Source organism: Salmonella sp. SAL04162, assembly GCF_046551535.1.
In the GTDB taxonomy this organism is placed as follows: Bacteria; Pseudomonadota; Gammaproteobacteria; order Enterobacterales; family Enterobacteriaceae; genus Salmonella; species Salmonella enterica.
This window is the reverse complement of record NZ_JBGDVX010000010.1, coordinates 1-57,671: the sequence shown is the minus strand read 5'-3', so window position 1 is coordinate 57,671 and position 57,671 is coordinate 1. Positions and strand designations below refer to the sequence as shown.

51 protein-coding genes, 5 pseudogenes and 1 CRISPR repeat array (1 of these 57 running past the window's edge) are annotated in these 57,671 nt (G+C 52.0%); of the genes and pseudogenes, 16 read left to right on the top strand and 40 right to left on the bottom strand.

The features are described from left to right. The 6 genes in view from invC to invF are tightly spaced (at most 24 nt apart) and all read right to left on the bottom strand, a layout consistent with a single transcriptional unit that may run on beyond the window. Positions 1 to 534, bottom strand: partial view of a SctN family type III secretion system ATPase InvC gene (gene invC / locus ACLJRH_RS18745; protein ID WP_000856766.1) — the start only. It extends 762 nt beyond the left edge of the window; the window shows 534 of its 1,296 coding nt (coding positions 1–534); it begins with the start codon at positions 532 to 534; its stop codon lies off the left edge, out of view. Beyond that, positions 531 to 938: an SPI-1 type III secretion system chaperone SpaK gene (gene spaK, locus ACLJRH_RS18740; RefSeq protein WP_001164066.1), complete on the bottom strand. Its 408-nt coding sequence runs from the start codon at positions 936 to 938 to the stop codon at positions 531 to 533. Before spaK ends, invC begins: the two co-directional genes overlap by 4 nt. Before the next feature lie 23 nt (positions 939 to 961). After that, a complete protein-coding gene (gene invA / locus ACLJRH_RS18735; protein WP_000927219.1) occupies positions 962 to 3,019 on the bottom strand; it encodes a type III secretion system export apparatus protein InvA in 2,058 nt (685 codons plus the stop codon). 24 nt (positions 3,020 to 3,043) lie between these two features. Then, positions 3,044 to 4,162 carry a type III secretion system gatekeeper InvE gene (gene invE, locus ACLJRH_RS18730; RefSeq protein ID WP_023136971.1) on the bottom strand — a complete coding sequence of 373 codons (1,119 nt, stop codon included), beginning with the start codon at positions 4,160 to 4,162 and terminating at the stop codon, positions 3,044 to 3,046. Next, on the bottom strand, positions 4,159 to 5,847 hold the full coding sequence (invG, locus tag ACLJRH_RS18725; protein ID WP_000848099.1) for a type III secretion system outer membrane ring protein InvG: 1,689 nt from the start codon (positions 5,845 to 5,847) through the stop codon (positions 4,159 to 4,161). The genes invE and invG overlap by 4 nt, the downstream gene beginning before the upstream one ends. Beyond that, on the bottom strand, positions 5,844 to 6,494 hold the full coding sequence (invF, locus tag ACLJRH_RS18720) for a type III secretion system transcriptional activator InvF (RefSeq protein WP_001747511.1): 651 nt from the start codon (positions 6,492 to 6,494) through the stop codon (positions 5,844 to 5,846). The genes invG and invF overlap by 4 nt, the downstream gene beginning before the upstream one ends. Before the next feature lie 456 nt (positions 6,495 to 6,950). Between invF and invH the strand changes: the two genes are divergently transcribed. From invH to ACLJRH_RS18700, 4 genes and pseudogenes are all read left to right on the top strand, one after another. Next, complete coding sequence (gene invH, locus ACLJRH_RS18715) at positions 6,951 to 7,394, top strand: SPI-1 type III secretion system invasion lipoprotein InvH (RefSeq protein WP_023136972.1); 444 nt, start codon at positions 6,951 to 6,953, stop codon at positions 7,392 to 7,394. 431 nt (positions 7,395 to 7,825) lie between these two features. Beyond that, positions 7,826 to 8,275, top strand: coding sequence for an STM2901 family protein (locus tag ACLJRH_RS18710; protein WP_000381614.1), 450 nt, complete (start codon positions 7,826 to 7,828; stop codon positions 8,273 to 8,275). Continuing rightward, positions 8,260 to 8,607 carry a DUF1493 family protein gene (locus tag ACLJRH_RS18705; protein WP_001555786.1) on the top strand — a complete coding sequence of 116 codons (348 nt, stop codon included), beginning with the start codon at positions 8,260 to 8,262 and terminating at the stop codon, positions 8,605 to 8,607. The genes ACLJRH_RS18710 and ACLJRH_RS18705 overlap by 16 nt, the downstream gene beginning before the upstream one ends. Positions 8,608 to 8,656: 49 nt before the next feature. Next, positions 8,657 to 8,749: pseudogene (locus ACLJRH_RS18700) on the top strand (GNAT family N-acetyltransferase); the annotation flags it as partial. A 72-nt stretch (positions 8,750 to 8,821) separates the two neighbouring features. Here the strand turns inward: ACLJRH_RS18700 and ACLJRH_RS18695 are convergent. Next, positions 8,822 to 9,252, bottom strand: a pseudogene (locus ACLJRH_RS18695) (transposase); the annotation flags it as partial. A gap of 223 nt (positions 9,253 to 9,475) precedes the next feature. On the opposite strand from ACLJRH_RS18695, the gene pphB reads away from it, so the two are divergent. Continuing rightward, a complete protein-coding gene (pphB, locus tag ACLJRH_RS18690; protein WP_023223207.1) occupies positions 9,476 to 10,132 on the top strand; it encodes a protein-serine/threonine phosphatase in 657 nt (218 codons plus the stop codon). Positions 10,133 to 10,302: 170 nt separating this feature from the next. Here the strand turns inward: pphB and ACLJRH_RS18685 are convergent. Then, positions 10,303 to 10,825: pseudogene (locus ACLJRH_RS18685) on the bottom strand (cytoplasmic protein). 157 nt (positions 10,826 to 10,982) lie between these two features. Here ACLJRH_RS18685 and mutS point away from each other — a divergent pair. Next, positions 10,983 to 13,550, top strand: a complete 2,568-nt coding sequence (mutS, locus tag ACLJRH_RS18680; protein ID WP_001005807.1) for a DNA mismatch repair protein MutS — start codon at positions 10,983 to 10,985, stop codon at positions 13,548 to 13,550. A 55-nt stretch (positions 13,551 to 13,605) separates the two neighbouring features. Here the strand turns inward: mutS and ACLJRH_RS18675 are convergent. Together ACLJRH_RS18675 and ACLJRH_RS18670 are read right to left on the bottom strand one after the other, a co-directional pair. Beyond that, a pseudogene (locus tag ACLJRH_RS18675) lies at positions 13,606 to 13,986 on the bottom strand (DUF4440 domain-containing protein). Next, positions 13,983 to 15,191 (bottom strand): MFS transporter, encoded by a 1,209-nt coding sequence (locus ACLJRH_RS18670; protein ID WP_000222388.1) that lies wholly within the window; start codon positions 15,189 to 15,191, stop codon positions 13,983 to 13,985. Before ACLJRH_RS18670 ends, ACLJRH_RS18675 begins: the two are co-directional and overlap by 4 nt. Positions 15,192 to 15,278: 87 nt before the next feature. Here ACLJRH_RS18670 and ACLJRH_RS18665 point away from each other — a divergent pair, with 87 nt between their 5' ends. Further along, positions 15,279 to 16,211 carry a LysR family transcriptional regulator gene (locus ACLJRH_RS18665; RefSeq protein ID WP_072105316.1) on the top strand — a complete coding sequence of 311 codons (933 nt, stop codon included), beginning with the start codon at positions 15,279 to 15,281 and terminating at the stop codon, positions 16,209 to 16,211. Between the two features lie 41 nt (positions 16,212 to 16,252). On the opposite strand, the gene ACLJRH_RS18660 is transcribed toward ACLJRH_RS18665, so the two are convergent. From ACLJRH_RS18660 to ltnD, 6 genes are read right to left on the bottom strand one after another with little or no spacing between them, the layout of a single operon-like run. Beyond that, positions 16,253 to 17,749: a GntP family permease gene (locus ACLJRH_RS18660; RefSeq protein ID WP_000202725.1), complete on the bottom strand. Its 1,497-nt coding sequence runs from the start codon at positions 17,747 to 17,749 to the stop codon at positions 16,253 to 16,255. Continuing rightward, positions 17,746 to 18,696, bottom strand: coding sequence for a D-erythronate dehydrogenase (gene denD / locus ACLJRH_RS18655; protein ID WP_023136976.1), 951 nt, complete (start codon positions 18,694 to 18,696; stop codon positions 17,746 to 17,748). Before denD ends, ACLJRH_RS18660 begins: the two co-directional genes overlap by 4 nt. Positions 18,697 to 18,735: 39 nt before the next feature. Continuing rightward, on the bottom strand, positions 18,736 to 19,512 hold the full coding sequence (locus ACLJRH_RS18650) for an HPr family phosphocarrier protein (protein ID WP_001136901.1): 777 nt from the start codon (positions 19,510 to 19,512) through the stop codon (positions 18,736 to 18,738). A 4-nt stretch (positions 19,513 to 19,516) separates the two neighbouring features. After that, positions 19,517 to 20,155, bottom strand: a complete 639-nt coding sequence (locus tag ACLJRH_RS18645; RefSeq protein ID WP_000209068.1) for an aldolase — start codon at positions 20,153 to 20,155, stop codon at positions 19,517 to 19,519. Further along, complete coding sequence (gene otnK, locus ACLJRH_RS18640; RefSeq protein ID WP_023136977.1) at positions 20,152 to 21,414, bottom strand: 3-oxo-tetronate kinase; 1,263 nt, start codon at positions 21,412 to 21,414, stop codon at positions 20,152 to 20,154. The genes ACLJRH_RS18645 and otnK overlap by 4 nt, the downstream gene beginning before the upstream one ends. Continuing rightward, the gene (gene ltnD / locus ACLJRH_RS18635; protein WP_000206958.1) at positions 21,408 to 22,331 is read right to left on the bottom strand and encodes an L-threonate dehydrogenase; all 924 of its coding nucleotides are present in this window, start codon (positions 22,329 to 22,331) and stop codon (positions 21,408 to 21,410) included. Before ltnD ends, otnK begins: the two co-directional genes overlap by 7 nt. 196 nt (positions 22,332 to 22,527) lie before the next feature. On the opposite strand from ltnD, the gene ygbI reads away from it, so the two are divergent. Further along, complete coding sequence (ygbI, locus tag ACLJRH_RS18630) at positions 22,528 to 23,292, top strand: DNA-binding transcriptional repressor YgbI (protein WP_000613178.1); 765 nt, start codon at positions 22,528 to 22,530, stop codon at positions 23,290 to 23,292. Between the two features lie 18 nt (positions 23,293 to 23,310). Here ygbI and ACLJRH_RS18625 read toward each other — a convergent pair whose 3' ends face one another. Next, on the bottom strand, positions 23,311 to 23,715 hold the full coding sequence (locus ACLJRH_RS18625) for a MarR family winged helix-turn-helix transcriptional regulator (protein WP_000423338.1): 405 nt from the start codon (positions 23,713 to 23,715) through the stop codon (positions 23,311 to 23,313). Positions 23,716 to 23,885: 170 nt separating this feature from the next. Here ACLJRH_RS18625 and ACLJRH_RS18620 point away from each other — a divergent pair, with 170 nt between their 5' ends. From ACLJRH_RS18620 to ACLJRH_RS18610, 3 genes are read left to right on the top strand one after another with little or no spacing between them, the layout of a single operon-like run. Continuing rightward, the gene (locus tag ACLJRH_RS18620) at positions 23,886 to 24,479 is read left to right on the top strand and encodes a non-oxidative hydroxyarylic acid decarboxylases subunit B (protein WP_001237180.1); all 594 of its coding nucleotides are present in this window, start codon (positions 23,886 to 23,888) and stop codon (positions 24,477 to 24,479) included. After that, positions 24,479 to 25,906, top strand: coding sequence for a non-oxidative hydroxyarylic acid decarboxylases subunit C (locus tag ACLJRH_RS18615; protein WP_023136978.1), 1,428 nt, complete (start codon positions 24,479 to 24,481; stop codon positions 25,904 to 25,906). Before ACLJRH_RS18620 ends, ACLJRH_RS18615 begins: the two co-directional genes overlap by 1 nt. Before the next feature lie 10 nt (positions 25,907 to 25,916). Next, entirely contained in the window at positions 25,917 to 26,153 is a 237-nt protein-coding gene (locus ACLJRH_RS18610) for a non-oxidative hydroxyarylic acid decarboxylases subunit D (protein WP_000562967.1), read from the top strand. Between the two features lie 45 nt (positions 26,154 to 26,198). On the opposite strand, the pseudogene rpoS reads toward ACLJRH_RS18610, so the two are convergent. Both rpoS and nlpD read right to left on the bottom strand, forming a co-directional pair. Next, a pseudogene (gene rpoS / locus ACLJRH_RS18605) lies at positions 26,199 to 27,191 on the bottom strand (RNA polymerase sigma factor RpoS). A gap of 62 nt (positions 27,192 to 27,253) precedes the next feature. Then, positions 27,254 to 28,336 carry a murein hydrolase activator NlpD gene (gene nlpD, locus ACLJRH_RS18600; RefSeq protein ID WP_223151197.1) on the bottom strand — a complete coding sequence of 361 codons (1,083 nt, stop codon included), beginning with the start codon at positions 28,334 to 28,336 and terminating at the stop codon, positions 27,254 to 27,256. Here nlpD and ACLJRH_RS18595 point away from each other — a divergent pair. Next, complete coding sequence (locus ACLJRH_RS18595; protein WP_223148970.1) at positions 28,266 to 28,424, top strand: peptidase; 159 nt, start codon at positions 28,266 to 28,268, stop codon at positions 28,422 to 28,424. The two genes, nlpD and ACLJRH_RS18595, sit on opposite strands and share 71 nt — an antisense overlap. 138 nt (positions 28,425 to 28,562) lie before the next feature. Here ACLJRH_RS18595 and ACLJRH_RS18590 read toward each other — a convergent pair whose 3' ends face one another. From ACLJRH_RS18590 to cysD, 10 genes are all read right to left on the bottom strand, one after another. After that, positions 28,563 to 29,189, bottom strand: a complete 627-nt coding sequence (locus ACLJRH_RS18590; RefSeq protein WP_000253545.1) for a protein-L-isoaspartate(D-aspartate) O-methyltransferase — start codon at positions 29,187 to 29,189, stop codon at positions 28,563 to 28,565. Next, positions 29,183 to 29,944 carry a 5'/3'-nucleotidase SurE gene (gene surE / locus ACLJRH_RS18585; protein ID WP_001221538.1) on the bottom strand — a complete coding sequence of 254 codons (762 nt, stop codon included), beginning with the start codon at positions 29,942 to 29,944 and terminating at the stop codon, positions 29,183 to 29,185. The genes ACLJRH_RS18590 and surE overlap by 7 nt, the downstream gene beginning before the upstream one ends. Then, positions 29,925 to 30,974, bottom strand: coding sequence for a tRNA pseudouridine(13) synthase TruD (gene truD, locus ACLJRH_RS18580; RefSeq protein WP_000134248.1), 1,050 nt, complete (start codon positions 30,972 to 30,974; stop codon positions 29,925 to 29,927). The genes surE and truD overlap by 20 nt, the downstream gene beginning before the upstream one ends. Beyond that, a complete protein-coding gene (ispF, locus tag ACLJRH_RS18575; protein WP_001219244.1) occupies positions 30,971 to 31,450 on the bottom strand; it encodes a 2-C-methyl-D-erythritol 2,4-cyclodiphosphate synthase in 480 nt (159 codons plus the stop codon). Before ispF ends, truD begins: the two co-directional genes overlap by 4 nt. Further along, a complete protein-coding gene (gene ispD / locus ACLJRH_RS18570) occupies positions 31,450 to 32,160 on the bottom strand; it encodes a 2-C-methyl-D-erythritol 4-phosphate cytidylyltransferase (protein WP_000741649.1) in 711 nt (236 codons plus the stop codon). Before ispD ends, ispF begins: the two co-directional genes overlap by 1 nt. A gap of 18 nt (positions 32,161 to 32,178) precedes the next feature. Further along, positions 32,179 to 32,490 carry a cell division protein FtsB gene (gene ftsB / locus ACLJRH_RS18565; protein WP_000517480.1) on the bottom strand — a complete coding sequence of 104 codons (312 nt, stop codon included), beginning with the start codon at positions 32,488 to 32,490 and terminating at the stop codon, positions 32,179 to 32,181. Between the two features lie 190 nt (positions 32,491 to 32,680). After that, positions 32,681 to 33,004: a DUF3561 family protein gene (locus ACLJRH_RS18560; RefSeq protein WP_001537530.1), complete on the bottom strand. Its 324-nt coding sequence runs from the start codon at positions 33,002 to 33,004 to the stop codon at positions 32,681 to 32,683. A 50-nt stretch (positions 33,005 to 33,054) separates the two neighbouring features. After that, complete coding sequence (gene cysC / locus ACLJRH_RS18555; RefSeq protein WP_001173661.1) at positions 33,055 to 33,660, bottom strand: adenylyl-sulfate kinase; 606 nt, start codon at positions 33,658 to 33,660, stop codon at positions 33,055 to 33,057. Further along, positions 33,647 to 35,086, bottom strand: coding sequence for a sulfate adenylyltransferase subunit CysN (cysN, locus tag ACLJRH_RS18550; protein ID WP_001092256.1), 1,440 nt, complete (start codon positions 35,084 to 35,086; stop codon positions 33,647 to 33,649). Before cysN ends, cysC begins: the two co-directional genes overlap by 14 nt. A gap of 9 nt (positions 35,087 to 35,095) precedes the next feature. Next, positions 35,096 to 36,004 carry a sulfate adenylyltransferase subunit CysD gene (gene cysD / locus ACLJRH_RS18545; RefSeq protein WP_000372384.1) on the bottom strand — a complete coding sequence of 303 codons (909 nt, stop codon included), beginning with the start codon at positions 36,002 to 36,004 and terminating at the stop codon, positions 35,096 to 35,098. A 250-nt stretch (positions 36,005 to 36,254) separates the two neighbouring features. Between cysD and ACLJRH_RS18540 the strand changes: the two genes are divergently transcribed. Then, positions 36,255 to 37,301 carry an aminopeptidase gene (locus ACLJRH_RS18540; RefSeq protein WP_023136979.1) on the top strand — a complete coding sequence of 349 codons (1,047 nt, stop codon included), beginning with the start codon at positions 36,255 to 36,257 and terminating at the stop codon, positions 37,299 to 37,301. Positions 37,302 to 37,373: 72 nt separating this feature from the next. Further along, a CRISPR array of direct repeats spans positions 37,374 to 41,127; the repeat unit is 29 nt; unit sequence CGGTTTATCCCCGCTGGCGCGGGGAACAC. 84 nt (positions 41,128 to 41,211) lie between these two features. Here the strand turns inward: ACLJRH_RS18540 and cas2e are convergent. From cas2e to casA, 7 genes are read right to left on the bottom strand one after another with little or no spacing between them, the layout of a single operon-like run. Further along, positions 41,212 to 41,505, bottom strand: a complete 294-nt coding sequence (cas2e, locus tag ACLJRH_RS18535; RefSeq protein ID WP_000062282.1) for a type I-E CRISPR-associated endoribonuclease Cas2e — start codon at positions 41,503 to 41,505, stop codon at positions 41,212 to 41,214. A 2-nt stretch (positions 41,506 to 41,507) separates the two neighbouring features. Continuing rightward, a complete protein-coding gene (gene cas1e / locus ACLJRH_RS18530; RefSeq protein WP_000118674.1) occupies positions 41,508 to 42,425 on the bottom strand; it encodes a type I-E CRISPR-associated endonuclease Cas1e in 918 nt (305 codons plus the stop codon). Then, positions 42,425 to 43,129 (bottom strand): type I-E CRISPR-associated protein Cas6/Cse3/CasE, encoded by a 705-nt coding sequence (cas6e, locus tag ACLJRH_RS18525; RefSeq protein ID WP_023136485.1) that lies wholly within the window; start codon positions 43,127 to 43,129, stop codon positions 42,425 to 42,427. Before cas6e ends, cas1e begins: the two co-directional genes overlap by 1 nt. Beyond that, a complete protein-coding gene (cas5e, locus tag ACLJRH_RS18520) occupies positions 43,129 to 43,854 on the bottom strand; it encodes a type I-E CRISPR-associated protein Cas5/CasD (RefSeq protein ID WP_023136484.1) in 726 nt (241 codons plus the stop codon). The genes cas6e and cas5e overlap by 1 nt, the downstream gene beginning before the upstream one ends. Positions 43,855 to 43,863: 9 nt before the next feature. Next, positions 43,864 to 44,922 (bottom strand): type I-E CRISPR-associated protein Cas7/Cse4/CasC, encoded by a 1,059-nt coding sequence (cas7e, locus tag ACLJRH_RS18515; RefSeq protein WP_023136483.1) that lies wholly within the window; start codon positions 44,920 to 44,922, stop codon positions 43,864 to 43,866. A 22-nt stretch (positions 44,923 to 44,944) separates the two neighbouring features. Next, positions 44,945 to 45,547 (bottom strand): type I-E CRISPR-associated protein Cse2/CasB, encoded by a 603-nt coding sequence (casB, locus tag ACLJRH_RS18510; protein WP_023136482.1) that lies wholly within the window; start codon positions 45,545 to 45,547, stop codon positions 44,945 to 44,947. Positions 45,548 to 45,563: 16 nt separating this feature from the next. Next, entirely contained in the window at positions 45,564 to 47,099 is a 1,536-nt protein-coding gene (casA, locus tag ACLJRH_RS18505; protein WP_023136481.1) for a type I-E CRISPR-associated protein Cse1/CasA, read from the bottom strand. 356 nt (positions 47,100 to 47,455) lie between these two features. Between casA and ACLJRH_RS18500 the strand changes: the two genes are divergently transcribed. Together ACLJRH_RS18500 and sopD are read left to right on the top strand one after the other, a co-directional pair. Then, positions 47,456 to 50,155: a CRISPR-associated helicase/endonuclease Cas3 gene (locus ACLJRH_RS18500; protein ID WP_023136480.1), complete on the top strand. Its 2,700-nt coding sequence runs from the start codon at positions 47,456 to 47,458 to the stop codon at positions 50,153 to 50,155. 383 nt (positions 50,156 to 50,538) lie between these two features. Continuing rightward, positions 50,539 to 51,492 carry an SPI-1 type III secretion system effector SopD gene (gene sopD, locus ACLJRH_RS18495; RefSeq protein ID WP_023136479.1) on the top strand — a complete coding sequence of 318 codons (954 nt, stop codon included), beginning with the start codon at positions 50,539 to 50,541 and terminating at the stop codon, positions 51,490 to 51,492. An 87-nt stretch (positions 51,493 to 51,579) separates the two neighbouring features. Here sopD and cysH read toward each other — a convergent pair whose 3' ends face one another. The 3 genes from cysH to cysJ all read right to left on the bottom strand — a co-directional run bounded on the left by cysH (position 51,580) and on the right by cysJ (position 55,901). Further along, on the bottom strand, positions 51,580 to 52,314 hold the full coding sequence (cysH, locus tag ACLJRH_RS18490; RefSeq protein WP_023136478.1) for a phosphoadenosine phosphosulfate reductase: 735 nt from the start codon (positions 52,312 to 52,314) through the stop codon (positions 51,580 to 51,582). A gap of 75 nt (positions 52,315 to 52,389) precedes the next feature. Next, on the bottom strand, positions 52,390 to 54,102 hold the full coding sequence (cysI, locus tag ACLJRH_RS18485) for an assimilatory sulfite reductase (NADPH) hemoprotein subunit (protein ID WP_023136477.1): 1,713 nt from the start codon (positions 54,100 to 54,102) through the stop codon (positions 52,390 to 52,392). Then, positions 54,102 to 55,901 (bottom strand): NADPH-dependent assimilatory sulfite reductase flavoprotein subunit, encoded by a 1,800-nt coding sequence (gene cysJ / locus ACLJRH_RS18480; protein WP_023136476.1) that lies wholly within the window; start codon positions 55,899 to 55,901, stop codon positions 54,102 to 54,104. The genes cysI and cysJ overlap by 1 nt, the downstream gene beginning before the upstream one ends. A gap of 435 nt (positions 55,902 to 56,336) precedes the next feature. On the opposite strand from cysJ, the gene queD reads away from it, so the two are divergent. Beyond that, entirely contained in the window at positions 56,337 to 56,699 is a 363-nt protein-coding gene (queD, locus tag ACLJRH_RS18475; RefSeq protein WP_000108312.1) for a 6-carboxytetrahydropterin synthase QueD, read from the top strand. Positions 56,700 to 56,788: 89 nt separating this feature from the next. Here queD and ACLJRH_RS18470 read toward each other — a convergent pair whose 3' ends face one another. Next, positions 56,789 to 57,586, bottom strand: a complete 798-nt coding sequence (locus ACLJRH_RS18470; RefSeq protein ID WP_023136475.1) for an MBL fold metallo-hydrolase — start codon at positions 57,584 to 57,586, stop codon at positions 56,789 to 56,791. Between the last annotated feature and the right edge of the window lie 85 nt (positions 57,587 to 57,671).

Genomic DNA, 57,671 nt, shown 5'->3' with positions numbered 1-57,671 from the left:
CGCCTCCGTTTGCTCGATCAGCATATGCATCAGCATGGTCTTACCGCATCCTGCGGAAGCAAAAATGCCCATTCGCTGGCCTACGCCACAGGTCAATAACCCGTCAATCGCGCGCACACCGGTAATCAGCGGTTCACGGACGCCAACGCGCGAAGCGTAAGAAGGCGGTGCGACATCAATAACGCGTTCTTCGCTAATCGGCGCCACTTCAGGGGTAAAACGCTCAACGATTTTCCCCGTCGGATCCAACACCGCGCCTAATACCGAGTATCCCACCCACGCAGATAACGCACGTCCAGTGGGATAAAGCACGACATCGCGGCTCAGCCCCTGGGCATTGCCGATAAGGCTCAGCACGGTGCGTTCCCGCTGTAAGCCAACCACCTGCGCACGTGCAACAACCTGTTTTTGGTGCCAGCCACGGCGTATTTCACACAGTTCGCCAATGGCTACATCGCGCAATTCCGCCTCAATAATTGGGCCGGTTATTTTTTGTGGGTAGGCCAGATATTGCAGTAAACGAGGTGTTTTCATCTCATTAGCGACCGACTAAAAACTTCCAGATAGTTGTAAAACCCATTCAAGGCAGTAGAGAACTTTTCACCGTCAGATAAAAAATCCGGATGCACTAAGGCTTTAAGCGTTAGCTCCCCATTCTGCTCCCCCAGTAGTAATTGCCCGCCGCGGGCAAAATGGCATCCTTCCATTATGGTCATTAAGATTTCATAAGCCCGCTGTTGTAATACCACCATGCTGTCAGCACCCAATTGCGCCCAGATCCATACATCATCGTCCTTGACGCTGATACAGATACTTGGCAATGCAAATAAATCCAGAACAATTGTTGAATGGCTATCTATTCCTCCAATTAATGAAGGATCGCAACCACTTACTTCCAGTGCGGAACGAACTAATTCAGCGATATCCAAATGTTGCATAGATCTTTTCCTTAATTAAGCCCTTATATTGTTTTTATAACATTCACTGACTTGCTATCTGCTATCTCACCGAAAGATAAAACCTCCAGATCCGGAAAACGACCTTCAATCATTTTCTTAATAAATCGACGGACATCGACAGACGTAAGGAGGACAAGATCTTTATGTGCAATCAATAAATCATCCAACTTAAGTGTAATGAGATCCATCAAATTAGCGGAGGCTTCCGGGTCAAGGCTGAGGAAGGTACTGCCAGAGGTCTGACGGATCCCTTTGCGAATAACATCCTCAACTTCAGCAGATACCATTACTGCTCGTAATTCGCCGCCATTGGCGAATTTATGGCAAATATAACGCGCCATTGCCCCACGAATATGCTCCACAAGGTTAATGACATCTTTTTCTCTTGGCGCCCACAATGCGAGCGCTTCCATAATTAATTTCATATTACGCACGGAAACACGTTCGCTTAACAAACGCTGCAAAACTTCAGATATACGTTGTACCGTGGCATGTCTGAGCACTTCTTTAAGTAAATCAGGAAATTTCGCTTCCAGTTGGTCCAGCATATGTTTTGTTTCCTGAATACCGAAATATTCATTGACGTTGCGCGCCAGCGTCACCGCCAGACAGTGGTAAAGCTCATCAAGCGCGTTCCGCAACACATAGCCAAGCTCCCGCAGTTTCTCCCCCTCTTCATGCGTTACCCAGAAATACTGACTGCTACCTTGCTGATGGATTGTTGGATTAATGCCAAAGGAAACAACTTCATCGGAATAATTTACCACTCGCATCAAATCAAAATAGACCGTAAATTGTTCAACACGGATCTCATTAATCAACAATACGATGCTGTTATCGTCCAGACCCTCGCCATCGCGTAACAATACTTCCGGCAGGCGCACGCCATAATCAATAAAGAACTGACTACGTAGACGCTCCGCAAGTTGAGCTTTTTCCAGATCTTCACGCCGGCTCTTCGGCACAAGTAATATCAACGGTACGGTTTCTGTAGAGACTTTATCGAGATCGCCAATCAGTCCCAACGACGACCCTTCTTTTTCCTCAATACTGAGCGGCTGCTCGCCTTTGCTGGTTTTAGGTTTGGCGGCGCTACGTTTTGCTTCACGGAATTTAAAATAGAAGAGTACGCTTAAAACCACCGATAAAATAACAAATACCGGCAGCGGGAATCCCGGCAGAGTTCCCATTGAAATGGTCAAAATAGCCGTAACAACCAATACAAATGGGTTGTTCAACAGCTGCGTCATGATATTCCGCCCCATATTATCGCTATCGCCATTTACGCGAGTCACGATAAAACCGGCACTAATCGCAATCAACAATGCGGGGATCTGGGCGACAAGACCATCACCAATGGTCAGCATGGTATAAGTAGACAGGGCGGAGGACAAATCCATACCATGGCGGGTCATCCCCACCGAAATACCGCCAATAAAGTTCACAAAGATAATAATGATGCCGGCAATAGCGTCACCTTTGATAAACTTCATCGCACCGTCAAAGGAACCGTAAAGCTGGCTTTCCCTTTCCAGTACACTTCGCCGTTCGCGCGCGGCATCCGCATCAATAATACCGGCCTTCAAATCGGCATCAATACTCATCTGTTTACCGGGCATACCATCCAGAGAAAATCGGGCCGCGACTTCCGCGACGCGTTCTGAACCTTTGGTAATAACGATAAACTGGACCACGGTGACAATAGAGAAGACAACAAAACCCACCGCCAGGCTATCGCCAATAACGAATTGCCCGAACGTGGCGATAATTTCACCGGCATCGGCTTCAATCAAGATAAGACGGCTGGTACTGATCGATAATGCCAGACGAAAGAGCGTGGTAATTAACAGTACCGCAGGAAACGTTGAAAAACTGAGGATTCTGTCAATGTAGAACGACCCCATAAACACCAATATCGCCAGTACGATATTCAGTGCGATCAGGAAATCAACCAGATAGGTAGGTAATGGAATGACGAACATAGAAATGATCATCACCATTAGTACCAGAATCAGTAATTCAGGTCGTAAACGAGCACTGTTAAGTAGAGAAAGCAGCACTATAGGTATCCTGTTAATATTAAATTAAGACAGCTTTTCAATAGTACGACGCTGTTCTGCCATTTCATGCTTGTAGGCAATATCGGTCATACTACGTAACGCCATTAACAATTCTTCCTGCCAATATTCTTCATAAAAGAGTGAAGAGGGTATGGCTTTACATACTTGATAAAATATCTGCAAAAAGGATGCATGTTCTTTATGACTAAGCAATAACGCATTCAAACCTATAATATCGGCTAACAGCGAATCCACTTCATGTGGCTGTTGCAATAGTGAAAGCATCAGTAGTAGCCACGACGACTCCTCCGCATTAAACGCTTTGGTAAACGAATACGACAACAATGTACTCACAAACAGTAGGTCAGCGGAGCGCAACATTTTAAGTTGCGTCAGGCGTCGTAAAAGCTGGCCAAACTCCAGACGCGAACAGCTGGCGTCATTCGCGTCAATATCGGTTAATAGCGAACCCTCGATAAAATCCAGTACCACCAGTCGACGTTGATAGCCATAACTGGCTATCCAGTCAGAATAAATCTCCACTTCATGTGATTCACTCTGGATAAATTGCCGATAGCTGGCGCGCAATAAGCCTGGTTTTAACGATAATGTTTTCCCAAAAAGCCGGGCCTTCAACGCACAATTAATCCCTGCCTTGAGGGTCTTCGGATCGGTTTGCTCTTCAACGTGCTTAAGTAACGACTCCAGCTTTTTCCGCACGATCTCTTCCAGATCTTTACGACGAAGCAATTCGCGTAACACAAGGACTAAATCACTGGGGTCAGGAAATAAGCTACGCGCCTGACGTAAAAAATCTTCTAACGCGCCGCCATGTACGCTAATTAGCTTTAATATTTGCTTCGCCTTCGGTAAAGCCTCATCCTCCAGCACGCGTTCAAAACTATTAGATAAATTACTGGATTTTTTTTCATAATCGCGACGGTTACGAAATTGCGCCAGCGCCGCTGACATTTCGTCCGTCGACTGGACAAATTTTTGTACTTCCGCCCCTGGAGACGAATCCTCTGTGGCCTGTTGTATTTCCGCCTGTTGCGCATCAGTATGCTGGGTCGCATCCTGGTGAGATGTCTGCCGGGACAATATTCTGGAAAATGAAATACCGGAGGTTGAGCCAGGAATCATTTAATTGCCTCCTGACCTCTATCCAGATAAACACGAACCCATTTCTGTAACTTATCGTCCCCACTCCAGGCACCGCTTTGTTTCAGAATATTGTTTACCGATTCGCTGGCATCCGGCGTTAACGGGTCGACAATTTCTTTTGGTTCAATCATGAATACACGAACAACATTACTTTTATTCTTACTGGAATAACGGAACAGGCTACCAATAAGCGGTAATTTGCCTAAAAACGGAATACTTTGGACAGTATCGGTATTTGCATCCCGTGTATAACCACCGACCAGCAAACTTTTTCCGTGCGGAACTCTCGCAATAGTGCTAATTAACGTTCGTCCGACTTCGGGTAACGCATCTACGGAGGTGGTAGTATCGGATTGCGGCGTCTTATCGTTACCATCTTCAATGTCCAGCGACATTTCTATCTGACCATCTGCGGAAAAACGGGGCAGCACTCGGATCATTGTTCCGTATGTTACATGCTCAAGCGCCACATTACGTTCCCCAATCAGCTTGGTGTAAAACGTTCTGTTGTTATCAAAAATAGCGGGAACATTTTCCTGAGTCAGTAATACCGGGCGCGAAACCACCGTCGCCTGTTTCTTCTCTTCTAACGCATTTACCGCGGCGATGAATCGACTGCCATCGAGGGTACTTATTGAAGCCTGGTTTAATGACACGCCAAGTTTGTCCCCAATAGTAATGCTGCCGCTCCATGAAGTGCCCAAACGCTCCAGATCGCTTTTATTAAGATCGACAATCCACAGGGATAATTCTACGTGACGTTTGGCGACATCCAGCGCTTTAACCAGCATTTCGATAAAATGCACCTGCTCAGCCGTTCCTTTTACTAACAAACTGTTGGTATCCGGATAGGCCACGATTTTAATATTGCCCGCCGCGGCATTTTGCTTTAAAGCTTCCTGCAGACTCATGCCACCGGCATAATTTGCTGCTTTACCTTTTTCTCCATTCGCTGAAAACGCTGGCATCGCCGGAGGTTCGCTACTGACAATATTACCTAAGGGTTGCTCTTCTCCCTGCAATAACCTTTCAATCGCCGTAGCAATACCGGGGATAACCATTTTCTGATCGCGCAGATTGTAGGTACGATCGCCCACGAAGGTATTGTTCAGACGCATCACCCCTATTTTCTGGCGTCCCAGCTCAATACCATCGTTTTGCTTGTCCATCATGGTGGCGGCGTTGACCACCATATCAACATAGACGGGTGGCCCTGAAACATAGAATGTTCCTTTACGGTTATCGCCACGTAGCGGGTAATTTTTGTTATATAAACCTGAGCGTTTTAGAAAATTGTTGAACTCATTGAGTGAGACGTTGCGTAAAGAAACCACGGCATTGCGCATTTCACTGGCGTCATAAATATAGATAGCCTGCCCATCGAAATACCAAATCAGCCCCAGTTGTAGGGAAAGCTTCTCCAGTAATGCGTTAGGATCGTGAAACTCAAAGTTGCCCGTAATTTTTTTTCGTGCCGCCATTTTGCTAACAATGACAGGCTCCTTTAGCTGTAGCGCCATTGCATCGAAAAATGTCCGCAGGCTATCGTCTTTCGCAACAAACCCACTTCCCGTTACAGGTATTTTTTCACTAGAATAACCAGGTGCAACCAGAACAAGCGCGGCACATGCCAGCACTCTGGCCAAAAGAATATGTGTCTTCATTTGTCTGCCAATTGAATAATATTTGATAATTTCCGCGGCGAAACGCCGATCAGCTCTTTGATCTCACTAGAAAAATGTGAAGGCGATGAGTAACCATGATTAACGGCTAATTGGGTGATGTTCTCGTGGCCTTCTACACTATTCAGCAGCGATTGCGCCATACGCCAGTTTCGTAATTCACTCTTCGCTTTTCCGCCCAACGCTCTGCTGCACAAACGACGAAAATGGGTATAAGAAACGCCATAGTCTTCTCCCAGCATTCTCATCGTGTTGCCGCTGGTTGACTGAGCAAGTAAATAGCCAACTAACCAGTAACTCTCGCTTTTTCGTAACAGCGCCAGTACCTTATTGAAGGCCGGAGAAGGCGTAATAATTTGCTGCAAAAACCAGTACTCGCAGCGTTTACGATCTTGCCAAATAGCGCGAAACTCAGGACTCAGCAAAACCCATTTATCGGATTCAGCATATGTCGTGTCCACTAATCCTGCGCCATCGATAAATGCCAGTAATTTGCTGAGTACTTCAATTTTTAACGGTCGAAAAACCACGTCTCCTGATACTGGTGCGACAACAGCCTGCTCGCAAAAAAGCAGCGCGCCTTCCTGAATCAGGCAGTTTTCATTGTGTCGGCCTTCAGAAAATGACATATGCAGCTTTTGCGCGGAACACGTCTGTATAAACCATGCTTCCGGGCTGCGGATTTTCCGCTTCTCTCCTTCTTTAAGTACTTCCTGCGTATTTAGCATAGTTGTCAGCACCAGTTAAAAATCATTTTAATATGTAAACAATACCGGGAGCGGGTGGCAAAATCCTGATGCAATCATTATGAAACTGATGCCACCCGCTAATTAAATTGGCCCACTTGCACAGCGCTTGATAATTTAAAATAGAAAATCAGCTCATAGTGTATAAATTCTGGCTTATTATTCTGCAGCAGCAAAAATTCAAATATTGTCATCTGGATGAAGAATTAATTATTTATATCAGGAGTTTTTTTTGCTAGCATTCCTGAAACGCATTCGCCCCCTTATAACTATTGTCAGATAACGTTCTGACAGTTGTGTAAAAACATTGTGCCTCATTCTTCTGTAGTTGGAGTTAATATGAAAAAATTTTATAGCTGTCTTCCTGTCTTTTTACTGATCGGCTGTGCCCAGGTGCCCCTCCCTTCCTCCGTGAGCAAACCTGTACCGCAACCTGGCGCTCAGAAAGAGCAACTGGCCAACGCAAATAGTATTGATGAGTGTCAGTCTCTTCCGTATGTGCCGTCAGACCTTGCGAAGAATAAATCATTATCAAACCAGAACGCTGATAATTCCGCATCAAAAAATAGCGCAATCAGCTCAAGCATTTTTTGCGAAAAATATAAACAAACCAAAGAACAGGCGCTCACCTTCTTCCAGGAACATCCACAATACATGCGTTCGAAAGAAGATGAAGAGCAACTCATGACCGAATTTAAAAAAGTTTTGCTTGAACCCGGAAGTAAGAATTTAAGCATATATCAGACGTTACTTGCTGCCCATGAAAGACTGCAAGCCTTATAAGGCTATATCACCGTTGGCTGAACTCATCATGATATAATTAAGACCATATTTTGCATTGCCACTTAATATCAATATAATTATTATAGCTATGGTCACTTTTACGGTTGGCCATTTGTCTCTTACGTTGCATTTATCAATCTGCTTTTTGATACAGCAGCACCTCGCTGCTGCTTTTTTTTATTTGTGATAAAGAACGGCCTCCCAGACTTGGGAAATAGCCGAAACTTATACTGACAAACTATCATCTCGTATATCGCGGTAAACTAACATCCCCCTCTTGCCCCACATGTTGGCATTCTTACGATACCCCATCCACTTTTCGCGAATAACGTTCTTTTTACCTGTGACAGCGTATTGACTACCAGGCTAGTATAGCGGCAGAAACGTCCCGATGTCTGGAATGAATGGCAAACAGTCTATAAGGTGATTGAATGGATACGACAGAAGAACTAAACGGAACCTACTTCTACCACGGACAATCGAACCTGTCAGCAGGTGAACTATTTGATGTAATTTTCCTTGAGCAATTTTGTGATGAACCTGGGATTGGCATTGAGTCAGGTGCTGCTATCCTCGCCGGGCAACCGTGGTTAAAAACCAGAACGAAACCGGGAGAGGCAATCAAAGGGACAAGTGTTATCTCCAGGTATGGGAGAATGCTTTTACGAAATGCACAAACTCCTTTCGGTATTAGAGTTCCTACACCCGTTGGTATAAGAATGCGAAAAACAAATAATCTTGCCGCAGTCATAGCACGATATGTTCCATGGTTAGGTTGGGTTGGTCTTGTGAATTCAATTTACCAGGTATCAAGGAGAACTCAGGCAAAATACAACCTAATAGCACGCCCTAAAGATCGTATACAATGGACATCCTTTTGATGGACACAATTCAGCAAGAGGTGTTAGCACTCTTCCGTGAAGAGATTCCCGGATATTTAGACAGCAATTGGAAAGAAATCCCTTTAGAACTTGATTCTGATTTATTTGAAGCTCCAGGCGATGACCTGCATGAAGCTTTGGATAAATTTGAAAAAAAATTTAATGTAGATTTATCACAAGTTAAATGGTCGTGTTATTTTCCCTGGGAGAATACTCCACTGCTTACACGATGGTTTAAATTAAAACGGGAAGATGTAGAACGAACTCGTACACCTTTAACAATCAGAATGTTTTCTGAGTCAGCGAAAGCTGGGAAATGGCTTTATGATTAGTGAAAAATATGTCGAATTAATCAGGAGTTAATTACTATGAATTTTGTTATTTGGCGCAGTATCATTAAACGATCAACCCCTTTCCTTGTTGCTGTCGTTTAAAACGCTTTATGCTACTTTATCTGCATCTGGTAGGTTATGACAACATGAGGCTTTGTTGAATAATTCAGAATCGGCCAACGATAAGGATACAGGACTCCCACCGGAGCACTCGTTATACGAGCCTGACGCTGGTCGGCATTGCCAACAACGTCATCCAGTTCAGCGCCTTGAGCATCGCCATCGCTTCACCCACCTGCGCGTCATAGTTCCGCAGACTCAGATAGCCGCCCAGCAAGGTTTTAATACGAAACATCGCTGTTTCCACTACTGAACGACGGTGATAGCCCACTTTCTTTTCCAGACCTCATTGCTGCCGCTCAGATGTTGATTCGCCACCGCGTGGTTACGCTCATGGTACTACTTGTCCGGCCAGTATCGCGCACCGCTTCGTGGCGGGATTAGCGGCCTGATTTTTTTCCTCAATAACACATCATGGCAATAGCGCGTGTCATAAGCGCCGTCAGCCGAGGCTTCCCTGATTTTACAGTGAGTCTGGCTAATCAGCCCCGGCAGTGCCTGCGTATCCGTCGTGCCGCTGAGCGAGAAAGTATGCCTTTGCAATTAATCAGTAAAGTGTTGCGCGAGAAATCGTGCATCTTTCAAGCACATCGTCTACTTTAATTAACCGATTCATAAAATATATATTATCTATTCATTTCTAGCTTGTAGGCTATTTTAATAACTGTGTATTTTAAAGAATAAAAATTAATATCACCCTACTTCTTTGTTATAATACCAGCCTCCAAAATTGTGCTATAGGAACATCATGGAATTAATTCGTTATGCTGACATCAACAGCGATCTCTATCGCCACATTTGGGTCGTTGGTGATATTCATGGATGTTACTCCTTATTGTTAACCAGACTGGCTCAATTAAATTTCTCTCCTGATACCGATCTCTTGATCTCCACTGGAGATAACATTGATCGAGGAAAAGAAAACCTTGAAATACTGAGACTGTTAAATACCTCATGGTTTATTTCTGTAGTGGGTAATCATGAAGCTATGGCACTTGACGCTTTTGAAACACAGGATGGCAATTTCTGGTATGTAAACGGTGGCTACTGGTACGACTCGGTCACCGAAAAAGACAGGCAAGAAGCCACTGAACTATTACTAACTTTTAAGCAGCGTCCTCACATCATACAGGTTGAAACGTCCTCAAAGAAGTACGTGATTGCCCATGCCGATTATCCAGATGACAGCTACGATTATGGGAAGCAAGTTGATATTGATAGCGTTCTATGGTCACGCGATCGTCTGCTTGGTTCGTTACAGGGGAACATCCATCCAATACGCGGTGCGGATACTTTCATCTTCGGCCATATGATTGTTGACTACACAACAACATTCGCCAATCAAATCTACATTGACACCGGTTCTTTCTGTTCAGGCAATCTGTCTTTTTTTAAAATAAAGTAATCTGGAAATAGATTTATATAATATTAACCCTCCCTGCATTATGGGCAATGATATAGCCTTCAATAAGTACCATTGCCCATTCGTAATAGCGTCTAAATTTCGCGTTTTTCTGCCCATATCATCATTAAGATCGCAGATCAAAAAACGAAGCCGTAATCCGACGCAGGTAGTTACTCGATCGCCTGAGAAGAGTAAAGATCGCACAGCTCAAGATACCTATCGGAAGAAAGCGCAATAACCGTGGTGGCGAAATGGATCGGCTTGCCTTCATGCAACACAATCTTGATTACAGTCTCGAGTTCGGAAGCATCCGTTTCCCTCTTAATTTTGTTGGGATTTCTCTTTGTTGCGAGCATGGTCTGAACTAATTGCCTGGTTACTTGCCTTGTTTCGTCAATATTTGGAAAATCGAACACATTTCCAACTTTTACTTTCAAGACAGAACTTGGCTTCCTACCCTCACTGACATTACGATCTGACGAGGCTACTCTTCGCTGGATTACGTAGGTCTTTTTCGTCAAACTGGCTTTTACCCCCGAAACTAACAGGAGCTTCTCTGTGGTCATCGAAAACAATGTAGAGTTTTTGAGCTGGGTTAGCTTCGAAAACGATTTTTCCAGAGCGACTGAGTGCAGGCTTAACATTGATACTTAACTTGTTGATAATGAAAGGCTGGCTGAGAGTTGTTTTCAAAGTATCACCCCTGTTGTAGTCCAGGAATGATGAGAATATAACCTGTCACATTTTAGGCTACAGGTGAGCTACAAATTTATGGGTTTATGTGAGTTTATAAGGGTTTTACCCGGGGCCACATGAGCACTTGAAAGAATAAAAAACGAGTAAAATCAATATGAATGAGTCATTTGATAAGGACTTCTCCAACCACACCCCGATGATGCAGCAGTATCTCAAGCTGAAAGCCCAGCATCCGGAGATCCTGCTCTTTTATCGTATGGGAGACTTTTACGAGCTGTTTTATGACGACGCAAAGCGTGCGTCGCAGCTGCTCGATATTTCGCTGACCAAACGCGGCGCATCGGCTGGCGAACCTATCCCTATGGCGGGTATCCCGCACCACGCCGTAGAAAACTACCTCGCAAAACTGGTCAATCAGGGCGAATCCGTCGCTATTTGCGAACAGATTGGCGATCCGGCCACCAGCAAAGGTCCCGTTGAACGTAAGGTCGTGCGTATCGTTACGCCTGGCACCATCAGTGATGAAGCCCTGCTACAGGAGCGTCAGGATAACCTGCTGGCGGCTATCTGGCAGGATGGTAAAGGCTACGGTTACGCCACGCTGGATATCAGCTCCGGGCGCTTTCGTCTGAGCGAACCCGCCGACCGTGAAACGATGGCCGCAGAGCTGCAGCGCACCAATCCCGCGGAACTGTTGTATGCCGAAGATTTTGCTGAAATGGCGTTAATAGAGGGACGCCGGGGTCTGCGCCGTCGCCCGTTGTGGGAGTTTGAGATTGATACCGCCCGCCAGCAGTTAAATCTGCAATTCGGTACGCGGGATCTGGTTGGTTTCGGCGTCGAAAATGCCTCGCGTGGATTATGTGCGGCAGGCTGCCTGTTACAGTACGTAAAAGATACCCAGCGCACCTCCCTGCCGCATATTCGTTCCATTACGATGGAACGCCAGCAGGACAGCATCATTATGGATGCCGCGACCCGCCGCAATCTGGAAATTACCCAGAACCTGGCCGGTGGTGTCGAAAATACCCTCGCCGCGGTGCTTGACTGTACCGTGACGCCAATGGGTAGCCGAATGCTTAAACGCTGGCTGCATATGCCGGTACGAAATACCGACATATTGCGTGAACGCCAGCAGACCATCGGCGCCTTGCAGGACACCGTCAGCGAACTGCAACCGGTGCTGCGTCAGGTCGGCGATCTGGAGCGTATCCTTGCGCGTCTGGCGCTGCGCACCGCGCGTCCGCGCGATCTCGCCCGAATGCGTCACGCCTTCCAGCAGCTGCCGGAGTTGCACGCTCAGCTTGAAACCGTTGACAGCGCGCCGGTACAGGCGTTGCGTAAAAAAATGGGCGATTTCGCCGAGCTGCGCGACCTCCTGGAACGCGCCATTATTGACGCGCCGCCGGTACTGGTCCGCGACGGCGGCGTTATTGCGCCCGGCTACCATGAAGAGCTGGACGAATGGCGCGCGCTGGCGGACGGCGCCACCGATTATCTCGATCGTCTGGAAATTCGCGAGCGCGAGCGTACCGGGCTGGATACGCTGAAAGTCGGCTATAACGCGGTACATGGTTATTACATTCAGATTAGCCGTGGTCAAAGCCATCTGGCGCCCATCAATTATGTGCGTCGCCAGACGCTGAAAAATGCCGAACGCTACATTATTCCTGAGCTAAAAGAGTACGAAGATAAAGTTCTGACCTCGAAAGGCAAAGCGCTGGCGCTGGAAAAACAGCTATATGACGAATTGTTTGATCTGCTGTTGCCGCATCTGGCCGATTTACAGCAGAGCGCCAACGCGCTGGCGGAGCTGGATGTGCTGGTTAACCTGGCCGAACGCGCCTGGACGCTGAATTACACCTGCCCGACATTTACCGATAAACCCGGTATCCGTATTACCGAAGGTCGCCACCCGGTGGTTGAACAGGTACTGAATGAGCCGTTTATCGCTAACCCGCTCAACCTGTCGCCGCAGCGCCGGATGTTGATCATTACCGGCCCCAATATGGGCGGTAAAAGTACCTATATGCGGCAAACAGCATTGATCGCCCTGCTGGCCTATATCGGCAGTTACGTTCCGGCGCAAAACGTGGAAATCGGCCCCATCGACCGTATTTTTACCCGCGTCGGCGCAGCGGACGACCTGGCTTCCGGGCGTTCGACCTTTATGGTGGAGATGACCGAAACCGCGAACATTCTGCATAATGCCACGGAAAACAGTCTGGTATTGATGGATGAAATCGGGCGCGGTACCTCCACGTATGACGGGCTGTCGTTGGCCTGGGCCTGCGCGGAGAATCTCGCGAATAAGATTAAAGCGTTAACGCTGTTCGCTACCCACTACTTCGAGCTGACCCAATTACCGGAGAAAATGGAAGGCGTGGCGAACGTCCACCTGGATGCGCTGGAACACGGCGATACTATCGCGTTTATGCACAGCGTGCAGGACGGCGCGGCAAGTAAGAGCTATGGCCTGGCGGTCGCGGCGCTTGCGGGCGTCCCTAAAGAAGTCATCAAACGCGCGCGCCAAAAACTCCGCGAGCTGGAAAGCATCTCGCCCAATGCGGCGGCAACGCAGGTGGACGGCACGCAAATGTCGTTGCTTGCGGCCCCGGAGGAGACATCGCCTGCCGTTGAAGCGCTGGAGAATCTCGATCCGGACTCCCTGACGCCACGCCAGGCGCTGGAGTGGATCTATCGGCTGAAAAGTCTGGTGTAAACGTGTCGGGCCCGATAGCGGCGCGTTATCGGGCCCACGCGCCGGAACAGGCTTTTCAGGCTGTGACTGTCGTTTCATGTAAATGACGCCAGACTATCCGTCCTCTTTCCCTTTTTAAAATGACCGTCGACCAGCGTACCGTCTCAGCCTGGCCCGGCAGTTGCTGTCGCTCACGATAACGCAGCGCGGCGCCTTCCGGCCACTCCGCCACAAGGTCAATATGCTCAACCACGATAACCAGCCCCGGGCGACACCCGCGCTGCGCCTAGAAAAAAGCGCCGAGCGCCGGATAATCCAGACAAACACCGCCTGGCGTTATCATCGTAAAATCAGCAGCGAAACGCGCTATCAACGCCTCCAGGCTACCCATCCCCTTACTAAGCCAGCTCTCAATCGCCGCATGGGCGTGAATAATTTCATCTTTATATGGATTCATGATCTTTCCTTTTTCAGGCACAGAAGTGCCTGTCTATTGTTTAGACAGACAGCGTAAATAAGGGGCAGCAGGGTGATACCGGCGGCGGCAATAAAGGTCCAGCGATAAGCAACCTCAAGCGACATAACGCGCTGGAGCGCATTTAACAGCAGCGTCAACAGCGTCGCGCCAAGGAAAAAGCTGATCTGACGATTAAGATTCCATAGCGCGCTGGCGTCAGGCATGTCCCGGCGAGCAATAGTCAGGAAAGCGCCACTCTGCGCGGTACTGCTGCACAAACTGCCGCCAGCGCCCATTAAGGCGAATATCATCATCAGTACACGGTGCGATGTCGCAGGCGTAACGTTAGTTAAAAGCAGTATCCCTGCGGCCTGAAGAAGACAGCCGACGATAATCAGCGGACGCGGCCCAAGCCGATTGAAGTAACGTGCGGTAAGCATAATGGCGACAAATGAAGCGATCGACCAGGGGAGCATCAGCGACCCCGCCGCCGCAGGCGATAACTGCGCGACGTTCTGTAGATAAAACATCCCGACCACGCTGATACCAATGAACATACCCGGCACACACAGATAGACGATCATGGCAAAACGCAGCAGCTTGTCCATCAACAACGGCAGATGGAGCAATCTTGCTGACGCCATTGTCGTCGGCGCGGCGTTCAGCCAACGATAAGCGAGCAATAAAGTGAGAACGGCCACCGGCAGCGTGGCAAAGAATATCCAGCGCCAGCCCCACGTTTCCACCAGCAGCCCGCCAATCGCAGGCGAACATGCCGGCGCCAGTAGCGCCACCATCATGACAACCGATGACACGCCAGCGCGTTCATGCGGTTTAAACTGTTGCCAGGTTAACGCCTGACCAACCGGGATCAATAAGCCACCGCCCGCCCCCTGCACAATACGCCAGAAAACAAGGCTGTGTAAGGAATCGGCAAAACCTGCGGCAGCGGCGGCAACGCTAAACAGGATGAGCGAAAATATGATCAGCCGTCGAGCGCCAAGATAACGCGCAAGAAACGCGCTAAACGGAACGATCAGCGTTAATCCTGCGATATAACCATTACTCACCCATGCCAGCGCCGATATGGACGTATGCAGATCCACGGACATCGCAGGAAAAGCCACGCTGGCAATAAACAGATTAATCAGATCAAGAAAGAAGCCGAGCAGGTAAACCACTGCCACTTTACTGCGATACGTCATTATGCATCCTCCGTCAGAGGCGCTAATGTAGCCGTCCGGAGAAAGCCAGATAAGTCCGCGCTTCAACGATATACTGTCAAAATAATTTTGACAGTAAAGGAGCTCGCCATGCTCAATTTGCAGCGTATGTCGCTGTTTATCGCCGTGGTAGATAGCGGCAGCTTCACGGCCGCCGCCGCCGCATCGGGCCAAACAAAAGCGGTAGTGAGTTTTAATATTCGGCAGCTTGAAAAAGAGCTTGGCGTAACGTTACTGCTACGTTCCACCCGACGATTGACGCTCACAGACGCCGGCGTCCTCTTTTACCAAAAAGGCGTGAATTTACTCAATGCCGCGAAAAATTTGCAGGATGAAGTGCGTGCCAGCCATAGTGGGCTGGGCGGCGAGTTACGTATTACCACTACGCCCGAGTTTGGCGAACAGGTGGTCATTCCGGTACTGGCGCAGTTTAGTCAGCGCCATCCCGATCTCCGTATTCGGCATATGTCCTCATCACATCATGCCGATTTAATTGCCGAGCGCTTTGATGTGGCGATTCGGCTTGGCTCGCTGGCCGACTCCCGCTATCGCGCCGCGCTGATATCCCGCTTTACCATTCTGCCGGTCGCCGCGCCGCAGTGGCTCGCCCGCAACCCCGTGTCGTCGCTGGAGTCGTTGGCTCAGGCGGAATGGATTATTCATGAGCGATTACCTACGCCGCTACGGTGGACAGTAACGAATAATCATGGCCAACACTCACGCCTGGAGATAAGCAAAGCCGGCAAAATTTCTGTCGACAGCGCGCGCTCGCTGATGGCCTTCGCTCTTGCGGGAAGCGGCGTCGCATTACTGCCGCAATGGTTAGTCAACACCGCACTGGAGGATGGAACGTTAATTCACCTGTTACCCGACTATCATTTTCCCCGTCAGGGCATTTATGCCGTTTATCCGGACGCCCGCCATGTATCGACAAAAGTACGCACATTTATTGATTTTTTACGTTCGCAATGGGATTGCGGGGAGCACGCCCCATCATTGTAGCCAGTCCGGGAGCATTGCGCTCCCGGACGGATAATACCGTCTTAATCCTTAACTACCAGCTTGTCTTTGATCCCCTGCGCCTGCCAACGCACCCACAGCATAATTGCCGCCAGAACGACAATCGGCAGTAACGGATCGAGCCAACTGCCGCCGGAACCAAACAGCAGGTTAATCAGCGCCACGCCGGTGCCGCCAATCGCCCAGGCAATGGTCGTCGGTACAGACCAAACCACCATCTGCTGTTTGACATCAGAGACGCCCATCATGCGGTTAACCACCCAGAACAGGCTATCGTTGAAGTAGCCGAAGAACAGCGACCCCATCGTTGCGGCCTGAGCGGCAAGCAACATATTGATGCCGGGGATCTGCGCCAGGATCGGCGCGGAAATCGAGGCGGCAGTGATCATCGCCACCGTCCCCGATCCCTGAATCAGGCGTACCAGCGTCGCCACGATAAACGGGATCAGGATCGGCGAGATCGGCAGGTTGGCAACCTGCTCCGCCAGCTGTTGTCCCGCGCCGCTGTCGCGCAGGATCGCGCCCAACGCGCCGCCAGCGCCCGTGACCAGTAAGATAATCCCGGCGCTTTGCAAGCCCTCTTCCAGACGCTCTGCGGTGGTATGTTTATCCATGCGCGGCACCAGCGTATACACCGCCAGCAGAACGCTGATGGCCAACGCGATCACCGGACTTCCCACAAAGTTGATTGCCTGTACCACCGGATGCGTCGCCAGGCCGGACCATCCTTCTACAGTGGCGAGGGTGGAACAGATAGCCTTCAGGAAGATCAGCACGATCGGCACCACAATAGGCAGCAGAGAGAGCGTCAGGCTCGGCAGATCCTTTTGCTCTTTCTCTTTGTTGTACTGCTCCAGCGCGGCATTGACTTCATCGGCGTTCAGCGTGCGCGGCACGAAATCAGGGTAGCGTTTATCCAGCCACTGCGCATAGAACACAATGCCGATCACACAGGGCACCGCCAGCGCCATCCCGGTCAATAACATTGCGCCGATGTCGACGTTAAAAATCCCGGCTACCCCCAGCGGACCGGGCGTCGGAGGTACCGTATGGTGAGTGACCACCAGCCCGCCCGCCAGCGCGACGCCCAGCGTCAGTAGCGAACGTTTACCGCTTTTCGCCAGCGCTTTCGCCACCGGATAAAGAATGACAAAAGCGGAATCGACGAAAATGGGGATGCTGACAATATAACCCGTGATCGCCAGCGCCCACTCTTCACGGCGTTTCCCCAGCCATTTGATAAAGCTCCAGGCGATACGCTCCGCCGCGCCGGAAACCTCCAGCAAGCGCCCCATCATTACGCCGAGACCAATCACCAGGCCAATGCTGCCCAGCGTCGTACCGAATCCGCTGGTGATGACAGAGAGCGTTTTATCAATGCCCATTCCCCCCAACAGACCGGCAATACAGGCCGCCGCCAGCATCGCGATCAGCGCATGAACACGGGTGCGTAACACCAGCCATACCAGAACGAAAACGGCAACGATCAGGCCGATAATTGGGGTCGGTAAACTTGTCATGACCTCCCCTCCATATCATCTTGTCGAAAGCGTTCGATAATGTCATCGAAGCGTTTATCGGCGACAAAACCTAACGCCAGCGCACGCTGGTTATCGATACGTCCCGGCCAGGAGGCGACAATTTTCTCGACGCCTTCGTCGCGCTGATGCGTAACCCGATCGCGCGCCGCCTGACCGCCCGCCTGACGCAACGTTTCCAGCATCTCGCCCACGGTTACGCTGATCCCGGGTAAGTTGATGCTGCTCGCCTCGCCAGGCGCGGGTAACGTTGCGGCCAGCGACAGGTTATGGATCACCGTCGCCGGGCTGGAAATCCACAGCCGCAAACTTTCCGACACCGGGCAGATGGTCGTCTCGCCCTGCAACGGTTCACGAATAATCGCGCTGACAAAAGAAGAGGCGGCGCGGTTTGGTTTACCCGGGCGAACACAGATCGTCGGCAAACGCAGCGCCAGCCCATCCACATAGCCTTTGCGGGTATAGTCGTTGACCAACAGTTCACAGGAGGCCTTCTGCGCGCCATAAGACGAGCGCGGCGTGAGCGCGGTGGTATCGGTGACGCATTCCGGCAGCGTACCGCCATAAACGGCAAGCGAGCTGGAGAAGACAAAACGAATTTTCTGCGGTTGTCGACGACACGCCTCAAGTAGCTGGCGGGTAAGATCCAGGTTAACTTTCCATCCCAGATCGAAATCGTCTTCCGCATGACTGCTGACAATCGCAGCGAGATGATAAACAACAGAGGTATTAGCGGTAATCACATTCTCCAGCACGCCCGGCTGGGTTAAGTCAGCCTCCAGACAGCGTAAACGAGGGGAATCTGATAACCGTGCAGGCATTTTTAAATCAACAAGAAGCAGTTCGTTAAACGCCAGCGATGAGTTTAATAAGGCGCTTGCGAGTTTCTGGCCTAAAAAGCCGCCCCCGCCGGTAATGATAATCTGCATCCGGATGTCCTCTTTATTGTTGTGTAGGGTAGTTCAGGGTTAGCGCCAGGCGTTAAACCAGCCAAGCCCGTCCTGAGTGGTATTCCGTGGTTGGTATTCGCAGCCTATCCAGCCGCGATAACCTACGTCATCGAACAGCCGGAACAGCCACGGGTAGTTGATCTCGCCATCATCCGGTTCATGTCTGTCCGGTAGCGAAGCGATTTGTACATGGGCATAGCGGCCCGCGTACTCGCGAATCAGGTGACTCAAATTGCCATCCACTTTTTGCGCATGGAAAGTGTCGAGCTGGATGAATACATTCGGGCGGTCAACCTCTTCTGCGATGCCCAGCGCCTGATATTGGCTGGAAAAGAGGTAGCCGGGTTTAACGCCGGGACTCAGCGCTTCGATCAAAATACGTTTATCGTGGGCGGCAAACCGGTCGGCGGCATAACGCAAATTATCGATAAACGTGGCGCGATAACGTGCGCCATCAGCGCCATCCGGCACTACACCCGCCATGATGTGAACCTGCTCGCATTCCAGCGCCAGAGCGTATTCCAGAGCCAGTTCAATATCGGCGCGCGCGTCGTGTTCGCGCCCCGGTAGCGCGGCACGTCCCCACTCACCCGCCGCGGTATCGCCCGCCGAAGTATTAAACAGCGCCAGCGTCAGATCATGACGCGATAGCTGGGCTTTAATCTCGCTGGCGGCAAAGCCGTAGGGGAACAAAAACTCAACGGCCTGAAAACCGGCTTCGGCAGCGGCGGCAAAACGCTCGATAAACGGCACTTCGGTAAACATCATCGACAAATTGGCGGCAAAACGCGGCATCGGGTTATCTCCTTAACTGCGCAATTTCTTCGGTGGTTAAATAACGAATCGGGCGTTCGCCAAGGATAAAAATCAGCTTTGCCGTCTCTTCCAGCTCCTCGGTATTATTAGCGGCTTCCTGCAAATTCTCCCCGCACACGACCGGCCCATGATTAGCCAGTAAAAAGGCCTGATGCCGGGCCGCCAGCGCTGCCAAATCGCGGGCAATTCGGTCATCCCCCGGGCGATAGTAGGGAACCAGCGGAATGTCCCCCATCCGCATCACCACATAGGGGGTAAACGGGCGAATCACATTTTGCGGGTCCAGTCCTTCGAGACAGGAAAGCGCCGTTGACCAGGTGCTGTGCAGATGAACCACTGCCTTACAGCAAGGGTTATTGCGATACAACGCCAGATGAAAACGCACCTCTTTAGACGGTTTATCGCCGCTGAGCCATTCGCCCTGCGGGTCCACTTTGGATAGCCGCTGCGGGTCGAGATTACCCAGACACGAACCGGTGGGCGTCGCCAGAATATTGCCGTCCGGCAGTAACAGAGAGAGGTTGCCTGCCGAGCCGGTGGCATAGCCGCGCTGGAAAAACGAGGCGGCTATCCTGACCATCTCTTCTCGCAAAGCGTGCTCTTCTTTTGCCAGTGTCGTCATACCTGAAACTCCCTTTGAGCGCGGATGAAAAAGGATTCATCGCCAAAATTACCTGACTTTAGCGCCAGCGAGACTGGCGCATGGAGCGCGTTGACCCACGGCACGCCGGGTGAAATGCACGGTCCGATGTGAAAACCGGTAATACCGAGGCTTTGCGTCACCACGCCCGAGGTTTCGCCGCCCGCCACGATAAACCGGGTGATACCGCCTTCCGCTAAGCGAGCGGCCAGCAGGGAAAAGAGCGCCTCTACCGCATGGCTGGCTTCGGTAGCGCCATATTGCTGCTGGATGGCAGCCAGCGCCTGCGTGGAGGCGGTGGCGCTAATCATTGGCGCCAGTTCGCTGTCCTGACTGAGCACCCACTGCGCCAGCGCTTCGGCGTAGGCCTCGCGCGTCTCGGATGACAGGCAACGCGCCACGTCAACGTCGCGTGTGGGAGCATGTTGTCGATAGAAGGCCACCTGCTGATTCGTCATTTGCGAACAGGAACCGGAAAGCACCACCGCACGACCGCTCAGCGGATAGCCTGCGGAACGGGCCTGAGACGCGCCGCGCTTCGCCCACTGACGCGCCAACCCCATTGCCAGCCCGGAACCGCCGGTCACCAGCGGGGCATCACGCAAAACCTCGCCCTGGATTTCCAGGTGCCGCTCATTGAGCGCGTCAAGTACCGCGTAGCGATATCCTTCCTGCTGTAAACGCGACAGCGCCGCACGGGCCGCGGCAACGCCTTCATCAAGCATCTGAGCCGGAATAACGCCGCAGCGCCCTTGCGCCTGCGCTTCCATCAGACGCGGCAGGTAGCTGTCGGTCATCGGATTGATAGGGTGGTGGCGCATACCGGACTCCGCCAGCAAGTGGTTCATGACAAACAGATAGCCCTGATAGACCGTGCGTCCATTAACCGGCAGCGCGGGAGAAATCACGGTAAATGAGGTATCCAGCGCCACCATCAGCGCATCGGTGACCGGGCCGATATTGCCTTCAGCGGTACTATCGAAAGTCGAGCAATATTTGAAATAGACTTGCTGGCAGCCCTGTTTTTTCAGCCATACCAGCGCCGCCAGCGATTGTTTTATCGCCTCTTGCGCCGGGCATGAGCGGGTTTTCAGGCTGATAACCACCGCGTCGCACCCTTCCGGTTGCGTCCCGGTTGGGACATCATTGATCTGCACTGTCGGCATCCCGTTTTCGACCAGAAAACTGGCGATGTCGGTCGCGCCGGTAAAATCATCGGCAATGACGCCAATTTTTAACATGACGGCTCCTCAGGCGTGACGCCAGGCAGAGTAATCCCTGAGAAAATTTTGATCACAGCGCTGTCATCCTCTTTGCCATAACCGGCGTTACTGGCGCTGGTGAACATATTTAACGCCGTAGAGGCCAGCGGTAAGGGGAAGCGCAACGCTTTCGCCGTGTCGGCAACCAGCCCCAAATCTTTGACAAAAATGTCGACGGCCGAACGCGGGGTATAGTCGCCATCAACGACATGCTGCATACGGTTTTCGAACATCCAGGAGTTTCCGGCGGCATGGGTCACGACGTCATACATCACGTCCAGAGGAATACCGGCCCGCGCGGCCAGCGCCATCGCTTCGGCCGCCGCCGCAATATGCACGCCAGCCAGCAGTTGATGAATAATTTTGACGGTTGAGCCTGCGCCCGGCGTATCGCTGATGCGATAAACGTTGCTGGCAACGGCGTCCAGCACGGGCTTCAGGCGGGTAAACGCCGCCTCGCTCCCGGAGGCCATCACCGTCATTTCGCCCTGCGCCGCTTTTACCGCGCCGCCGGAAACCGGCGCATCCAGCATATTAAGATTCAATGCCGTCAACGCCGCGGCGATCTCTTGCGCGTCGGCGCTTGAGATCGTAGACGAAACCATCACTGCGCTTCCGGGTTTCATCAGATGGGCGACGCCATCCTCACCGAATAACACCTGTCTGACCTGGGCGGCATTGACGACCAGAATGACTAACGCATCCACGACGCCGGCGAACTCCCTGGCGCTGGCGGCAGCCCCACAAGCCCCTTCAGCAAGAAGATTCGCGCACGCTTGCGGGTTAAGATCGGCCCCCCATGTGGAAAGCCCGGCGCGCAGGCATGAACGCGCAGCGCCCATTCCCATTGAGCCAAGCCCCACAATGCCGACATGAAAATCAGTTCCTGTTGTCATTATCACTCCATGTTAATTTACGTGATATTATGTTTTGTTATGTGAATATAGGCGTTTTTGTAAACAATTGCGGTGAGTTGTTTCACAAAAAATAACAAAATGTGTTATTTTTTGTGAAGGCAATCCTCATAGAACTTCACACGCTGTGACGAGAAATCGCGTAAAATCGCGACAGGACTAAAGAAAGGAGCAGACGTTGATACCTACTGAGCGTCGACAAATCATTCTTGATATGGTGGCGGAGAAAGGCATCGTCAGTATCGCTGAACTGACCGAGCGCATGCATGTATCCCACATGACTATCCGCCGTGATTTACAAAAACTGGAGCAGCAAGGCGCGGTAATCCAGGTCTCTGGCGGCGTGCAATCATCGACTCGCGTGGCGCACGAACCCTCGCATCAGATCAAAACCGAACTGGCGACGCCGCAGAAAGCGGCGATTGGCAAACTGGCCGCCAGCCTGGTACAGCCAGAAAGCTGTATCTACCTTGATGCAGGTACTACCACGCTGGCGATCGCCAGGCAGCTGGTTACGATGAATAAACTTACGGTGGTGACCAATGATTTCGTTATCGCCGATTACCTGATGGACAATAGCGATTGCACAATTATTCACACTGGCGGGGCGGTATGCCGGGAAAACCGGTCGTGCGTCGGTGAAGCCGCGGCGACGCTTTTGCGCGGTCTGATGATTGACCAGGCCTTTATTTCCGCCTCGTCCTGGAGCGTGCGCGGTATTTCAACGCCGGCAGAAGATAAAGTCACGGTGAAACGGGCCGTCGCCAGCGCCAGCCGCCAAAAAATTCTGGTGTGCGACGCGACCAAATACGGCCAGGTCGCGACGTGGCTGGCGTTACCGCTGGCGGAATTCAACCAAATCGTCACCGATGACGGCCTGCCGGAAAGCGCAATTCGGGCGCTGGCCAAAGTGGATATCTCACTGCTGATGGCCAAAAAATAGCAAAGCGGCGCAAGCCGCTTACGTCATCATCTTGCGTACCAGTTGCGTAAACTGTTCTCGTTCTTCAGCGCTCAGTCGCCCCAAAAACTCATCGTCAACGCGATCCCCCAGTGGTATCGCGGCGGCGAGCAACGTTTGGCCCTGAACGGTGAGATAGACAAAACGCCGACGTTTATCCAGCGGATCGTTTTCTCGCTTTACCAGCCCACGATTTTCCATCCGGCTTAACATCTCCGCCAGCGTCGCTTTAGTGCTGACCGCCGCTTCGGTCAGATCGACCTGTTCAATACCCGGATGTTCAGCAATAACGCGCATCACCGCATATTGAGGTTTGGTGAGTTCCGGTAGTTCATGCTGCCAGCGTGCGGTATGTTGCTGAAAAAGTTGGCGTAACAGATGAAACGCGGTGTTTCGTAACTCCATGAGCGCTCCGGATAAATTAACTTTTTCTATCATAACGACTTATGCACGGTTTTTTAATGACGAATGCTTTAGCTAAACGTGCGCAGGCGTCGGGAACGATCTTGTCGCAAAGGCCGTGTGGGCGTATTTTGATCAAAATGTTCGTATACGAACGATATTTGAGGTAAGAAATGAGATTGATTGTGGGGATGACCGGTGCGACCGGCGCGCCGCTTGGCGTCGAGCTACTCCAGGCATTGCGGGCGATACCTGATGTTGAAACGCATCTGGTAATGTCAAAGTGGGCGAAAACCACTATTGAACTGGAGACGCCCTACACGCCCGCTGAGGTAGCCGCCCTGGCAGATTATTGTCATAGCCCGGCCGATCAGGCGGCGACCATTTCCTCCGGCTCATTTCGTACCGACGGCATGATTATTATCCCCTGCAGTATGAAAACACTGGCGGGAGTTCGCGCCGGCTATGCCGAGGGGCTGGTGGGACGCGCTGCCGATGTCGTGTTGAAAGAGGGTCGCAAGCTGGTGCTTGTACCGCGGGAAATGCCGCTCAGCACGATTCATCTGGAAAACATGCTTGCGCTTTCTCGTATGGGGGTGGCGATAGTGCCGCCCATGCCCGCGTTCTACAACCTGCCGCAAACCGTTGACGATATTATCCAGCACATCGTAGCGCGCGTTCTCGACCAGTTTGGTCTGGAGCATACGCGCGCGCGTCGCTGGCAAGGACTGCGACAGGCAGCAAATTTTTCACAGGAGAATGGATAATGGCATTTGATGATTTGCGCAGTTTTTTACATGCGCTGGATCAGCAGGGACAACTGCTGAAAATCAGCGAGGAAGTGAATGCGGAGCCGGATCTCGCCGCCGCTGCCAACGCAACGGGACGAATCGGCGATGGCGCGCCCGCGCTGTGGTTTGACAATATTCGTGGTTTTACCGACGCCCGCGTGGCGATGAATACCATCGGTTCCTGGCAGAACCATGCCATCTCACTGGGTTTGCCGCCTAACACGCCGGTTAAAAAACAGATCGATGAATTTATTCGCCGCTGGGACAATTTTCCGGTAGCGCCGGAGCGCCGCGCCAATCCGGGCTGGGCGGAAAATACCGTCGACGGCGACGCGATCAACCTGTTTGATATTCTGCCGCTGTTTCGTCTGAACGACGGCGACGGCGGATTCTATCTGGATAAAGCCTGTGTGGTATCACGCGATCCGTTAGATCCCGATAACTTCGGCAAGCAGAATGTCGGTATCTACCGTATGGAAGTTAAAGGCAAGCGTAAGCTGGGTCTGCAACCAGTACCGATGCATGATATCGCATTGCACCTGCACAAAGTCGAAGAGCGCGGGGAAGATCTGCCGATTGCGATCACGCTGGGTAACGATCCGATCATTACCCTGATGGGCGCAACGCCGCTGAAATACGATCAGTCAGAGTATGAAATGGCAGGCGCGCTGCGTGAAAGCCCCTATCCTATCGCCACCGCGCCGCTGACCGGTTTTGATGTGCCGTGGGGATCTGAAGTCATTCTTGAAGGGGTCATCGAAAGCCGTAAACGTGAAATTGAAGGACCGTTCGGCGAATTTACCGGCCACTATTCCGGCGGTCGCAACATGACCGTGGTGCGTATCGATAAGGTCTCTTACCGCAGCAAACCCATTTTTGAATCGCTCTATTTAGGTATGCCGTGGACAGAAATCGACTACCTGATGGGGCCGGCGACCTGCGTGCCACTGTATCAACAGTTGAAAGCCGAATTTCCGGAAGTGCAGGCGGTAAACGCCATGTACACCCACGGCCTGCTGGCCATCATCTCAACCAAAAAACGCTACGGCGGCTTTGCCCGCGCGGTGGGCCTGCGAGCGATGACGACGCCGCACGGTCTGGGATATGTGAAGATGGTGATCATGGTCGATGAAGATGTCGATCCATTCAATCTGCCACAGGTGATGTGGGCGTTGTCGTCGAAAGTGAATCCGGCAGGCGATCTGGTACAGCTACCGAATATGTCCGTCCTGGAACTGGATCCGGGCTCAAGCCCGGCGGGGATTACCGACAAGCTGATCATTGACGCCACCACGCCGGTTGCGCCAGATAACCGTGGTCACTATAGCCAGCCGGTTGTTGATTTACCGGAAACTAAAGCCTGGGCTGAAAAGCTGACCGCCATGCTGGCCAACCGTAAATAAGGAGTAACCGATGATTTGTCCACGCTGTGCCGATGCACATATTGAACTCATGGCGACTTCGCCGGTAAAAGGAGTCTGGACGGTATATCAGTGTCAGCATTGTCTGTATACCTGGCGCGATACCGAACCGTTACGTCGTACCAGCCGCGAACACTATCCACAAGCGTTTCGCATGACGCAAAAAGATATTGATAACGCGCCAATGGTGCCGAGTATCCCGCCGTTGCTGGCAGAAGACAAACGGTAAAAAAAAAGGCCAGTCTGTCGACTGGCCTTTTTTTGACAAGGGTACTTACTCGCGGAACAGCGCTTCGATATTCAGCCCCTGCGTCTGCAGAATTTCGCGCAGACGGCGCAGGCCTTCAACCTGAATCTGACGAACACGTTCACGCGTAAGACCGATTTCACGGCCTACATCTTCCAGTGTCGCAGCTTCATATCCCAGCAGACCGAAACGGCGCGCCAGCACTTCACGCTGTTTGGCGTTCAGTTCGAACAACCATTTGACGATGCTCTGTTTCATATCATCATCTTGCGTGGTGTCTTCCGGACCGTTCTCTTTTTCATCGGCCAGGATGTCCAGCAACGCTTTTTCGGAATCACCGCCCAGCGGGGTGTCTACCGAGGTAATGCGCTCGTTGAGACGAAGCATACGGCTGACGTCATCAACCGGTTTATCCAGTTGCTCTGCAATTTCTTCCGCACTCGGTTCGTGGTCCAGTTTATGCGACAACTAACGTGCGGTGCGCAGGTATACGTTCAGCTCTTTAACAATGTGAATCGGCAAGCGAATCGTACGGGTTTGGTTCATAATCGCCCGTTCGATTGTCTGGCGAATCCACCAGGTTGCGTATGTTGAGAAGCGGAACCCGCGTTCCGGGTCAAACTTCTCAACTGCACGGATAAGCCCCAGGTTGCCCTCTTCAATCAGGTCCAGCAACGCTAGTCCACGATTGCCATAACGGCGGGCAATTTTTACCACCAGACGCAGGTTACTCTCAATCATGCGACGGCGAGAAGCGACATCTCCACGCAGTGCGCGACGCGCAAAATAGACTTCTTCTTCGGCTGTTAACAGTGGTGAATACCCAATCTCACCAAGGTAAAGCTGAGTCGCGTCCAACACACGCTGTGTGGCCCCTTGCGATAACAGCTCTTCTTCAGCCAGGTCGTTATCACTGGGTTCCTCTTCACTCAAGGCTTTTTCGTCAAAAGCCTCTACTCCGTTCTCATCAAATTCCGCGTCTTCATTTAAATCATGAACTTTCAGCGTATTCTGACTCATAAGGTGGCTCCTACCCGTGATCCCTTGACGGAACTAGCAAGTCAAAGCCTGGTTCCGCCGCTTTATCGCTGCGGTAAATAACGCAGCGGGTTTACGGATTTCCCCTTGTAACGAATTTCAAAATGCAAGCGTGTAGAGCTGGTGCCGGTGCTACCCATAGTAGCGATTTTTTGCCCCGCCTTAACTTCCTGTTGTTCCCGGACCAGCATCGTATCATTATGGGCGTAGGCACTCAGGTAATCATCGTTATGTTTGATGATAATAAGATTACCGTAACCACGCAGTGCGTTACCGGCATATACGACGCGCCCATCAGCGGTTGCGACGATAGCCTGTCCCTTACTGCCTGCAATGTCGATCCCTTTATTGCCCCCTTCGGAAGCGCCAAAGTTTTCGATCACTTTGCCATCCGTCGGCCAGCGCCATGCGGAAATCGGCGCGCTGGTTGACGTACTGCTTGCATTTGGTTCGGTCGTGCTTACCGTTGGTGCCGTTACAGGCGCTGTGACAACCGTCCCAGCAGGCTTGTTGTTTGGCAACATTTTGTTAGCACTTTGTTCACCTGAGCCCTCAGAATACGTAATTGTTGGTTGAGACGCAACTGCAACGGTGGAATTTTGTGCAGACCTGGTCACAACTCCTTGCTGTGCTGCATCCGCCTGGGTGATCGCATTTCCGCCAGTAATTGGCGTACCGGATGCGTTACCAACTTGCAAAGTTTGCCCTACATTCAGGCTATACGGGGCAGAAATACTGTTTCTCTGGGCCAGATCGCGGAAATCGTTCCCGGTAATCCAGGCGATGTAAAAAAGCGTATCACCCTTTTTCACGGTGTAAGTACTGCCACCCGTATAGCTACCTTTCGGAATATTCCCATACTGGCGATTGTATACAATTCGCCCATTTTCCATCTGCACGGGTTGTTCCGCGACCGGTTGAGTTTGCATGGGCTGCGTTACAGGACGCTGAACGGGTTGAATTTGCGGCGCTTGTTGCGGCGTTTGTTGCGTCGTCGCGCCCATTTTTGGCGGCGGTGTGATCAACATCCCGGAATTGGTATTTGATGACGAACCACTGTCCACAGACGTGACCGGCGCCGGAGGGTTTGACGAACTGGTACAACCTGCCAGCCATAGTGAAACCAGTGATAGTGCCGCAATGCGACTAACGGTGAATTTTGGGCTTCCCGCGCTCATTTATCCCCCAGGAAAAAATTTGGTTAACAACCAGTGACGTAAGAACCGTGCAACGCATTAAGTGAACACGGGAAAATGTGTTCACGATACGCTTAACCCACCGGGAATAACCAGGAAAACTCCAGGTATTCGTTTCGGCTTCATCAGGCGTAAGAGTGGGTGTTTGCAGGGCAAACTAGGCCAGCTCTCCCTTGACTAACGGGACGAAGCGAACGGCCTCCACGGTATCGATAATAAATTCGCCGCCCCGGCGACGCACGCGTTTCAAAAACTGCTGCTCATCGCCCACGGGCAGAACAAGAATGCCGCCTTCATCCAACTGTGCCATGAGCGCGGTAGGAATTTCCGGCGGCGCGGCCGTCACAATGATAGCGTCAAACGGCGCACGCGCCTGCCAGCCTTGCCAGCCATCGCCATGACGGGTAGAAACATTATGTAAATCGAGCTGCTTCAGGCGGCGGCGCGCCTGCCATTGCAGCCCCTTAATCCGCTCAACGGAGCAAACGTGATGCACCAGATGCGCCAGAATCGCCGTCTGATAGCCGGAACCGGTGCCAATTTCCAGCACCCTGGATTGCGGCGTCAGTTCGAGCAGTTCCGTCATTCGCGCCACCATATAGGGCTGCGAAATCGTCTGACCCTGGCCTATCGGCAAAGCGATATTTTCCCAGGCCTTATGTTCAAACGCTTCATCAATAAATTTCTCGCGCGGCACTGCAGCAAGCGCATTAAGCACCTGCTCATCTCTGATGCCCTGCGCGCGCAATTGTTCAAGAAGAGCCTGTACACGTCCACTTACCATTGCGTGCCAACTCCCACGCTGTCTAACCAGTCTGAAACCACATCATGCGCGCTGTGCGCGGTTAAATCCACATGCAACGGCGTGACGGAGACGTAGCCTTCATCCACCGCCGCGAAATCGGTATCCGGCCCGGCATCGTACTTATCGCCCGGCGGGCCAATCCAGTACAATGTATTACCGCGCGGATCTTCCTGCGGGATTACTTTATCCGCTGGATGGCGGCTACCACAGCGAGTCACGCGAATGCCTTTAACCTGCGCTAACGGTAGATCCGGGACATTCACGTTGAGAATACGCCCGGTACGCAACGGCTCCCGGCTTAACCCTCGCAAAAGCGCGCAAGTCACGGCCGCAGCCGTATCATAATGCTGATAGCCGTTAAGGGAGACCGCTAATGCCGGAAAGCCGAGATGACGACCTTCCATCGCCGCGGCGACAGTACCGGAATAGATCACATCATCGCCCAGATTCGGACCCGCGTTAATACCGGAAACGACAATATCCGGACGCGGACGCATTAAGGCATTAACGCCCAGATAGACGCAATCGGTCGGCGTCCCCATCTGTACAGCGATATCGCCATTATCAAAGGTAAAAGTACGAAGCGAAGATTCCAGCGTGAGGGAATTAGACGCGCCGCTGCGGTTACGATCCGGGGCTACGACCTGTACATCAGCAAACTCACGCAGCGCTTTCGCCAGCGTTTGTATACCGGGCGCGTGAACCCCGTCATCGTTACTCAGCAATATGCGCATAATCACCCATTGTGTTGATCAGTTCCCTTACTACGCTGGTGGCAAAACTGCCTGCGGGCAGCCAGAAACGTAACTCGACGGTAACGTCATCCCACCAGTTCCAGCTTAATTGTTGCGGATAAAGCAGCATCGCTCTGCGCGACGCCTCTACTTTTTCGCGCAGCAACAGCGATTGCAACACCGTTTCCTGGGCAATGGCATCTTGCTCAAACGCCAGCGCCGCACGCTGTGTTCCCCACTCTCCGCTGCCCGGCAACGATGCTGTAATCATCAGCTCTTTTTCGTCTACCCGGCGCTGCAATTCAGGCAGTTCTTCAGATGTCGCGACGAACCAGCTTCCACGCCCCGCTAATTGTAGCGCATCGCCGTCAACAACTTGATTAAAGTCTGGTTTCTTCAGCCGCTGGTGAACAATTTGATTAAACAACGCGCTACGTGCCGCCGACAACCAAAAACTGCGTTTATTGCGATCGCGCACCGGCGCGTTACTTTGCGCCCAGCGCAGCGCGCCCTGCACGTTGCTGCCGCCAATGCCGAATCGTTGTGCGCCAAAATAGTTCGGCACGCCGCCATCGCGAATCGCCTGCAATCGTGTTTCGACATCGCGGCGATCGCTTATTTCACGCAACACCAGCGTAAAAGCATTGCCTTTCAGCGCGCCTAAACGCAGCTTACGCTTGTGACGCGCGTATTCCAGCACTTTACAACCTTCCAGCTGAAAGGCGCTGAAATCGGGCATCTCTTTCCCCGGCACGCGCGCACACAGCCACTGCTCGGTAACGGCGTGTTTATCTTTTTGCCCGGCAAAGCTCACTTCGCGAGCGTGAATTTTCAGGAATTTCGCCAGCGCGTCAGCGACAAAACGGGTATTGCAACCGTTTTTCAAAATACGCAGCAGAATGTGCTCGCCTTCACCATCCGGCGTAAAGCCTAAATCTTCAACCACCACAAAATCTTCCGGATTCGCTTTCAGCAATCCGCTACCTTGTGGTTTTCCGTGCAGCCAGGTGAGATTGTCAAACTCTGTCATTTCGCCGCCTTCATCAGCAACGCGACCGCTTCGCAGGCAATGCCTTCTCCGCGTCCGGTAAATCCGAGCTTTTCCGTCGTCGTCGCCTTCACGTTAACGTCATCCATATGGCAGCCGAGATCTTCGGCGATAAAGACGCGCATTTGCGGAATATGCGGCAGCATTTTCGGCGCCTGCGCAATAATGGTGACATCCACGTTGCCGAGGGTGTACCCCTTCGCCTGAATACGACGCCAGGCTTCACGCAGTAGTTCGCGGCTATCCGCTCCCTTAAATGCCGGATCGGTATCCGGGAAGAGCTTGCCGATATCGCCAAGCGCCGCCGCGCCCAGCAGCGCATCGGTCAGCGCATGTAACGCCACATCGCCATCGGAATGCGCCAATAGCCCTTTTTCATAAGGGATACGCACGCCGCCAATAATAATCGGCCCTTCTCCGCCAAACGCGTGTACGTCAAAACCGTGTCCAATTCGCATTATGCTTTCTCCTGGTGGATGGTTCGGGTCAGATAAAATTCCGCCAGCGCCAGATCTTCCGGACGGGTGACCTTGATGTTATCCGCGCGACCTTCTACCAGCGCCGGATGAAAACCACAATACTCCAGCGCTGACGCTTCGTCGGTGATGGTCGCGCCTTCATTCAGCGCACGCGTCAGACAATCATGCAAGAGTTCGCGGGGGAAAAACTGCGGGGTGAGCGCGTGCCATAAATCGGCGCGCTCTACGGTATGGGCAATAGCGTTTTTCCCCGGTTCGCCGCGTTTCATGGTGTCGCGCACCGGACTGGCGAGGATACCGCCGACCCGGCTGTTTTCGCTGATAGCCAGCAACCGCGCAAGGTCATCCTGATGCAAACAGGGTCTTGCCGCGTCGTGCACCAGCACCCACTGCGCCTTTGCAACGGCCTGCAACCCGGCCAAAACGGAATCAGCGCGTTCGTTGCCGCCATCCACAACGGTGATTTGCGGGTGATTCGCCAACGGAAGTTGGGCAAAGCGATGATCGCCAGGGCTGATAGCAATAACAACGCGTGTCACCCGAGGATGCGCCAGCAGCGCATGAACTGAGTGCTCCAGAATGGTTTTATTACCGATTGAGAGATACTGCTTAGGACATTCTGTTTGCATTCGGCGGCCAAATCCGGCAGCCGGCACCACGGCGCAAACGTCCAATAAAGTGGCTGCCATGTTAAATCCCTGGATGGTTTATCGATGAGTTTGCCCCGCCGTTGCCGCGCGTTTTGAGGCGTCAGGCACCAGACGATAGAAGGTTTCGCCCGGTTTGGTCATGCTAAGTTCGTTGCGCGCGCGCTCCTCAATCGCTTCCTGGCCGCCATTGAGATCGTCAATTTCGGCAAAAAGCTGATCGTTACGCGCTTTAAGTTTGGCGTTTGTCGCCTGCTGCGCGACCACATCATCGTTGACGCGGCTATAGTCATGTATGCCGTTCTTACCGAACCACAGCGAGTACTGTAGCCAGACCAGTAAAGCCAGCAACAGCAGCGTTAGTTTACCCATCCTGCCCCCTGAAAAACGGCATCATCATCCCATAACGTCCTCTGTGACTCCACATTCAGGACGGGATTGCCGCGACAACGCCGGCAAATGTACCACATTTGCCGGATGTTACGTATACCCGAGTAAGGAGAACATAATCTCATTGTTGGTTACGGTTTGAATTATGACCGGAGGCGCAGTGATAACCCGTCTACCCTAATAGCCATATAAATAACGCGCCGAACAGCGCGCCTACGGCCAGTAGAGTAAACATGATGCTAAAAAGTATTTTGCCCTTTACCAGCAAATGCAACGCAATGCCGATAATCACCGATACCGGCATTAACGCGAGGAAAAAGGGCCAGGTATAGAGGAAAAAAAACAGCGTGTTAGGGCCATAAAGCAGAAAAGGGATCCCCAACGCCAGCAGCCATGACACAAAGCCGACCACCGCCCCCGGAAATGCACTGGTGGCGTCATCGTCGACCATGAAGGCGTCTGACCTTGTGAAAGTAATGTTATGGCTATTACGCATATTAAATCCTGTAACCTTGACCATACCGGGCATACAAGCCCGGTGGTGTCTCAGGATCTGATAATATCGCGCCGTCTCAGCAGGTCTAATAATTGGGAAACCAAATTTGTTACTAATTGTTCACCATTAAGATGAACCTGGGGCGAGTCAGGCGCTTCGTAAATGGCGTCGATGCCGGTAAAGTTACGCAACTCGCCCGCGCGCGCTTTTTTATACAACCCTTTAGGATCGCGCTGTTCACAGATAGCCAGCGGCGTATTGACATAAATCTCGATAAAACGATCGTGGCCGACGCGCTCTTTTACCAGTTGCCGCTCGGCGCGGTGCGGAGAAATAAATGCCGTCAAAACAATCAGACCGGCGTCCGCCATCAGACTGGCCACTTCGCCTACCCGCCGGATATTCTCCTGGCGATCGGCATCGCTAAAGCCTAAATCACAGCACAAACCGTGGCGCACATTATCGCCATCCAACAGGTAGGTACTGACGCCACGCTGATGTAACGCCTCTTCCAGCGCGCCGGCCACCGTTGATTTTCCCGAACCGGAGAGCCCGGTAAACCACAGCACCACGCCACGGTGGCCGTGGAGCTGTTCACGGGCGGCGACAGTAACGGGATGAGAGTGCCAGACCACGTTCTCATCATGCAGCGCCATGTTTATCTCCCAGCAAATCGCGGGCGTCCCAGTGCGGAAAATGACGGCGTACCAGCGCATTCAGCTCCAGCTCAAACGCACTGTATTCCACGGGCGGCGTCGCTCCGCGTTCGTCCAGTTCCCGCACCATGCCAGCGCCCACGGTAACGTTAGAAAGTCGGTCGATAAAAATCAGCCCGCCCGTCACCGGATTTTGCTGATAAATATCCAGCGCGAGCGGCTCATCGAATGTCATCTCCACCAGACCAATACCGTTTAACGGCAGGCTCTCGACGTCTCGTTGAGTCAGATTGTTGATATCAATCTGATAGCGAATAGCCTCGATACGCGCGCGGGTTTTCTTACCCGCAAGTTTAACGTCGTAGCTTTGGCCCGGCGCCAGCGGCTGTTCCGCCATCCATACCACGTCGATCGCGGCATGACGCGCAGGTGCCAGCGTCTCGTTTGCCGCCAGCAGCAGATCGCCGCGGCTAATATCAATGTCGTCGTTGAGTACCAGGGTAATGGCTTCGCCCGCACAGGCTTCTTCTTTATCGCCATCAAAAGTGACGATACGCGCCACGCTGGATTCCACGCCGGACGGCAGCACTTTAATGCGCTCTCCGACTTTGACGCTACCAGACGCCAGAGTGCCGGCATACCCCCGAAAATCAAGATTCGGGCGATTGACGTATTGTACCGGAAAGCGCATCGGCTGACGGTCTACCGCACGCTGTATGTCTACCGTTTCCAGGACTTCCAGCAGCGTCGGACCGCTGTACCAGCGCATATTCGCGCTCTGCGCGGCGACATTATCCCCTTCCAGCGCCGAAAGCGGGACAAAGCGAATGTCCAGATCGCCTGGCAACTGTTCAGCAAAGGTCAGGTAATCTTCGCGAATACGGGCGAAGGTCTCTTCGCGGTAGTCAACGAGATCCATTTTGTTGATTGCCACCACCAGGTGTTTGATCCCCAACAGAGTGGAGATAAAGCTATGGCGACGCGTCTGATCCAGCACGCCTTTACGCGCGTCGATCAATAGGATCGCCAGATCGCAGGTGGACGCCCCGGTCGCCATATTACGGGTATATTGTTCATGGCCCGGCGTGTCGGCGATAATAAATTTTCGTTTTTCCGTGGAGAAATAGCGGTACGCGACGTCAATAGTAATGCCCTGCTCACGCTCAGCCTGCAGCCCATCTACCAGCAGCGCCAGATCGAGTTTTTCTCCCTGCGTGCCATGACGTTTACTGTCATTATGCAGAGAAGAGAGCTGATCTTCATAAATTTGCAGGGTATCGTGCAGCAAACGACCTATCAGCGTACTTTTACCGTCATCAACGCTGCCACAGGTTAAAAAACGCAACAGGCTTTTGTGCTGTTGGGCAATCATCCAGGCTTCGACGCCGCCTTCATTGGCGATTTGTTGTGCAAGTATGGTGTTCATGGCGACTCCTTAGAAATACCCCTGACGTTTTTTAAGCTCCATCGACCCCGCCTGATCGCGGTCAATCATCCTCCCCTGGCGCTCGCTGGTGGTAGAAACCAGCATCTCTTCGATAATTTCCGGCAGCGTTTGCGCGTGGGATTCCACCGCCCCGGTGAGCGGCCAACAGCCAAGTGTACGGAAGCGCACCATCCTTTTTTTGATGACTTCGCCAGGCTGGAGATCGATACGATCGTCATCCACCATCATCAACATGCCGTCACGTTCCAGAACCGGGCGTTCAGCAGCCAAATACAGCGGCACGATGTCGATGTTTTCCAGCCAGATGTATTGCCAGATATCCTGCTCTGTCCAGTTGGAGAGAGGGAAGACGCGTATACTTTCGCCTTTATTAATCTGACCGTTATAGTTACGCCACAACTCTGGCCGCTGATTTTTCGGGTCCCAGCGATGGAAACGGTCACGAAAGGAGTAAATACGTTCTTTCGCACGGGATTTTTCCTCATCGCGCCGTGCGCCGCCGAACGCGGCATCAAAACCGTACTTATTCAGCGCCTGCTTTAACCCTTCGGTTTTCATAATGTCGGTGTGTTTAGCGCTACCGTGAACGAACGGATTGATGCCCATCGCCACACCTTCCGGATTTTTATGTACCAGCAATTCGCAGCCATATGCGTTGGCGGTACGATCGCGAAAGGCGTACATCTCACGGAATTTCCAACCGGTATCAACGTGCAATAGCGGGAACGGTAACGTACCCGGATAAAACGCCTTACGCGCCAGATGCAGCATGACGCTGGAGTCTTTACCAATGGAGTACAGCATGACCGGATTAGCGAATTCCGCTGCCACTTCACGGATAATGTGGATACTTTCCGCCTCCAGTTGCCGCAGGTGGGTGAGTCGTTTTTGATCCATAACCGTTCCTTTGCAATACCGTTTTTTGCTAAACATTTCGATTACACGACTATAGGGAGCGCAGGAGAGTGAATGAAATGACGAATTGGAATGAGTAGTTCCTCAAAGGAATAACGCGGCCCAAAAACCAATATCAAAAAATGCTTAACGTACCGGATTGCCAGCATTTAGGAGCAAATGAAATTGTATTAACACGATCGCGGTTTCATACTAGCCACGTAAAATTTTGTTCTGTATTTAAGGACTCATTATGTTTTCCGCAACGCGCCGCTTTGCCGTCATTCTGGCGCTCGGCGTAGGCTTTATCCTTCCTGCACAAGCAGCATCACCAGGGCCTGGTGAAATAGCGAATATTCAGGCACGACATATCGCCACCTTTTTTCCCGGGAGAATGACTGGCTCCCCCGCCGAGATGTTATCTGCCGATTATTTACGCCAACAATTTACCCAGATGGGATACCAAAGCGATATTCGAACGTTTAATAGCCGATTTATTTATACTACGAAGGATAATCGCAAAAACTGGCATAACGTGACGGGCAGTACGGTCATCGCCGCCCATGAAGGGCGCGTGCCGCAACAGATCATTATTATGGCGCATCTGGATACCTACGCTCCGCAGAGCGACGCTGATGTCGATGCCAATCTGGGCGGTTTAACGTTACAAGGAATGGATGATAATGCCGCGGGATTAGGCGTTATGCTGGAACTGGCGGCGCGCCTGAAAGATATACCGACCCATTACGGGATTCGTTTTATCGCCACCAGCGGGGAAGAAGAGGGAAAGCTAGGCGCGGAAAATTTACTCAAACGAATGAGTGACGCTGAGAAGAACAATACGCTGCTGGTCATTAATCTAGATAACCTGATTGTTGGCGACAAGCTCTATTTTAATAGCGGGAAAAATACGCCGGAAGCGGTGCGTACACTGACCCGCGATCGGGCATTAGCGATTGCGCGCCGTTATGGTATCGCCGCCAACACCAATCCGGGACGCAATCCATCCTACCCCAAAGGAACGGGTTGCTGTAATGATGCGGAGGTTTTCGATAAAGCGGGAATATCGGTGCTTTCTGTTGAGGCGACGAACTGGAATCTGGGTAAAAAAGACGGATACCAGCAACGCGTGAAAAATGCATCCTTCCCGAACGGCAATAGCTGGCACGACGTACGGCTTGATAATCAACAGCATATTGACAAGGCGCTGCCTGGGCGAATTGAGCGCCGTAGCCGCGATGTAGTGCGGATAATGCTGCCGTTGGTAAAAGAGCTGGCGAAGGCGGAAAAAACGTCCTGATATGCTGGTGAAACGTGTTCCCCGCTGGCGCGGGGAACATTTTTCAGCCCTTGCCGACTGCGGAACGCCCCTCGACTTATCCCCGCTGGCGCGGGGAACACCAGTACGACGATCTGCGCGAACAATATCAGCGCGGTTTATCCCCGCTGGCGCGGGGAACACATAAACAGCGCCCAGATGATCGCCCAGTTGCCCGGTTTATCCCCGCTGGCGCGGGGAACACACCTGCCCGACCCAATAAGGGGGCCCGCGTGACGGTTTATCCCCGCTGGCGCGGGGAACACGTCGTGCAGCCGCAGGATGTGCTGGAAGAACGCGGTTTATCCCCGCTGGCGCGGGGAACACAGCCAGCCGCCATGAGTTGGGGCAAATCCATGCGGTTTATCCCCGCTGGCGCGGGGAACACGCGATACGCCGCATGGTATTCACCGCCAGCGGCGGTTTATCCCCGCTGGCGCGGGGAACACAAATAGCCTCCAAGAAAGAGCAGAAAGACGCTCGGTTTATCCCCGCTGGCGCGGGGAACACCTGATGCAGGAGAAAGAACGGCTGGAAGCGATCGGTTTATCCCCGCTGGCGCGGGGAACACGTGTTGTTTCGCAGACAACACCGGGAATAACTCGGTTTATCCCCGCTGGCGCGGGGAACACCTCTACCGACAGCATAAAACCCCGCTGGATATCGGTTTATCCCCGCTGGCGCGGGGAACACGTGTCCACATCCAGCAAACTGTCAATTGCCAACGGTTTATCCCCGCTGGCGCGGGGAACACACGGTGCTGAAATTATTGAAAATGCGGTATGCCGGTTTATCCCCGCTGGCGCGGGGAACACGAGGGCGCGCGTGTTGTTGGTGATTCCGCATATCGGTTTATCCCCGCTGGCGCGGGGAACACGATTGCACAGGGGGTGAGTATGGAACAGCTGACGGTTTATCCCCGCTGGCGCGGGGAACACGGTAACGAACTGGTGGACAAAGTTCGCCGCATCGGTTTATCCCCGCTGGCGCGGGGAACACGCCAGAGGCCGCCTGTAGACGCATAGCCCGACCGGTTTATCCCCGCTGGCGCGGGGAACACACCTGTATCACCTCGCTAAAATCTGGCGCGAACGGTTTATCCCCGCTGGCGCGGGGAACACGTGCTCGAGCCGACATTGATCCCGCAAAAATACGGTTTATCCCCGCTGGCGCGGGGAACACAATTCCCCGTCGGCACACAGTGCGGCCACCAGCGGTTTATCCCCGCTGGCGCGGGGAACACGTAATGTCCCCATCTATATTCTGCGCGTTCACCGGTTTATCCCCGCTGGCGCGGGGAACACAAAAATTCGGATCCCCGCGCGTGCGTTTATGTCGGTTTATCCCCGCTGGCGCGGGGAACACTACCAACGCGAAAAGAGATTAGAAGAAACAAGCGGTTTATCCCCGCTGGCGCGGGGAACACTTTTCCGCGACGCTTGCAAATGGGGCATTCCCCGGTTTATCCCCGCTGGCGCGGGGAACACCCGGGTACCTGAATGCGCGCGGAATATTTAATCGGTTTATCCCCGCTGGCGCGGGGAACACTCAGATATTGGCGATCAGGCATGGTTTCCAAACGGTTTATCCCCGCTGGCGCGGGGAACACTTGCAAATCTCACCACATACCAGGCGCGACAACGGTTTATCCCCGCTGGCGCGGGGAACACAATCCCTGCCTGGTCATGGCCGTTAAAATTTTGCGGTTTATCCCCGCTGGCGCGGGGAACACAAGTGGTCGTTTTTAGGTGATGGAATCGTGCGCGGTTTATCCCCGCTGGCGCGGGGAACACGTAGTGCTTTTCTTCATAACCAACGCGGGCCGCGGTTTATCCCCGCTGGCGCGGGGAACACTTTAACCCGGCAACGTGCATGTGCTCAATGGGCGGTTTATCCCCGCTGGCGCGGGGAACACAGAAGCTGACCAAGACAGAGTGCGAGAAAATGCGGTTTATCCCCGCTGGCGCGGGGAACACATAATAAAAGGAGGCTATCACTAATCCATTTGCGGTTTATCCCCGCTGGCGCGGGGAACACTTTTATACAAATTTATGTGATCTGGACAATCGCGGTTTATCCCCGCTGGCGCGGGGAACACTTCACGTGTAATTAATTCTGTAATGACGGCTACGGTTTATCCCCGCTGGCGCGGGGAACACTGCTATTCATGTCCTGTGCTCCTGTGTAGAGACGGTTTATCCCCGCTGGCGCGGGGAACACCATAAGCGCTTGCGTATAAAGTTCTACCAGGGCGGTTTATCCCCGCTGGCGCGGGGAACACTATATGCGCGTTTTAGCGTCATTTATTGGCCCCGGTTTATCCCCGCTGGCGCGGGGAACACGCCTAACCCCATCCTGAAGCCAGCGCTCGCTGGCGGTTTATCCCCGCTGGCGCGGGGAACACGTCCGGAGTAGTGATAATACTCAGGGTGGGCGCGGTTTATCCCCGCTGGCGCGGGGAACACCAAAAATTACGCGGCGGCAAATTTAAGATCGCCGGTTTATCCCCGCTGGCGCGGGGAACACTCAATATTTATACGACAAGGACTATGCGGGGTCGGTTTATCCCCGCTGGCGCGGGGAACACGCGCCCGACATTTCAGCCAGGCCACACCAATTCGGTTTATCCCCGCTGGCGCGGGGAACACTGCTGCTGGTCATGCCGCGGCATTTGAATGCGCGGTTTATCCCCGCTGGCGCGGGGAACACATACGCTATGGGATCAAAAGACAATGCGCGAGCGGTTTATCCCCGCTGGCGCGGGGAACACCATTTGTGCGCCACGAGATTTATACGGGGCCGCGGTTTATCCCCGCTGGCGCGGGGAACACTGCGATCTCGGCCACGATACGCTCCTGAATATCGGTTTATCCCCGCTGGCGCGGGGAACACGGGGATTTTCTCATCCTGAACCACGACATGCCCGGTTTATCCCCGCTGGCGCGGGGAACACGACAAAATCGGCGGCCCGATCGCCGGCGCTGACGGTTTATCCCCGCTGGCGCGGGGAACACCTCCCCATCGTTGTAAGCGCTGCATCGGAACACGGTTTATCCCCGCTGGCGCGGGGAACACGTCTGAAGGCTACCATCATAACAACACATTTTGCGGTTTATCCCCGCTGGCGCGGGGAACACCCCATACCCGTTTTAACTGTGCATTAGTCATACGGTTTATCCCCGCTGGCGCGGGGAACACCGAAGCTGGTGGACGATATCGTTAGAAACTGGCGGTTTATCCCCGCTGGCGCGGGGAACACGGTATCCTATCTTTTGAATAAAAAACACCTTCCGGTTTATCCCCGCTGGCGCGGGGAACACGTGCGTAGTAGCGTTGCACCTTGGCTGACACGCGGTTTATCCCCGCTGGCGCGGGGAACACAACATGACCAGTAATTACAAAGCGGTTTTTCTCGGTTTATCCCCGCTGGCGCGGGGAACACGTTACCAGAACCAAGCACGCTGTTACCCGCCCCGGTTTATCCCCGCTGGCGCGGGGAACACATGTAGTTGAGTAAGAGCTAGGTTGAGCGTATCGGTTTATCCCCGCTGGCGCGGGGAACACCAATGATGAGCTATAACGAATTACAGATTCATCGGTTTATCCCCGCTGGCGCGGGGAACACTTGCTGATAGCGACAACCAGCTCCAGCGAGTGCGGTTTATCCCCGCTGGCGCGGGGAACACCGACGTTAGTGTGGTCTGGGATGTAAAGGACGCGGTTTATCCCCGCTGGCGCGGGGAACACGCCAGATGGGCTGTCGACCGATGCTAAAGCTGCGGTTTATCCCCGCTGGCGCGGGGAACACTCTAAATCTACCCAATTGAATTTAAATACTTTTTTAGCGCACAAAAAACCCACCAACTTTTCCTAATTTTTAAAGATCTATAACTTATTGATTTTCAACAGGTAGAAACGACACCAATCGCAGTCCATCAAGATCTACCGGAATACGTCGATTTACACCAAAAGTCTGAAACTCAAAACCTGATTCTGTATTTGTCGCCCACGCCATAACAACATTTCCCTCATCTGCCAGAACGGAAACCTGTTGCCATATCATCTCGCGGATCTTTGCGGAAACATCACCAACATACACACCAGCTCGAATTTCCAGTAACCAGACGGCCAGCCTCCCCCGCAGACGAGGAGGAACATTTTCGGTAACGACAACCAGCATACTCATCGTTAGGTACTCCGATGACCGGAATCTCCCAACGCAACAGGAAGAGGGATCGCTATGGGTTGTGAATCTTCAGGAGGTAACGGCGGTTGAATTTCCCCTGCCGCGAGAACATCTTCAATAAGAGGAATCAATTTCGCCAATGTTTTTCCACTGCGGAAGATATCCCGGCAGGCAATACGGACATCACGATCGGGCTCGGCAGGATTACGTCGCGCAATTTCAAATGCTTTCGGTACAACGGTCTCAAATTTAATGATATCGGCAATATCATAGACAAAAGAAAGCGGTTTGCCGGTGTGCACAAATCCAATCGCGGGCGCATATCCGGCAGCCAGTATTGCCGCCTCCGTTACGCCATAGAGGCAGGAGGTTGCCGAGCTGATACACTGATTAATGACATCGCCTTTCTCCCAGTCTTTCGGATCGTAACGACGTCCCTGCCATTTCACGCCATACTGTTTAGCAAGTAGTGCATAGGTTGCCCGCACACGGCTCCCCTCAATACCACGCAATTGATCTACAGAACGACGGCTCGGCGCGGGTTCGCCAAAACGTAATTCAAACATTTTACGCACGACCTTCAGCCGCAAATCTTCATCCAGTGCAAGTTTCGCCTGATAAAGCAATTTGTCGGAACGGGCACCACCAGGCTGCCCCGAAGCGTAAACGCGTACGCCCGCTTCCCCCACCCACACCAGTAACGTACCCACCGTTGCCGCAAGTCGCACGGCGGCATGGGAAACCCGCGTCCCCGGTTCCAGCATGATGCAGGCCACCGATCCAACAGGAATATGGGTACGTACACCCGTTTTATCGATAAGCACAAACGCACCGTCGATCACATCTATTTGTCCGTACTGGAGAAATATCATCGAAACACGGTCTTTCAACGGGATGGGATTCAGCGGCAGCCAGCTCATCAGCGTTTCCTTTTTACCATCAGCATTCCGCAGCCCAGCGCTTTACTTTTACCTAATCCGGAAAATAAAGCCTGTTTAAACAGTGCTGCATCGGTGATACAGAGCGCACCGCTAAAATCAACGCTACTGAAAGTGATCGGTTTTTGCTGGTCTTTACGGACAAAACGATGCTGCTGATACGCTTGCACGCATCCACAATGTGCCTGCAATTCACTGTACTCGTCACCAGCCCACATAGCGAAATCATCAGGTTCCGGTGCAATCAACCGGAAACCATGCTGCTGCCCTTGTTGTTCCAGCCACGCCTGCGCGGCCTGCTGTTGAAGCTCCCACCACCGTTCTTTCTCCACACCATTCGCCTTCGCCTGATGTTTCGCGTTCATCATCACGTCACTGCGCTTACCGTTACGGGTTATCACCGGGTTAGCTCGTAGTTGAAAATCAAGCTCAAGACCATTTGTCAGTTGCGGATTAAATGGTTTGGTTTCAATAAGAAACAGGGAGTGCTGCGATAACGGCGGTATTGCCGAGAGCATAAAAAAGCCGCCATGCGCCTCTTCGCGAAACAGAAACTGACGCAATTCCTGTTCCGGAAAGAGCTGCCATAACCACTGGTGGCTGGCATAAGGCCTGGCTGAATTCCACTTTGCCAACATCTCCGGTCGCAAATTATTAAACCGGAGTTGAATACGAGAAAGATACATTATGTTCTCTCCTGCAACGGCCCATTGAAGCGGGTGTAGCCGCCAAACTGCCAGCGTTGGCGGCTAACTGGCTGGTTATTGCTATGCTGCTTTTGTTGCCAGACCAGACTCTCCTCATCAGGATCATCCCAATAACAAATACCCTCACGCAGGGTAAATCCACTTAATTCCGCTGCGGAAATCTCCTCCACAGCATGGGTGAATACCTCTTTTAAGGTGCCGGTCATTAAACGCGCCGCTAACGGTAACGCCAGCGGGCAGGATTTTCTCCCCAGATAGAGCGGAAAATGCGGTGTCAGCAGCGCCTCTCGCAATTCGCTAAGCGAATGTGGTGCATCAGGCGTGGCGCTTATTGCCACATGCCAGTAGCCGTCGCAGCGATATTCTCGCTGCGAGATAAGCGTCCCCACTTCATCCGGCGCGAGAGTCAGTTCATCCCGGCGCGTGTAATAACGATTCTTTTTGTTTTCTCGCGGCGCGCTAACCGTGTGATAATCCCGCAACCAGCGATCTTGTGAAGCCAACGCGTGCACCGCCAGATGATAGTGCCGGTTAAAGTTATTCAGCCGCGCTTCTTCGTCGCGACGAATTCCTAACGCTGCGGCAAGCAGACCCAATAGCGCAGAGCGCGTGGGAACCGTAGCTGAGTGGCGAATCTCGCCAGACGCTTCTTCCCCCCACGACGCCAGCGGCGCATAGAGCTGAAAAACCAGATATTCCTTCATTATTCATCCTTACTGGCTAACAAAGGCCAGTAATTCCGCCAGAGATCCCGTACCTTCCTGAACGTTCAACTCGCGATAATCGTCTGCACAGTTTCCGTATACGTTATCGAAGCTGGCGCGCTGCTGTTTTAAACGGGTTATTGCCGCCGGAATTTGATCGGTATCGCGTACCGGCTGGAAAAATGCCGCCGCCAGAGAACGCGGTTGTTTTTGCCCGACTTCGGCCAACGCATAGGTGGCATAGGCACGAGAAGCGAAGCTGTTTTGTTTACCGGTTGGCGAGACGGTTAACGCTGTTTCAGTGAGTGCCGCGATAGTACGCTTCGCCAGTTCTTCGTTACCACCCAGGTTTTCCACCAGCAGATCGCGGCTGATACAGACATAGGTATAGAAAAGCGCCGAGGCAAAACCCTGCTCGCCCATATGCCCGGAACCTGCGTCTTCCTCTTTATTATTCAGATCGTCAACGGCGGTGAAAAAATCAGACTCAACGGTCACGGCACTTACGCCCAACGCATGGGATACCTGACAAGCAGCCTCGACGTTGAACTCAGGCGATGACGCCAGCATACGGCCAAACAGCGCCATATCTACGCTACGCTGCTCTTTGCGCAACAACTCCACTTCTTCATCGTTAGGTTCGCGTTTGTCGGCAATTAGCGTATCAACCAGTTGCTTAATCAAACTAATTTCATGGTTACTGACGTGAACGATCTGCTCAATTTCGAGATTTTTTTCCGGTTTCGCATCTTTATCACTTTTAAGCTTGCCAAATTGCTTAGCGATTAACTCAGACGAACTCTTAGCAATTTTTTCTTCAATTCCGGCATCTTTCATCGGACGATAAACATAATCCACGCCAATTCGACGAGTACGCTTACCCATAAAACCATCCATTGCCGCTTCAAAAGTTTCCGACACCCGCCAGGCACGCTTCAGACTTTGCGACGATACGCGTAAACGCTCAACTCCTCCCATAAACGCGGTCTTCGGTCTGCCAGACTCATCACGATTCAGGTTAGCGGGCGCATAAGCAGTCAATAAATGCAGTTGAATAAAAGTTGTCATTATCAAATCCTTCTAAAAATGATTATTTGCCACGCGACGTGGAAAGATATTCGTTCGCCCAACGGATGCGATTTCGTTCAAAGGGGTTACGGAATTCCGGCTGATGGTTTTCGCGTCGTTGCCACTCTTCCATCCACAGGAAAATGCCATCGGCAAGTGAAAGAACATTCACCCCCTCCGTACCGCGAATCTTCACTGCCTGAATCAACAACTGGCAAAATGTTTCCGGGTCGGACGCTTTTTGCAAACGTTCAAAACGCAGAACAGAAACGCACGGCGTAGAACCTTTAAGCTTTTCCCCTAATTGTGCAGCGAAACTAATATTCGCCTTATGGCTCTTAATATGCACAGCGACGCTGACAAACAGCGCCAGAGCCATCTCATCAAGAGGTTGCAGTCGCATATGTTTAAGCAGCGCCTGGCGGAGAGCGTCATGCCCTTCACATATCATTACGCCATATGGCGGCGCCATTCTTTTCAACTCAGCCCGCCAGGCGCGACCGTTGACTCGTTTACCATCCTTGCGCTCGTAACGCTCAGACAGCGTAGCAAACCAGTCAAGTAGCGCCTTCTGCGCATCGGGGTGGAGAATTCTGCATAACACTGCTGTATTGCTATTCAGCATATTTGGCTTCCTTCTGTTATTCGACCAGCGCCAACACATCCTTGCGCGCTTTATGTTTACGATAGCTGCTGGCTAAATCCTGTCGGGCCGTCAGCTGGCGCTGCAGGATATCGTCCGGGCAGTCGGGGTTGGTCAGGGCATCACGATCAAAAACGTGAAATAGATAGTGTGCTAATTCCGCCTCCCACTGACTTACTGCGTGACGAGTCTGTGTATCCTGCCGAAGCGGATCGACAGCCAGCGCCTCTTGCAACGTCCGAAAAGCGGGTTCGGTTTCCTGCCAGAAGGCGATATCCACCATACTAAAATCCATTTTGGCTTCTTTCGGACAATCGAATTTGGCGCTCTTTAACGCGTTCCGTAACAGCGACAGCGACTCACTAGCCAGCACCAGCACAATGTTAAGCACAGCGAGAAATTGCTCTTCGTGCGAAACGCTAATGAGCGGAATACGGTGCTGATACCAGCAGCGGACCTTGGCCTTATCCATATCCCAGGCAAAGCACCACAGGCTCATTTTGTTCCGCTGACCAGCGGCACGAACGACCTTTGCAGGCTGCATTTTGTTGAACTTATCCTCACGATTGAGCATCAGCCCCAACCAGTCTTTATAACTTAACCCGCCCGGCTGCCCTTTAAACGCCAGCCAGGGTGCGGATGGATCTTTCAATGCCTGCCGATATGGGGAGAAAGGATGTAACCAACTGTCGTACTGAACGCCATAATTTTTACTACGCATTTGCAGTAGCAGTGATTCGTGATGCTCCCCGCACAAATCGCAGATACCTGCCACAGTGTGGGTGAAATCCAGTTCTATGCGCCGCGGCATTCCCCAGTAGGCTTGCAAGGGGTGCGCATTATCCGGTGTGACCACATTCCCCGCTTTTTCGCTGGTTTTCGTCGGCGCAAGCCAGGGAAAAATGAGTGGATGCTGTGTAACATTCGGCGGCTCTTCCTGCGGCAAAACGTTAAGCCAAAGTTTTTTCCATAGTGGATATTTATCTTCTTCCTGCGGTACCACCAGCGTAGTCAGCGGACCACCGCCGCGCATCCCTACCCGGTAACCCGCCCCGCCGGCAGGTGAATTGGTTTGAATCGCAAATAGCGCTATCGCCGCGCAGTGAGGACATATTTGTTCTACGTTGCCACGTTTTACAAAATGATCTTTATTGAGCTTGAGCGCATTACCGCCCGGCGCATCCACCAGCAGCCCGGCAATAGAACCATATTCACTATCGAGAGGATCAAAACTTTGCAGGAAGGAAGGTTTTTGCTCGCCGAACTGTAGAGCCAGAGAAATCGTATTTAACGCCTTCTCCCATTGTTCGAATTCGATACTTTCATGCCAGATATCTGCCCATTCTTCTTTATCTTCCGGCGCGACGGTACATTGTAAAATACCAATCAGCATTTGCCATGCAGCCCCCTGAAAATCGGGCCGGGGGTATGCAAGATCCTGAATGCGGTTATCCAGAAGATCGCGTAATGATATTCTCGTTTTTTCGCCGTTTGAGAATATGACGGGAAGCCATTTCTCTTTGGTTAAATCCATACCTTTACTCCTGCAGGGCTATTTATTAAGCCAATTTGGAATATTAACTACCTATAGGTAGGTTCCGTCCTGAGGTATCTCTTAAATACTGTCATCGGAGTTATACTACATTTTCTCGAAGACGAAAATATAAATAAAAAGTAGATACAGTCTTAAATCAGACTATGTATTTTTTATAGTTATCTGTTATCTTTAATACGTTCCCTAAAATTATGGGATAAACCGTAGATACAGTCTTAATAGCGCAGCGTTCCCCGCGCCAGCGGGGATAACCTAATCCAGACAAAAAACTGGCCAATTACCCGTATCCCAATTTATTATCGATTTCATTGTAATCCCCCTGCTACAGGAAAAAGATGACACAGATAGAATATCTGGACTACCTCTGCTATTGGGGGAAAACTGATAAATCAACAAAAAACATAATCTGTAATTATCATTTACTGGCATACCATTGCCTGGACGTTGCTGCATGCGGGAAATACATAATAAAAAACAATATATTCAATTCATGTAATATATTAAAGGAATGTAATATCTCAGGTACAAATGCAGAAAACTGGATAATCTGGTTTCTTGCCAGCCACGATATCGGAAAATTCGCCAGAGGATTTCAAAAATACGCCGAATTCCCAGACTCTCCCTTAGTATCTCCCGTTAGCGGTGTTTCCGCGTTTGAGAGACATGATTCCTTAGGCTTCTATTTATGGGGTAAATTATTTGAAGCGTGGAGTTCAGGCAGTAATGAAATTATCGCAGGTATTGAACCAGAAAATCGCACCAGGTTTGAAAGCGCTTTAAATAGCTGGATGCTTATTAGCACCGGGCACCATGGCATCCCACCGGACACCATGAAAAACAGAAGCTCGCTGGCATTCACCGATGAAGACATTGTCGCAGCAACGCATTATCTGGAAGCATTAAGTGAATTATTTCCTTTCACTCTACCTCAGGAGTGGAAAACCAAAGCAGGGAGAAAATGTTTAAAACAGCACAGTTGGTTTTTCGCTGGGCTTGTCACCCTTGCCGACTGGATGGGCTCGGATGAAAGCCAGTTTCCACTGCTCAGCAGCGCCATGCCATTGAAAGATTATTGGCCTCTCGCTTGTGAAAAAGCCCAACAGGCCATCCTCCGAATGCCGCCGTTATCTCAGCACAGCTATTATCAAGATCACCGGGCATTATTTCCGTTCATTCAGACGCTCACTCCTCTTCAACAACGAGCAAGCGAACTGGATATTTCAGCACCCGGTGCACAGCTGGTTGTCCTGGAAGACGTTACCGGAGCAGGCAAAACAGAGGCCGCGCTGATTCTGACTCACCGCTTAATGTCAGCCAATAAAGGCCACGGTCTCTACGTTGGGTTGCCGACAATGGCCACCGCAAACGCCATGTATCAGCGCCTGGCATCGGCTTATCATGCGCTATTTACCGATGAGTCCAGGCCATCGCTCATCCTGGCACACGGTGGGCGAGAAATGTCGGACTCTTTCCGACAATCCATCTGGCAGCCAACAGAAAATATAGCTGAAGATTATGCCCGTGATGATGGCAACGCGACTACTGAGTGCCATACCTGGTTTGCAGATTCACGCAAAAAAGCGCTGCTGGCGGAAGTCGGCGTAGGTACGCTGGATCAACTCTTAATGGCGGTGATGCCTTTTCGCCATCAATCGCTCCGATTGCTAGGGATGCGCGACAAAATCCTGCTGCTGGATGAAGTGCACGCCTATGATGGTTATATGGTTAAATTGCTGGAAGGTTTATTGCGCTTCCATGCCGCCCAGGGCGGTAGCGCTATTATTCTGAGCGCCACTCTTCCCGCCGCTTTACGGGAAAAATTACTTAATGCGTTTAGCGATGGCGCGGGATTTATGAGCGCTGGTGGTAGCGATAACGCGGGTTATCCATGGTTAAGCCACCTCACTTCCTCCGGTCTGTTAGAGCAACCACTGGCCACACGTCCCGAAGTTCAAAGGACTGTAGCCGTTAATTGGATACAGCAGCGCCAGGAAGCACTGGACATTATTTATCGCGTTGTGGCAACCGGACAGTGCATTTGTTGGATCCGCAACACGGTTGATGATGCGCTGGATACTTACCAGCAGTTGCTACACGAGGGAATCGTTCCAGAGCAGGATCTTTTGCTTTTCCACAGCCGTTTTGCTTTTATCGATCGTATTGCTATTGAAAATAAAACGTTAAACTGGTTTGGTAACAATGCCCCCGTTTCTGAACGACGTGGTAAGGTATTAATCGCCACACAAGTCGTTGAACAAAGTCTCGATCTGGACTTTGACTGGATGATCACCGATCTGGCGCCGATTGATTTATTGATCCAGCGCGCCGGTCGCCTGCAACGCCATATCCGCGATGCCCATGGGCAACGAAAATCTACGCTTCCGGATGAACGCCAGCCACCAATATTGCATATTCTGGCCCCTCACTGGCAGGAGCAGGCAGAAGAGGGCTGGTTGGGGCAAGAGCTAAAAGGTACCGGCTTTGTTTACACCGATCATGCCTGCCTGTGGCGTACCCAGGCGCTGCTGCGTCAACATGGTGAGATCCGTATGCCGGATAATGCCAGAGCACTCGTTGACGGCGTATACGAGCAGAAAATTGCTGCGCCAGCAGGCTTGCAGACGATCTCTGACGTTGCCTTTGGCAAAGTCCTTAGCCAACGTTCAGTGGCTGCGCAAAATTTATTACGTTACGATCTCGGTTACGATCGAGAAGCCAGCGACTTTTTATGGGATAAAGATAGAGAATTTTCTACCCGTCTGGGTGAAGAGAGTGTTGATGTTTATCTCGCGAGAAAAGACATTGATGGACAGCTACGCCCTTTAGTTGATGAAATAGATTTCTGCTGGGAAAAAAGTCGCTTATCCGTCCGAAAATCATGGTGGCAAAAAAATTCTGGTACATTCCAATGTCCAGATGAGGAAACATTAGCCTGTTTCAGAAAACGCCACCATCGCCCTTCCGGACAGGTTGTGCTGGTATCTGATGCCGGAGAAGCTAGCTATTATAGTAAACGTTTTGGATTGGTTGGATAACGGGTATTATTCTAACTCCGTTGTATAGAGAAGTTATTACATTAGATTCACCAAAATCTTTGTAGCTTCTCTATCTACATCCATTTCCATGAATACCCTTAATTAATTAAATTTAACTACTTCATTTCATCATACTTTATCTCTCAGCATCAACACCATTCATGACAAACCAAAATTTAAAAAAACGACCATTTGCGGCGAATCATCTACCTTTTGTCTGAATTATCGTCACCACAAAGGATTACCAACCATAAATGTGCTGTATTAATAATGTCGTTCAAATTCTCTCCTGTAGTAAACCTTGTCTGTTTAATAAAAAAGAGGGAGTTGAACGATATATTTTACTCCGGATATTGAATAATATAAATTTGAAGGAAGATATTATGCCAGTCACTTTAAGCTTCGGTAATCATCAAAATTATACGCTTAATGAAAGTCGGCTTGCTCATCTGTTAAGCGCAGATAAAGAAAAAGCAATCCATATGGGGGGCTGGGATAAAGTCCAGGATCATTTTAGAGCGGAAAAAAAGGACCATGCGCTGGAAGTGTTACACTCCATCATTCACGGGCAGGGCCGTGGTGAACCTGGAGAGATGGAAGTTAACGTAAAGGATATAAATAAAATTTACGCCTTCAAACGGCTACAACATCTGGCCTGCCCGGCTCATCAGGATCTGTTTACTATCAAGATGGACGCTTCTCAGACACAATTTTTACTTATGGTCGGCGACACGGTGATCAGCCAAAGCAATATTAAGGACATCCTCAATATATCAGATGATGCAGTGATAGAATCTATGAGTAGGGAGGAGAGACAGTTATTTTTACAAATATGCGAGGTAATTGGTGCGAAGATGACCTGGCACCCAGAATTACTTCAGGAGTCGATTTCTACTCTACGAAAAGAAGTGACGGGCAATGCACAAATCAAAACGGCGGTTTATGAGATGATGCGTCCAGCAGAGGCTCCAGACCACCCGCTTGTCGAATGGCAGGACTTACTTACTGCAGATGAAAAATCGATGCTGGCCTGTATTAATGCCGGTAACTTTGAGCCTACGACTCAGTTTTGCAAAATAGGTTATCAGGAGGTACAAGGTGAAGTCGCTTTTAGCATGATGCATCCGTGCATCTCCTATTTACTACACAGCTATTCACCGTTTGCAGAGTTTAAACCAACAAATTCTGGTTTTTTAAAAAAACTTAATCAGGATTATAACGACTATCATGCAAAAAAAATGTTTATTGATGTAATTCTTGAAAAACTATATCTAACCCATGAACGTTCTTTGCACATTGGTAAAGATGGGTGCAGTCGCAATATATTACTGACATAAAGATAGTCAGTAATATAACCAATTTAAAATCCGGCTGCCTGCCGGATTTTTCATAGCAGCAAGTATAATCATACCGCGTAAGGACAATTACCCTTCATGCAGCCCGCACTCACGTTTCAGCCCGAAGAAGCGTGTCTCTTCTTCCGCCATGCCCGGCTCCCATTTGCGGGTGGTGTGCGTATCGCCCACCGACAGATAGCCCTGATCCCACAGCGGATGGTATTTCAGACCATGCTTTTGCAGATACTGGTAAACCGTGCGGTTATCCCAGTCGATAATCGGTAGCACTTTAAACACGCCGCGCTGGATAGCGAGAACGGGTAAATGCGCGCGGCTGCCGGACTGCTCGCGACGCAGACCCGCAAACCACGTCTGCGCTTTCAGCTCTTTTAGCGCCCGGTTCATCGGCTCGACTTTGTTGATGTCATTGTATTTCTCAATACCTTCTACGCCCTGCTCCCACAGCTTGCCGTAGCGCGCTTCCTGCCAGGCCGGACTTTCGCCCGCGCGGTAAACTTTCAGGTTGAGTTTGAGTTTGTCCGTTAACTCATCAATAAACTGATAGGTTTCCGGGAACAAATAGCCGGTATCGGTGAGGATCACCGGGATATCCGGGCGAATCTGGTTCACCAGGTGCAGGCTCACCGCCGCCTGGATGCCAAAGCTTGAGGAGAGCACGTATTCGCCGGGCAGATTTTCCAGCGCCCAGACCACGCGTTCTTCGGCAGTTAGCGTTTCCAGTTGGGCGTTGGTTTCCGCCAACGCCAGTACGCGATCGACTTTTGGCAGTTCATTCAATGCGTTGAGATCGAGTTGGGACATAATTTCCTCACTGTTTGCCTTGCCTGATGGCGCTGCGCTTATCAGGCCTACACAGACGCCATCCGGCAATTCAGGTTATTCCCAGAAATCACGCGCGGGATCGAGCACCGGGCGAATGATGCCCGCACGCACCGTAAAGTCGCCGAAGCCTTCACCCGCTTCACGCTCTTTCGCCCAGCGCCCAATCAGTTCATCCAGCGAAGCCAGAATATCCGGCTCGGTGATATTTTCTTGATACATCCGTGGGATACGTGTCCCAATACGGTTGCCACCAAGATGCAGGTTATAACGACCAGGCGCTTTCCCTACTAAGCCAATTTCCGCCAGCATCGCGCGACCACAGCCGTTCGGGCAGCCGGTCACGCGCATCACGATATGCTCATCAGGAATGCCGTGTTTTTCCAGAATCGCCTCCACTTTGTCCGTGAACGACGGCAGGAAACGCTCGGCTTCCGCCATTGCCAGCGGGCAGGTCGGGAACGACACGCAGGCCATTGAGTTTTCACGCAGCGCGCTCACCGCATTCATCAGCCCATGATCGCGCGCCAGCGTCTCGATCTTCGCTTTCTGGCTTTCCGGCACGCTGGCAATAATCAGGTTCTGGTTAGCGGTAATACGGAACTCGCCCTGATGAATCTTCGCGATCTCCAGCAGGCCGGTTTTCAGCGGACGCCCCGGATAATCCAGGATACGACCATTTTCAATAAACAGCGTCAGGTGCCAGTTGTTGTCGATCCCTTTCACCCAACCGATACGATCGCCGCGACCGGTAAATTCATACGGACGAATGGGTTCAAATGTGATCCCCGCGCGACGCTCGACTTCCGCTTTAAACGTCTCCAGTCCCACGCGCTCAAGGGTATATTTGGTTTTGGCGTTTTTCCTGTCGGTACGGTTACCCCAGTCGCGCTGCGTCGTCACTACCGCTTCCGCCACCGCCAGGGTGTGCTCCAGCGGTAGATAGCCAAACTCGCTCGCGGTACGGGCATAGGTTTTCTTATTACCATGCTCAATAGACAGACCGCCGCCCACCAGCAGGTTAAAGCCGACCAGCTTGCCGTTCTCGGCAATCGCCACAAAGTTCATGTCGTTGGCGTGCAGATCGATATCGTTTTGCGGCGGGATCACTACCGTGGTTTTGAACTTACGCGGCAGATAGGTCTGACCGAGGATCGGCTCTTCATCGGTGGTCGCCACCTTCTCCTGATCGAGCCAGATCTCCGCATAGGCGCGAGTACGCGGCAGCAGATGTTCGGAGATCTTCTTCGCCCACTCGTAGGCTTCAGCATGCAGCTGAGACTCGTACGGGTTAGAGGTACACAGCACGTTACGGTTCATGTCGTTGGCGGTTGCCAGCGCATCCAGCCCCACCGAGTGCAGCATCTGGTGCACCGGCTTAACGTTCTTCTTCAGAATGCCGTGGAACTGGAAGGTCTGGCGGTTGGTCAGACGGATACTGCCATAAATCGTGTTATCCGCCGCGAATTTATCGATCGCCTGCCATTGCGTCGTAGTAATCACCCCGCCCGGCAGGCGGCAGCGCAGCAGCATCGCGTGGCGCGGCTCCAGCTTCTGCGCCGCACGCTCGGCGCGAATATCGCGGTCATCCTGCTGATACATGCCATGAAAGCGTATTAGCAGGAAGTTGTCGCCTTTAAAACCGCCGGTGAGACCGTCGTTCAGATCTTCCGCAATGGTACCGCGCAGGTAGTTGCTTTCCAGCTTCATGCGCTCGGCATCGGACAGTTTACCTTCGACCACCAGTGGGCCTGGATGTTTTTCGCTCATTAGTAGACATCTCGCTGATAACGGCGCTCGACGCGCAGCTCACTTAAAAATTCATCCGCCGCTTCGATGTCCATTGCACCGAATTCAGCAATCACTTCCAGCAATGCTTTTTCGACATCTGCGGCCATACGCCTGGCGTCGCCGCAGACATAAATGTGGGCACCGTCATTGATCCAGCGCCACAGCTCCGCGCCCTGTTCGCGCAGTTTGTCTTGTACGTAGATTTTTTCTTTTTGATCGCGGGACCAGGCCAGATCGATCCGGTTCAGCACGCCTTCTTTCACGTAACGCTGCCATTCAACCTGATAAAGGAAGTCTTCGGTGAAGTGCGGGTTACCGAAGAACAGCCAGTTCTTGCCTTCCGCACCGTCGGCGGCGCGTTGCTGCATAAAGGCGCGGAACGGCGCGATACCCGTACCTGGGCCAATCATAATCACCGGCGTTTCCGGGTTAGCTGGCAGGCGGAAATTATCGTTGTGTTCAATAAACACGCGCACTTCGCCCTCTTCTTCCACGCGGTCGGCGAGGAAGCTGGAAGCACCACCCGCGCGGGCGCGGCCTTCAATATCGTAGCGCACGACGCCGACGGTTACGTGTACTTCGCTTTCGACTTCCGCCTGCGCGGAGGCGATGGAGTACAGACGCGGCGTCAGCGGACGCAGCAGGCCGATTAATGCTTCAGCGTCGAGCTGCGCCGGAGAGAAACGCACCATATCAACAATGGGCGTGGTCGCGGCGTAGTGCTGGAGCTGCGCTTTGTCGCCCACTAATGGCAACAGCGACTCACTGCGCGTCAGGGTCGCGTAGTTCTCAACAATGTTGGCGGTATTCACCGTCAGCTCGAAGTGCCACTCCAGCGCTTCGGCGAGCGGCAGGGTTTTACCGTCAACCGTCACCGGCTCATCGCCTTTCAACCACAGCAACTCAACCAGCTCTTTCACCAGATCCGGATCGTTCTGATACCAGACGCCCAGCGCATCGCCCGGCTGGTAACGCAGACCGGAGTCGCCTAAATCAATCTCAATATGACGAACGTCTTTTTCCGAGTTGCGACCGGTGATTTTCTGATTCACGGCGAGGGTCGCGGTCAGCGGCGCGTCTTTGGTATAGGGGCTGGTGTGGATGTCGTTTACCGCGCCAGTAGCGACGGATTGCGAAGGTTCCGCGACAGGTGCGCGGGACTTCAGAACATCAACCACGCGGGCGCGCCATTCGCTGGCAGCTGCCTGATATTCAACGTCAGCATCGACACGGTCGAGCAGACGTTCACCGCCCAGTTCCGCCAGTTTGCTGTCAAAATCTTTTCCGGACTGGCAGAAAAATTCATAAGAGGTGTCGCCGAGGCTAAACACGGCAAAAGCGGTGTTTTCCAGTTTCGGCGCTTTTTTCGAGAACAGGAACTTATGCAGCGCGACGGCCTCTTCCGGCGGCTCGCCTTCTCCCTGGGTGGACGTCACTATCACCAGCAGTTTTTCACTGGCAATCTGTTTGAATTTATAGTCGCCGGCGTTCACCAGTGTCACATTAAGGTTGGCCGCCAGCAGATCATCACGCAGCGCTTCCGCCACACGACGCGCGTTGCCGGTTTGCGAAGCGGAGATAAGCGTAACCCCCGGCATCTTCCCCTCAGGAGCAGGCGTGACGGCAACAGCGCCTGAGCGCGGGTTCAGTACGCCCCAAAAATAGCCGGAGACCCAGGCAAGCTGTTCGGGAGTAAGGTCGGTTGTCGCGGCCTGAAGGCGCGCCAGTTGCTCCGGATTAAGCGGAAGCAACCCAGTCAGTGGAGCCGGTGTCGTCATGCGTCGTTATGTTCCAGTAAGCAAAGCGGATCTATACACAAAATCATTCAAGTTCGCTGTAGCCCAGACTGTAAGCTGATCGCGCCCCAGGAGCGTACATAAATACGTGACTGGGGTGAGTAAACGCAGTCAACACAGATGCGGCTTGAAGGATGAAGTGTATAAGCGATAAATCCCAAACTGAGGATAAGGTTAACGGTGAGAGGAATAACAATTAAAGAAGGGTTGGAAATAACAAATAACCAAATGAACTAACCTGTTTTAGTTATCGTGATTAACGCCAAAATCGATTTTATAATTGATTGATAATTATTAAATTTTCTGGAAATTCTTAAATTAATTGCCCGTCACAAGGCGGAGAATGGTTTTAGTTAATGATAAAAAATGCGCTTTCCGGTACCCTACGGCGGTTTTTTTATTGCCTGAGAGTTCATCATGTCCACCACGTTGTATAAAGATTTCACCTTTGAAGCCGCTCACCGCCTGCCTCACGTGCCTGAAGGGCATAAGTGCGGCCGCCTGCACGGACACTCGTTTATGGTGCGTCTCGAAATTACCGGTGAAGTCGATCCACATACCGGTTGGATTATGGATTTCGCGGATCTCAAAGCGGCGTTTAAACCTACTTACGATCGTCTTGATCACTACTATCTGAATGATATTCCAGGGCTGTCCAATCCCACCAGCGAAGTGCTGGCAAAATGGATTTGGGATCAGGTTAAGCCCGTCGTGCCGCTACTGAGCGCCGTGATGGTGAAAGAAACCTGTACAGCCGGCTGCATCTATCGCGGCGAATAAGGTTTATTAACGCGTGGGCTGGATGCCAAATTGATTCCAGCCTATTCACACGACGTTTTATCAGTGAAAACATTGTCCAGCGCGCGGTGTTAAAAGCGCAGCACATCACCAGTTGCAGGTGCGGTTATTTCCGGTAGCCACAACCGCCCCCAGGCCCCTGTACAGTGACAACCGCATAGTTTTTCAGGTTTTTGTTCTTGCAGAAAGCGCCTGACTCGCCACAGCGTGAACGGTGATGCGCAGCGGAGATGAAATCCGCCGATAAGCGCATAAATCTGCTTTATACCGGTAATGTTCTGACAGTGCCGAACAATATTTGCGATCCCCCTATGCCCGCATCCCGTAATGATGACTAATCCTTTTGCCGACTGGTAAATCAGTACGCCCTCATCCAAAATAGAGTCCGGCTCCGCATCGTGGCCGCCAAAAATGCCGTAGGCTTCAGGCGCGACCACTGGTATTTCCCCTGACCAGATAAAGTTTTCGCCAATCGGCAGGGGGTCACGCGTGTACATCATTCGGTAGCGTGAATAGTCCACCTCACACGACAATTTTTTTATTTTCCGGGTAATACCGAGAAAAGTCATTGCCGCATAACGTTCACGCGCAATATCGGGATGGCAGATGATGCGACTGTTATCAGGAAGCCACGGCACGCCGCCGCAATGATCGTAATGACCATGCGAAAGCACTACAGCAGACACATCGGACAGGTCGATCCCCATCGCCAACGCGTTTTGCATAAAACTGCCATCAGGGCCGGTATCGAACAAGATAGACGTAGACTCATCCTCGACCAACAGGCTTAATCCTGGTCGGGCCTTCAACGATTTATCCGCTCCAGCTCCCTTATGATTTTCGAGCAATACCCTGATCCTTAACGCCATGGCCTTCTTGACTAGTCCTGATATAGGTTGACAGTTTTTTGTCTGTAAAACGCCTGATGAACATCATCGGGCGTTTTGTATTTCA

Bases quoted from the DNA above. Each gene is read 5' to 3' on its own strand.
- spaK (WP_001164066.1), bottom strand. From the start codon at position 938: ATGCAACATTTGGATATCGCTGAATTAGTTCGTTCCGCACTGGAAGTA.
- invE (WP_023136971.1), bottom strand. From the start codon at position 4,162: ATGATTCCTGGCTCAACCTCCGGTATTTCATTTTCCAGAATATTGTCC.
- invG (WP_000848099.1), bottom strand. From the start codon at position 5,847: ATGAAGACACATATTCTTTTGGCCAGAGTGCTGGCATGTGCCGCGCTT.
- invF (WP_001747511.1), bottom strand. From the start codon at position 6,494: ATGTCATTTTCTGAAGGCCGACACAATGAAAACTGCCTGATTCAGGAA.
- invH (WP_023136972.1), top strand. From the start codon at position 6,951: ATGAAAAAATTTTATAGCTGTCTTCCTGTCTTTTTACTGATCGGCTGT.
- ACLJRH_RS18710 (WP_000381614.1), top strand. From the start codon at position 7,826: ATGGATACGACAGAAGAACTAAACGGAACCTACTTCTACCACGGACAA.
- ACLJRH_RS18705 (WP_001555786.1), top strand. From the start codon at position 8,260: ATGGACATCCTTTTGATGGACACAATTCAGCAAGAGGTGTTAGCACTC.
- pphB (WP_023223207.1), top strand. From the start codon at position 9,476: ATGGAATTAATTCGTTATGCTGACATCAACAGCGATCTCTATCGCCAC.
- mutS (WP_001005807.1), top strand. From the start codon at position 10,983: ATGAATGAGTCATTTGATAAGGACTTCTCCAACCACACCCCGATGATG.
- ACLJRH_RS18670 (WP_000222388.1), bottom strand. From the start codon at position 15,191: ATGACGTATCGCAGTAAAGTGGCAGTGGTTTACCTGCTCGGCTTCTTT.
- ACLJRH_RS18660 (WP_000202725.1), bottom strand. From the start codon at position 17,749: ATGACAAGTTTACCGACCCCAATTATCGGCCTGATCGTTGCCGTTTTC.
- denD (WP_023136976.1), bottom strand. From the start codon at position 18,696: ATGCAGATTATCATTACCGGCGGGGGCGGCTTTTTAGGCCAGAAACTC.
- ACLJRH_RS18650 (WP_001136901.1), bottom strand. From the start codon at position 19,512: ATGCCGCGTTTTGCCGCCAATTTGTCGATGATGTTTACCGAAGTGCCG.
- ACLJRH_RS18645 (WP_000209068.1), bottom strand. From the start codon at position 20,155: ATGACGACACTGGCAAAAGAAGAGCACGCTTTGCGAGAAGAGATGGTC.
- otnK (WP_023136977.1), bottom strand. From the start codon at position 21,414: ATGTTAAAAATTGGCGTCATTGCCGATGATTTTACCGGCGCGACCGAC.
- ltnD (WP_000206958.1), bottom strand. From the start codon at position 22,331: ATGACAACAGGAACTGATTTTCATGTCGGCATTGTGGGGCTTGGCTCA.
- ACLJRH_RS18625 (WP_000423338.1), bottom strand. From the start codon at position 23,715: ATGGAGTTACGAAACACCGCGTTTCATCTGTTACGCCAACTTTTTCAG.
- ACLJRH_RS18620 (WP_001237180.1), top strand. From the start codon at position 23,886: ATGAGATTGATTGTGGGGATGACCGGTGCGACCGGCGCGCCGCTTGGC.
- ACLJRH_RS18615 (WP_023136978.1), top strand. From the start codon at position 24,479: ATGGCATTTGATGATTTGCGCAGTTTTTTACATGCGCTGGATCAGCAG.
- ACLJRH_RS18610 (WP_000562967.1), top strand. From the start codon at position 25,917: ATGATTTGTCCACGCTGTGCCGATGCACATATTGAACTCATGGCGACT.
- ACLJRH_RS18590 (WP_000253545.1), bottom strand. From the start codon at position 29,189: ATGGTAAGTGGACGTGTACAGGCTCTTCTTGAACAATTGCGCGCGCAG.
- surE (WP_001221538.1), bottom strand. From the start codon at position 29,944: ATGCGCATATTGCTGAGTAACGATGACGGGGTTCACGCGCCCGGTATA.
- truD (WP_000134248.1), bottom strand. From the start codon at position 30,974: ATGACAGAGTTTGACAATCTCACCTGGCTGCACGGAAAACCACAAGGT.
- ispF (WP_001219244.1), bottom strand. From the start codon at position 31,450: ATGCGAATTGGACACGGTTTTGACGTACACGCGTTTGGCGGAGAAGGG.
- ispD (WP_000741649.1), bottom strand. From the start codon at position 32,160: ATGGCAGCCACTTTATTGGACGTTTGCGCCGTGGTGCCGGCTGCCGGA.
- ftsB (WP_000517480.1), bottom strand. From the start codon at position 32,490: ATGGGTAAACTAACGCTGCTGTTGCTGGCTTTACTGGTCTGGCTACAG.
- ACLJRH_RS18560 (WP_001537530.1), bottom strand. From the start codon at position 33,004: ATGCGTAATAGCCATAACATTACTTTCACAAGGTCAGACGCCTTCATG.
- cysC (WP_001173661.1), bottom strand. From the start codon at position 33,660: ATGGCGCTGCATGATGAGAACGTGGTCTGGCACTCTCATCCCGTTACT.
- cysN (WP_001092256.1), bottom strand. From the start codon at position 35,086: ATGAACACCATACTTGCACAACAAATCGCCAATGAAGGCGGCGTCGAA.
- cysD (WP_000372384.1), bottom strand. From the start codon at position 36,004: ATGGATCAAAAACGACTCACCCACCTGCGGCAACTGGAGGCGGAAAGT.
- ACLJRH_RS18540 (WP_023136979.1), top strand. From the start codon at position 36,255: ATGTTTTCCGCAACGCGCCGCTTTGCCGTCATTCTGGCGCTCGGCGTA.
- cas2e (WP_000062282.1), bottom strand. From the start codon at position 41,505: ATGAGTATGCTGGTTGTCGTTACCGAAAATGTTCCTCCTCGTCTGCGG.
- cas1e (WP_000118674.1), bottom strand. From the start codon at position 42,425: ATGAGCTGGCTGCCGCTGAATCCCATCCCGTTGAAAGACCGTGTTTCG.
- cas6e (WP_023136485.1), bottom strand. From the start codon at position 43,129: ATGTATCTTTCTCGTATTCAACTCCGGTTTAATAATTTGCGACCGGAG.
- cas5e (WP_023136484.1), bottom strand. From the start codon at position 43,854: ATGAAGGAATATCTGGTTTTTCAGCTCTATGCGCCGCTGGCGTCGTGG.
- cas7e (WP_023136483.1), bottom strand. From the start codon at position 44,922: ATGACAACTTTTATTCAACTGCATTTATTGACTGCTTATGCGCCCGCT.
- casB (WP_023136482.1), bottom strand. From the start codon at position 45,547: ATGCTGAATAGCAATACAGCAGTGTTATGCAGAATTCTCCACCCCGAT.
- casA (WP_023136481.1), bottom strand. From the start codon at position 47,099: ATGGATTTAACCAAAGAGAAATGGCTTCCCGTCATATTCTCAAACGGC.
- ACLJRH_RS18500 (WP_023136480.1), top strand. From the start codon at position 47,456: ATGACACAGATAGAATATCTGGACTACCTCTGCTATTGGGGGAAAACT.
- sopD (WP_023136479.1), top strand. From the start codon at position 50,539: ATGCCAGTCACTTTAAGCTTCGGTAATCATCAAAATTATACGCTTAAT.
- cysH (WP_023136478.1), bottom strand. From the start codon at position 52,314: ATGTCCCAACTCGATCTCAACGCATTGAATGAACTGCCAAAAGTCGAT.
- cysI (WP_023136477.1), bottom strand. From the start codon at position 54,102: ATGAGCGAAAAACATCCAGGCCCACTGGTGGTCGAAGGTAAACTGTCC.
- cysJ (WP_023136476.1), bottom strand. From the start codon at position 55,901: ATGACGACACCGGCTCCACTGACTGGGTTGCTTCCGCTTAATCCGGAG.
- queD (WP_000108312.1), top strand. From the start codon at position 56,337: ATGTCCACCACGTTGTATAAAGATTTCACCTTTGAAGCCGCTCACCGC.
- ACLJRH_RS18470 (WP_023136475.1), bottom strand. From the start codon at position 57,586: ATGGCGTTAAGGATCAGGGTATTGCTCGAAAATCATAAGGGAGCTGGA.